Genomic DNA, 50243 nt, shown 5'->3' with positions numbered 1-50243 from the left:
TCGGCCGGTCGACGTGGAGGGTGGCGGGCAGCCGCCCTTCGCGCAGCGCGAGCACCGTCTTGATGAGGCCGGGCCCCCTCGGCGTCAGGCGCGACGCGCGGTCAGTGCACGCCGCCCATGAGCGGCTTGACCGTGCGGCGGAACATGAAGACCGCGACACCGGCGAGGACCGCCAGCGCACCCTGCGAGGCGAACCACCACTGGCTGTCGGTCGGCGCACCGACCAGCTGGAGCAGCGCGATGACGGAGTCGCCCGCGGTGACGGCGAGGAACCACACGCCCATCATCTGCGAGCCGTACTTCTGCGGCGCCAGCTTGGTGGTGAGCGACAGGCCGACCGGGGAGAGCGTCAGCTCACCGATGGTCTGGATCAGGTAGACCGCGCACAGCCACAGCGGCGTGACCTTGGCGTCGCCGGAGGCGGCGGCCTGGGCCAGCATCATCACGAAGAAGGACAGACCGATCAGGAAGACGCCGTTGGCGAACTTCGTGAGGGAGCCGGGCTCCTTGCCACGCCGGTTCAGCGCCAGCCACAGCCACGCGAAGACCGGCGCGAACGCCATCACGTACAGCGAGTTCAGCGACTGGAACCAGCTGGAGGGGAAGTCGAAGCCGAACAGCGAGTTGGCGGTGTCGTTCTGCGCGAACAGGTTCAGGGTCGAGCCGGACTGGTCGAAGATGCCCCAGAAGACGGCGGCGACGACGAAGAACCAGATGTACGCGGAGACCCGGGACTGCTCGGTGCCGCTCAGCTCGCGGTCGCGCTTCATCTTGACCAGGTACCAGACCGGCAGCAGCAGGCCGAGGACGGTCAGCGGCCACAGGATCCAGTTGACCGTGAAGAGACCGCCGCCGCCGACGACGCCGTAGAACACGACGGCGAGCGCGGCCCACAGGCCGACCTTCTTCCAGATCGCGGTCCGCTCGGCCGCGGACAGCGGCGAGGGCACGACCGTCGACTCGGCGGACAGGAAGCGGAAGCCGAAGACGAAGCAGAGCAGGCCGAGGGCCATGCCCACACCGGCCATGGCGAACCCGAGGTGCCAGTCGACCTTCTGGCCGATCGTGCCGATCGTCAGCGGGGCGGCGAAGGCACCGAGGTTGATGGCTATGTAGAAGATCGAGAAGCCGCCGTCACGGCGCGGGTCGTTCTTCTCCGGGTACAGGTGGCCGACCATCGTGGAGATGTTGGCCTTGAGCAGACCCGAACCGACGGCGATCAGCACGAGACCGGCGTAGAACGTGCCGGCCGAGGGCAGCGCCAGCGTGAAGTGGCCGACCATGATGATCGCGGCGCCGACCGCGGTGGTCTTGCGCGGGCCCCAGACCCGGTCGCCGAGCCAGCCGCCCGGCAGGGCGAGCAGGTACACCAGGGCGTTGTAGACCGAGTAGATCGCGACCGCCGTGCCGGCGTTCAGGCCGAGGCCGCCGTCGACCACGGCGGCCGACAAGTACAGGACGAGCAGTGCCCGCATCCCGTAGAAGCTGTACCGCTCCCACATCTCCGTCAGAAACAGAAAGGCCAGGCCGAGGGGGTGGCCAAGGAAGGACTTGCCGCCGGCGACAGGCGCGGTGGCTTCCTTCGTCAGGCTGGACGCCATGGTTGTTCCTTGCTCGCTCGGGACGCCGCCGGTCCTTTGTGGGGGTGGGGCGTGCGCCCGGGTGGGGGACGGCCGGCACCGGAGTCCTGCCGTCCTCCCCACGCCCGGGGGATGTGCCCGCACGACGGGTCGTGCGGGACGCGGTACGGCGGACCCGGGATCCACGCCTCGCACGCTTCGTCACGCGCGGGGCCCGGCCACAGGTCGTTCCTTCGATGCTGACCGCGGTCAGCTCACACAGGAAAGGGACCGTCGGTGCGCGGTGCGCTCCTCAGGTCCCCCATTAGTGCATCAGGCGTTCCGTCACCATACGACACGACAGTGGTGCATATGGAAGGACTTGAGAGATGGATCACAGGCCCTGGTGGAACCGACGCGCTGAATCGAAGGAGTTCGTAAGGATCGCACCCCAGAGCCCAAGGAGGCGAACCCGGAGGTGAGGGTTCCGCTTTGGCCCGCAGCGCGCTCTTGCCGATCACCCCGCAGCCGTCCCGCAGCGCGGACTACCATCACTGCATGACCCGTGTACTGCTCGCCGAGGACGACGCGTCCATCTCGGAGCCGCTGGCTCGCGCCCTGCGCCGGGAGGGGTACGAGGTCGAAGTCCGCGAGGACGGACCCACCGCCGTCGACGCCGGACTGCAGGGAAGCATCGACCTCGTCGTCCTGGACCTCGGCCTGCCCGGGATGGACGGCCTCGAAGTCGCCCGGCGGCTGCGCGCCGAGGGCCACACGGTGCCGATCCTGATCCTCACCGCCCGCGCCGACGAGGTCGACACGGTCGTCGGCCTCGACGCCGGCGCCGACGACTACGTCACCAAGCCCTTCCGCCTGGCCGAACTGCTCGCCCGCGTCCGGGCGCTGCTGCGCCGAGGCGCCGCCGAGCCCAAGGAGACCCCGGCCACGCACGGCGTGCGGATCGACGTCGAGTCGCACCGCGCCTGGATGGGCGACGAGGAACTCCAGCTCACGGCCAAGGAGTTCGACCTGCTGCGGGTCCTCGTGCGCGACGCGGGCCGGGTCGTCACCCGCGACCAGCTCATGCGCGAGGTGTGGGACACCACTTGGTGGTCCTCGACCAAGACCCTCGACATGCACATCTCCTGGCTCAGGAAGAAGCTGGGCGACGACGCGGCGAACCCGAGGTACATCGCGACGGTGCGCGGCGTGGGTTTCCGGTTCGAGAAGAGCTGAGCGCAGCCCGCCCGGCCGGGCGGCGGTGACCCGGGCGCGGGCCCCGCATCCGGGACACTGAACCCATGCGCCGCCGACTCATCAACTCCACGCTCGCCGTCGTCCTGGTGGTGATCGCCGTCTTCGGTGTCTCCCTGGTCATCGTGGAGACCCGGACCATCAGCAACAGCGCCCAGGACCGCGTCGAGTCCGAGGCGGTCCGGCTCGCCTCCATCGTCGACAGCAGGCTGCTCAGCGGCGAGCAGGTGAACGGTGAGATCCTCGCCGACCAGGTCGCCCTCGAGGACCGCTACGCGACCGTCGCCATCCCCGGCCGCGCCCCCATCGCCCTCGGCACCGAGCCCGACGGCGACGTCATCACGTACACCGCGAGGGGCGAGCGGGGCGAGAAGGTCACCGTCGAGGAGCCGCGCTCGGCGGTCACCCGCGAGGTCGGCCGGACCCTGCTGATCATCGCGGGGGTGGCGCTGCTCGCGGTGGTGGCCGCCGTGCTGCTCGCCGTGCGCCAGGCCAACCGCCTCGCCTCCCCGCTCACCGACCTCGCCTCCACCGCGGAGCGGCTCGGCTCCGGGGACCCGCGCCCACGGCACAAGCGGTACGGGGTGCCCGAGCTGGACCGCGTCGCCGACGTGCTCGACGGCTCCGCCGAGCGCATCGCCCGCATGCTGACCGCCGAGCGCAGGCTCGCCGCCGACGCCTCGCACCAGCTGCGCACGCCGCTGACGGCGCTGTCGATGCGCCTGGAGGAGATCACCATGACCGACGACCTGGCCGAGGTGAAGGAAGAGGCGACGATCGCGCTCGCACAGGTCGAGCGGCTCACCGACGTCGTCGAGCGGCTGCTCACCAACTCCCGTGACCCGCGCACCGGTTCGGCCGTCACCTTCGATCTCGACGAGGTCATCAAACAGCAGCTGGAGGAGTGGCGCCCGGCCTACCGCAGCGCGGGCCGGGCCATCGTCTCTTCGGGCAAGGGCCACCTCACGGCGGTCGGCACGCCGGGCGCGGTGGCCCAGGTCCTCGCCGCGCTGATCGAGAACTCGCTGATGCACGGCGGCGGCACCGTCGCCCTGCGCACCCGCGTCACCGGCAACCAGACGGTCATCGAGGTCACGGACGAGGGCCCGGGCGTCCCCTCCGAGCTGGGTTCGCGGATCTTCGAGCGGACGATCAGCGGCCGGAACTCGACGGGGATCGGCCTCGCGGTCGCCCGCGACCTCGCCGAGGCCGACGGCGGCCGCCTGGAGATGCTCCAGGCCTCCCCGCCGGTCTTCGGCCTGTTCCTGTCGCGCACGCCGCCGAAGAAACCGGCGGACGGCACGGACCCGGAGACGGTCCGCTAGGGCTTCACCCGGTGCACGGGCGGCGCCTCCGGGTCCTCCAGGAACGATTCGGCACGGGCCACCGTCTCCCGGGCGGGCAGCGCCTTGAAGACCCAGGTCCGGTAGGACCAGAAGCGGAACAGGGTCGCGAGGCCCATGCCGAGGAACTTGAAGACGTTGCTCTGCAGCTGGCTGTCCCAGTGGAAGCTGTACGTCGCCACGTACAGGACGCCGTTCTCGATCACCAGGCCGACCGCGCTGAACAGGAGGAACAGCGTGAGTTCCTTCGCGCGTCCGCCCTTGTCGCGGTCGCGGTAGGTGAAGTACCGGAACCCCACGTAGTTGAAGACGATGGAGACGACGGTCGCGATCACGCTGGCCCGCACGACCTGGAGGTCCGTGCCGTGGCGCATCAGGTTGAAGACCGCGAAGTTCACGAGGACGCCCAGGGCGCCGACGACGCCGAACTTGGCGATCTCGCGGGCCAGGGCGTCGAAGCGGATCCGCAGCGCGCCCAGGCGCCCCGGACCGCTCGCTCGCCGCGCGGAATGTCGACCGGTGGTCGCCTTCATAGTGGTCGCCTCAGCCCCCGTCGTCCCCGTCGATGTGGTCGCGCGGCCCGTGAGAACCGACCCCGCCATGCTAACCACGCGCTCCCCGGACCGCCCGGCGACCACGGCTGTGGACGTTCCTACAAGGTGGAGGCCGTGCGGGCACCGGCCGAACGGCCGATACCCTGGAGGCGTGACGTTCCCGGTAGTCGGCATGGTCGGCGGGGGGCAGCTCGCTCGTATGACACACGAGGCGGGCATCCCGCTCGGCATCAGGTTCAAGCTCCTCAGTGACACTCCACTGGATTCCGCGGCGCAGGTCGTCGGCGAGGTCGTCGTCGGCGACTACCGCGACCTGGAGACGCTGCGCGAGTTCGCGCGCGGCTGTGACGTGATCACCTTCGATCACGAACACGTGCCCACCGAGCATCTGCGGGCCCTGGAGGCGGACGGCGTCCCCGTCCGCCCGGGCCCGCACGCGCTGCTCTACGCCCAGGACAAGGGCGAGATGCGCGCGAAGCTCACCGCGCTCGGCGTGCCGTGTCCGCGCCACCGCCTGGTGACGGACGCGGCGGACGTCGCCGCGTTCGCCGCCGAGGGCGACGGCTTCCCCGTCATCCTCAAGACGGTGCGCGGCGGCTACGACGGCAAGGGCGTGTGGTTCGTGCGCTCCGAGGCGGACGCCGCCGAGCCCTTCAAGGCGGGCGTGCCGGTCCTGGCCGAGGAGAAGGTCGACTTCGTCCGGGAGCTGGCGGCGAACGTCGTGCGCTCGCCGCACGGCCAGGCCGTCGCCTACCCCGTCGTCGAGTCCCAGCAGGTCGACGGCGTCTGCGACACGGTGATCGCCCCCGCCCCCGGCCTGGACGAGGCGCTCGCGGGCGCGGCGCAGGAGCTGGCGCTGCGCGTCGCCAAGGAGCTGGACGTCGTCGGCCACCTCGCCGTCGAACTCTTCGAGACCCGCGGACCCGACGGGAAGCCCGGCATCCTCGTCAACGAACTGGCGATGCGCCCGCACAACAGCGGCCACTGGACCCAGGACGGCGCGATCACCTCGCAGTTCGCCAACCACGTCCGCGCCGTCCTCGACCTCCCCCTCGGCGACCCGCGCCCGCGCGCCCCCTGGACCGTGATGTGCAACGTCCTGGGCGGCGACTTCCCGGACATGTACAGCGCCTACCTGCACTGCATGGCCCGCGACCCGCAGCTGAAGATCCACATGTACGGCAAGGACGTGAAGCCCGGCCGCAAGGTCGGCCACGTCAACACCTACGGCGACGACCTGGACGAGGTCCTCGACCGCGCCCGTCACGCAGCCGGATACCTGAAGGGCACGATCACCGAATGAGCGCCGCGAGCCAGTCCGGTCCCGTCGTCGGCATCGTCATGGGGTCGGACTCCGACTGGCCCGTCATGGAGGCGGCGGCGAAAGCCCTCGCCGAGTTCGAGATCCCCTACGAGGTCGACGTCGTCTCCGCGCACCGGATGCCGCACGAGATGATCGCCTACGGCGAGCACGCCGCCGGGCGCGGCCTCAAGGCGATCGTCGCGGGCGCGGGCGGCGCCGCCCACCTGCCCGGCATGCTCGCCTCGGTGACGCCGCTGCCGGTCATCGGCGTGCCCGTGCCGCTGAAGTACCTCGACGGCATGGACTCGCTGCTGTCCATCGTGCAGATGCCGGCCGGTGTCCCGGTCGCCACCGTCTCGGTCGGCGGCGCGCGCAACGCGGGGCTGCTCGCCGCCCGCATGCTCGCCGCGCACGACGAGGAACTCCTCGGCCGGATGCGGGAGTTCCAGCAGGAGCTGAACGACCAGGCCACCGAGAAGGGCAAGCGCCTGCGGAACAAGGTCGAGAGCGCCGGCGCCGGTTTCGGCTTCGGCAAGTGAGCGGGGAGACGGACGGCATGACGGACGCACTGGCGCGGGCCCGGGCGGTCCTCGCGGAGTTCCCCGTGGCCGACGGGCACAACGACCTGCCGTGGGCGCTGCGCGAGCAGGTCGCCTACGACATCGGCCGGCGCGACATCGCCGCCGACCAGAGCGCCCACCTCCACACCGACCTGGCCCGGCTGCGGTCCGGCGGTGTCGGCGCCCAGTTCTGGTCGGTGTACGTCCGCACCGACCTGACCGGCGACGCGGCGGTCAGCGCCACCCTGGAGCAGATCGACTGCGTCGACCAGCTGATCGCGCGCTACCCGGGCGACCTGCGGGCCGCCCTGACCGCGGCGGACATGGAAGCGGCCCGCGCGCAGGGCCGTATCGCCTCCCTCAAGGGCGCCGAGGGCGGCCACTCGATCAACAACTCGCTGGCCACGCTGCGGGCGCTGTACACGCTCGGCGTGCGCTACATGACGCTCACCCACAACGACAACATCGCGTGGGCGGACTCCGCGACGGACGAGCCCGGCGTCGGCGGCCTGTCGGCCTTCGGCCGCGAGGTCGTGCGCGAGATGAACCGCGAGGGCATGCTCGTCGACCTCTCGCACGTCGCCGCCACCACGATGCGCGCGGCCCTCGACACCACCGAGGCGCCGGTGATCTTCTCGCACTCCTCGGCCCGCGCCGTCTGCGACCACCCGCGCAACATCCCCGACGACGTCCTGGAGCGGCTCCCCGGCAACGGGGGAGTGGCGATGGCGACCTTCGTGCCCAAGTTCGTCCTCCAGGCCGCCGTCGACTGGACCGCGGCCGCCGACGACAACCTGCGCGCGCACGGCTTCCACCACCTGGACTCCTCGCCCGAGGCGATGAAGCTGCACCGCGCCTTCGAGGAGTCCACGCCCCGCCCGGTCGCCACTGTGGCGACCGTCGCCGACCACCTCGACCACATGCGCGAGGTCGCCGGCGTCGACCACATCGGCATCGGCGGCGACTACGACGGCACGGCCTTCACCCCGGACGGCCTCGACGACGTCTCCGGCTACCCGAACCTGATCGCCGAGCTGCTCACCCGCGGCTGGTCCACCGCCGATCTCGCCAAGCTGACCTGGGGCAACGCGGTGCGGGTGCTGGGCGCCGCCGAGGACGTCGCCCGCGACCTGCGGACGCGGCGCGGCCCGTCGAACGCCACGCTGGAGCAGCTGGACGGCTGAGACCCGCTCCGCGCCCCGTTCGGCGCAGCGGCTCCCCCGAACGGAGCCGCTCGCCGCGAGCGGGCCCGGCACCCGTGCCACGGTGGGTGGACGCCTGTCCCCACCCTTCTGGCCGGAGCCGTGTCATGGCAGACCTGCAGGACGAACTGAACGTCACCGCGGAAGCGGGCGAGCTCGACGCCCCTGCCGCGCCGGCCGGCCCCCCGTCCCCCGGGCCCGGCCCGGGGCCGGCCCACGACCTGCTCGCCCGCGCCCCCGTGGCGGACGGCTACTGCGCTCTGCCCGGCACCCTGAGCGGGCTGCCCTGGTACGACCTGGAACCGGGCGAGTACGCCGTGGAGACCGACCTGCCGCGGCTGCGCCGGGGCCGCGTCGGCGCCCAGCTGTGGGCGCTGCACCTGCAGCCCGACCGCCCGGTCACCTCGGCCCTGGAACAGATCGACCTCGTCCACCAGGTCGTGCACCGCTACCCCGAGGGGCTGCGCCTCGCCGGCTCCGCGTCCGAGACCGCCGACGCCCGCGCGCACGGCCGGATCGCCGTCGTCATCGGCCCGGCCCCGGCCGCCGCGGCGGGCGACTCGCTCGGCACCCTGCGCGCCCTGCACGTGCTCGGACTGCGGGCGATGTCGCTGAGCGACGCGCGGTGGGCGCCGCACGACACCGGGCTGACGCCCTTCGGCGAGCAGATGGTCCGGGAGCTGAACCGGCTCGGCATGCTCATCGACCTCACCGGGACCTCCGCGGTGACCGCGGTCCGCGTCATCGACATCTCCCAGGCCCCGGTGGTCCTCACCCGCTCCGGCGCCGCCGCCCTCAACGACCACCCGGACAACGCCTCGGACGAACTGCTGACGGTCCTCGGCGCCAACCGCGGCCTGTGCCTGGTGCCCTGCTCGGCGCAGCGGACCGGCCCCGCCCTGCGCGACCTCGCCGACCACCTCGACCACGTACGCCGCATCGCCGGACCCGACGCGGTCGGGCTCTCCGGGATGCACGACAGCGGGGAGGCGCACCCCGAGGGACTCGGCGACGCCACCGGCTACCCGGCGCTGGTCACGGAGCTGACCGAGCGGGGCTGGCCGGAGCCGGACATCGCGCTGCTCACCTGGGGCAACGTCCAGCGGGTGCTGCGCGGCACCGAGTTCACCTCGCGGGCCGCGCGGCAGCGCCAGAGCCCGCCGACGGCCCGGCGCTGACCGGCCCGGCGCGGCGCCCGGCTCAGCCGGCGCAGAGGCAGAACGGGTGCCCGACCGGGTCGGCGTAGACCCGCCAGGAGCGGGAGCGGTCCTCGGTGTCGAGCGCCGTCGCGCCGAGCGCGAGCACCTCCTTCTCCGCCCGGTCCAGGTCCTCCACGGTCAGGTCCAGGTGCAGTTGCTGCCCGTGCTCGGTCGACGGCCAGACCGGCGGCCGGTACCCGGGCGACTCCTGGAACGCGAGCCGCCCGCCCGGCGTGCTCAGCACGACCCAGCCGTTCTCCGCCTCGTCGTCGACGAGGGCCCCGCCGAGCAGCGCCGCGTAGAAATCGGCGAGCTTGCGCGGCTCGGGACAGTCCAGGGCGACGACGTCGAGCTTGGCGATGGCCATGGCTTCTCCTTGAGTTGCCGGTGACGGACTGCTGCCGGTGACGCTGCCACCGCATGGTGCCGCACCCGGGCCGCGGCCCGGCGCGCGACATGCCCGGCCCACGCCCCGGGCGGGCCGCACGGAGCCGCTACGCGGAGGGCCGCCCCATCGCCCGGTACGTCCACCCGGCCTCCCGCCAGGCGGCGGCGTCCAGCGCGTTGCGCCCGTCCAGCAGCACCCGGGCCGACGCGACCGCGCCCAGCTCCGCCGGGTCCAGCTCCCGGAACTCCCGCCACTCCGTCAGGTGCAGCACGACATCCGCGCCCCGCACCGCCTCAAGGGCCGACTCCGCGTACCCGAGCGTCGGGAAGAGCCGGCGCGCGTTCGCCATGCCCTTCGGGTCGTACACCGTCACCTGGCCGCCCTGGAGGTGGATCTGCCCGGCCACGTTCAGCGCGGGCGAGTCCCGCACGTCGTCGGAGTCCGGCTTGAAGGCCGCGCCGAGCACCGCGACCCGCTTGCCCAGGAACGCGCCGCCGCCCAGCGCCTCCCGCGCCATCTCCACCATCGCCCCGCGCCGCCGCATGTTCACGGAGTCGATCTCGCGCAGGAACGTCAGCGCCTGGTCGGCGCCCAGCTCACCGGCGCGCGCCATGAACGCCCGGATGTCCTTGGGCAGGCAGCCGCCGCCGAACCCGATCCCGGCCCGCAGGAACTTGTGCCCGATCCGGTCGTCGTAGCCGATCGCCTCGGCCAGCTTGGCGACGTCCCCGCCGGCCGCCTCGCAGACCTCCGCCATCGCGTTGATGAAGGAGATCTTCGTGGCCAGGAACGAGTTCGCCGCCGTCTTGACCAGCTCGGCCGTCGGGAAGTCCGTCACCACCAGCGGCGTGCCCTCACCGAGCGGCGTCGCGTACACGTCCCGCAGCAGCTTCTCGGCCCGCTCGCTGCCGACGCCGATCACGATGCGGTCCGGGTGCAGCGTGTCGTTCACCGCGAACCCCTCCCGCAGGAACTCCGGGTTCCACGCCAGCTCCACGCCCTCCGGCAGCAGCGCGGCCAGCCGCTGCGCCGAGCCGACCGGCACGGTCGACTTGCCGACGACGAGCGCGCCCGGCCGCACGTGCGGCGCCAGCGAGGCGAAGGCGGAGTCCACGTAGCTCATGTCGCACGCGTACTCGCCGTGCTTCTGCGGCGTGTTCACGCAGACGAAGTGCACGTCGCCGAAGCCGGCGGCCTCGGCGAAGTCCATCGTGAAGCGCAGCCGCCCGGTGGACCCCTCGATCCCGGCGACGTGCCGGCGCAGCAGCTCCTCCAGACCGGGCTCGTACATCGGGACCTCGCCCCGCGTGAGCATCTCGATCTTCTCGGGGACGACATCCAGGCCGACCACCTCGAAACCCAGCTCGGCCATGGCCGCGGCATGCGTGGCACCGAGGTAACCGGTACCGATCACGGTGATCTTGAGGGCCATAACGGGGGCTCCAGAGGTGTGGGGCTTGCGTGCGCTGGTCGAGCATAGTCGGGGCTTACGCAGGGCCTTCAGCGGGCAGCTTCCCCGCTGTCGCACAGCTCACGTATCCCTCGCGTGAGCGGAGACCTAAAATTCGGGTTACTTAACGGTAATTAGCATCGCTTGGAGCGTGAGTCACCTTGGCCGGATCGGCTTCCACGGAGTTCGACCTGTACCGCCCGTCCGAGGAGCACGACATGCTCCGCGAGGCCATCCGCGCGCTGGCCGAGACGAAGATCGCGCCGTACGCCGCCGCGGTCGACGAGGAGGCCCGCTTCCCGCAGGAGGCCCACGACGCCCTCGTCGCGAACGACCTGCACGCCGTCCACGTCCCCGAGGAGTACGGCGGCTCGGGCGCCGACGCGCTCGCCACCGTGATCGTCATCGAGGAGGTCGCGCGCGCCTGCGTCTCGTCCTCCCTCATCCCGGCCGTCAACAAGCTGGGCTCCCTGCCGGTCATCCTCTCCGGCTCCGAGGAGCTGAAGAAGAAGTACCTGGGCCCGCTCGCCAAGGGCGACGGCATGTTCTCCTACTGCCTCTCCGAGCCGGACGCCGGTTCGGACGCGGCCGGCATGAAGACGCGCGCGGTGCGCGACGGCGACTTCTGGGTGCTGAACGGCGTGAAGCGCTGGATCACCAACGCGGGCGTCTCCGAGTACTACACGGTCATGGCCGTCACCGACCCCGACAAGCGCTCGAAGGGCATCTCGGCCTTCGTCGTCGAGAAGTCCGACGCGGGCGTCTCCTTCGGCGCCCCGGAGAAGAAGCTCGGCATCAAGGGCTCGCCGACCCGCGAGGTCTACCTCGACAACGTCCGCATCCCCGCGGACCGCATGATCGGCGCGGAGGGCACCGGCTTCGCCACGGCGATGAAGACCCTCGACCACACCCGCATCACCATCGCCGCGCAGGCGCTCGGCGTCGCGCAGGGCGCCCTGGACTACGCCAAGGGCTACGTCCGCGAGCGCAAGCAGTTCGGCAAGCCGATCGCCGACTTCCAGGGCATCCAGTTCATGCTCGCCGACATGGCCATGAAGATCGAGGCGGCCCGCCAGCTCACGTACGCGGCGGCGGCCAAGTCGGAGCGCGTCGCCGCGGGCGGCCGCGAGGGCGACCTCACCTTCCAGGGCGCCGCGGCCAAGTGCTTCGCCTCGGACGTGGCGATGGAGGTCACGACGGACGCGGTCCAGCTCCTCGGCGGCTACGGCTACACCCGCGACTACCCGGTGGAGCGCATGATGCGCGACGCGAAGATCACCCAGATCTACGAGGGCACGAACCAGGTCCAGCGCATCGTGATGGCGCGCAACCTGCCGTAGACCCGCTCCGTCCACACACGCCCCTGCCCGTGCCGGTGGGGGCGTACGTGTGTGGGCGGGGCGGCAGGGGAGCAGCCGAGATCAGCGCTCGCCGAACAGATCACGGACCGGCGCAGGGGCGTCGGAGACCCGCGCGCCCTCATCGGTGAGATGAGGCGTTCGGTTCTGCTGGTCCCGATGTCCGGCGGCGGGCTGCGCGCGGACGAGGCACGTGACTTCAGCCTGGGGGTGGCCACGGAGCTCTGCCGTGGCGCGGGTGACAGCGTGCTCACCTGCCTCCGCGACCTCGACGTCCTGGACAAGCCGTTGGAGGCCCGTATCGGGATCGCGCAGGACGTGGCGCTGCTCGTCCAGGACGGCACCGTCGTCGGCTGGAGCCTGACCGACCCTGTCCAGTACCTGACCAGCGGGTTCGGCGCCCCCGACCCGGCTCCCGCCACCCAGGCGACTCGACTGTCGGCCGTGGAACGTCTGCGGACCCTCCACGAGGCCTTGCTTGCCCAGCGCGAGGACCGTCGCCGGGCAGACGCCCTTCTCGCGCTCATCGGCGACCTGTTCGAGGACTACGGCAACGGGTGAACGCCCCGGGTCTCAGTTGCCGGAGACCGTGACCTTCTCGTCGTGGTTGAACTGGTCGACGAGCTGCTTGACCTTGGTCTTGTCCCACAGGAGGTTGCCGCCGACCGAGCCGTTCGTCGGCATGTTCATCGACGTGCCGTCACCGTCGCCGCCGGAGACCGACTTCATCGCCATGAACATGGAGGCCAGGTTCCACAGGCTCATGTCCTTGTCGACGACGAGCGAGTCCAGGCCCGCGCCGAGCGTCGGGTAGAGCTTGAAGGGGTTCATGACGGTCGAGGGGGCCGCCACCTTGTGGGCGAGGGCCGCGAGGAACGCCTGCTGGTTCTTGGTGCGCTGGAGGTCGGAGGCGGCGAAGGCGTGCCGGGTGCGGACGAAGGCGAGGGCCTGCTGACCGGTCAGGGTCTGCTTGCCCGCCTTGAAGTCGGCGCCGGACCACTTGTCCTTGAACCCTTCCTTCAGGTTCATCTCGACGCCGCCGACCGCGTCCACGATGCTCGCGAACCCGCCGAAGCCGATCTCCGCGTAGTGGTCGATGTGCAGCCCCGTGTTGGACTCGACGGTGCGCACCAGGAGTTCGGGGCCGTCCTCGGCGTAGGCCGCGTTCAGCTTCACCTGGCGGCCGGTGCCCGGGTAGAGCTTGCCGGACTCGGCGCCCTTGAAGCTCGGGATCGTGACGTTCGAGTCGCGGGGCAGGGAGACGAGCGTGTCCCCGTTGCTCCCGACGTGCAGGATCATCATGGTGTCCGTGCGCTTGCCCTCGGCGGAGCCGGTGTGCAGCTCCTTCTTCTGCGCGTCGGACATGCCCTCGCGGCTGTCGGTGCCGACGATCAGGTAGTTGGTCCCGTCGCCCGCGTCCGGCCGGTCGATGACCTTGGAGAGGTCGACGTCCCGGTGGAGCTTGGAGTCGGCCCAGAAGTACGTGGAGACGCTCGTCACCACGACCACGGCGACCACGGTGATGGCGGTCCATTTGATGCGCTTGCGCCAGTTCGGCGCGGGGCGCGCGGAACGTCCCACGGGCGGACCGTAGCCGTCGCCGCCCCCACCGCCGCCGTGGGCGCGGCTGGGCTGGCCGTAGACCTGTCCGGTGTTGTACCCGCTGTCGTAGCCCGGGCCGGCGGACGGGTCGTACCCGTCGTCGTAGTCGGGCCGGGACTGCTGCTGCGGTACCGGTCGCTGCACATGCGGCATGACACGGGCCCCCTCGGGGCGTGCGCTCGCGCTGCCGCGGCCGTAGCCGTCACGGCTGCCGCCGCCCTGCCGGTCGCTCCGCCCCTGGGGCCAATCGCTCATGGGGCAAGTGTGCCGTGCGGCCCTGTGTGCCTTACAAGAGCGGTCGGCGAATCGGGCCACGGCTGTTGCAGAGCTGACACAATCCGGCCGCGCATAGGGTAGGTGGCATGACAGACCAGGCCCACGGCACGGAATCCGACATTCCGGGCAAGCCGACCGCAGCTTCCCGTACGACGTTGTCGCACATCATGACGCACAACGACACCAACCTCCTGGGTACGGTGCACGGCGGTGTGATCATGAAACTTGTGGACGACGCGGCCGGCGCGGTGGCGGGCCGGCACTCCGGCGGCCCGGCCGTGACGGCCTCCATGGACGAGATGGCGTTCCTTGAGCCGGTCCGCGTGGGCGACCTCGTCCATGTGAAGGCGCAGGTCAACTGGGTCGGCCGGACCTCCATGGAGATCGGCGTACGCGTCCTGGCGGAGCGCTGGAACGAGTCGACGCCCGCGCAGCAGGTCGGCTCGGCGTACCTCGTCTTCGCCGCGGTGGATGCGGACGGCAAGCCGCGCACCGTCCCCCCGGTCATCCCCGGGAACGACCGGGACCGGCGCCGCTACCAGGAGGCCCAGATCCGCCGCCAGCACCGCCTGGCCCGGCGCCGGGCCATCAAGGAACTCCGCGCCCAGAACCCCGACCCCAGCTCCAGCCCGTCCGGCGACGGCGGCAGCGACGGCAACTGAGCCCGGGAGCACCCCGCAAGCCTCAGCCGCAGGCCACCTCGTCCCCGGTGACCACCCCGGACTCGCCCTGGTTGGGGTCCTCGGCCCGGACCCGGCGGACCCCCGCGTAGTCGGCCCCCACCCGGACCTTCAGCACCGGCCCCTGGCCCGGCACCGGCACCAGCTTCGCCCCGGGCAACGCGGTGGCCAGCGCGGACGCCGAGCGGTCCCACCCGGGGTCGTACAGCACGACGGTCTGCTTCGCGGCGCGGTCCACCGCGTTGACCGGCGCCCCGGTCGTGCGGAACCGCGTGGCCTGCAACGCGGCGTCGGCCTTCTGGCCGAGCCCCGCCGTCATCGTCGCGTTCTCCACCTGGACCCGGATCTGCTCCGGCGACACGTCGACGACGGTCGCCTTCTTGCGGTGGCGGCGCGCGTCGAGCGGCCGGTCGTCCCGGAGCGCCTGGAAGAGCTTTCCGGCCTTCTCCTCGTCCCACTTCACGGTGGAGCCGATGCCCGGCACCTCGTAGTCGATGTTCCCGACCGGCACGGTCGTGAACTCGGACGAGGACGGCGTGAACGAGCGCATCGCCCGGGCCAGGTCGACCATCTCCCGCGTCCCGAACCCCTGGTCCGCGCGGACGGAGCCGAGCAGCGTACGGGCGAGCGCACTGAACCTGACCGGATTGAGCAGCACCCCGGACGAGGCCGTCCGGGAGATCAGCGACGCCAGGAAGCGCTGCTGGCGCTGCATCCGGCCGAGGTCGCCCGCGCCGTCCGTGTGCCGGGAGCGTACGTACTGCAGCGCCTGGCCGCCGTCCAGGCGGTGGGTGCCCGCGCTCAGGTCGAGACCGGTGTAGGAGTCCCGGAGGGGGTGGGTCGTGCAGACCTCGACGCCGCCCAGCTCGTCGACCGTCTTCATGAAGCTGGTGAAGTCGACCTCCAGATAGTGGTCGATCTTGACGTGCGTCATGTCCTCGACGGTACGGACGGTCAGCTGCGGCCCGCCCTCCGCGTAGGCCGCGTTGATCTTCACCGGGTGCGCGCGGTGCGTATCGCCGCTGTTCTGGTCGGTGTGCGGCGGCATCATGGCGTACGAGTCACGGGGCAGGGAGACCACGGAGGCGCGCTCGTGGTCGGCCGAGATGTGCACGATCATGATCGTGTCGGTGCAGTGGCAGGGGGCCCCGCCCAGCCGGTACTTCTGCCGCTCCGCCTCGGTGATCTTGTCGCGGCCGTCGGTGCCGACCAGCAGGACGTTCATGCCGTGCCCGGCGGCCGGGCGGTTCTTCATGTCCTTGAAGGGGTCGATCCGCACGATCCCGGTGTCCAGGCCGGAGACGAGCACGTGCCCGATACCCGCCGCGGCCAGCACCGTCACCGAGACGGTCGTCGCCAGCCGCATCGCCCAGCGGGGTCTGCGCCGGCGCAGCGGCTCGGCCGGACGGCCGCCCCCCGGGGGCCGGGGCGGGCGGTTCGGACGGCCGGGCGAGCGGGGCGGCGTGGGCATGTGGGGGGCACCTCCGCGTACGGGCGTGGGACGCGAGCACCGTAGGCCGATACGATCTCCCGACCGCGGCAGTGCGCCCGGTGGCGCGCACCGGTGTCCCCCGTTGGCGGTAACGTGACCTGCGATGAACGCCACCGCCACCCCTGGTACGCCGCTCCCCGCCGTCTCCGTGATCATGCCGGTCCTGAACGAGGAGCGGCATCTGCGGGAGGCCGTCGAGGCGATCCTGGCGCAGGAGTACGGCGGCGAGACGGAGGTCGTGCTCGCGCTCGGCCCGTCCACCGACCGCACGGACGAGATCGCGGCGCGGCTGGCCGCGGAGAACCCCGCCGTGCGCACCGTGGCGAACCCGACGGGCCGCACCCCCGCCGCGCTGAACGCCGCGATCCGGGCCTCCCGCCACCCGGTCGTGGTCCGCGTCGACGGGCACGCCGCGCTCTCGCCCGGCTACCTCGCGACCGCGGTCCGCCTCCTGAAGGAGACCGGCGCGATGAACGTGGGCGGCATCATGCACGCCCAGGGCACCGACGACTGGGAGCGGGCCGTCGCCGCCGCGATGACCTCGAAGATCGGGGTGGGCAACGCCGTCTTCCACACCGGGGGCGCGGCGCAGGCCGCCGACACGGTCTACCTCGGCGTCTTCCGGCGCGAGGCCCTGGAGCGGCAGGGCGGTTACAACGAGGAGTTCGTCCGCGCCCAGGACTGGGAGCTGAACTTCCGCATCCGCGACGCCGGGGGCCTGATCTGGTTCTCACCCGAGCTGAAGGTCGCCTACCGCCCGCGCTCCTCGGTGCGGGCGCTGGCCAGGCAGTACAAGGACTACGGCCGCTGGCGCCACGTCGTCGCCCGCTACCACGCCGGCTCCCTCAGCCCGCGCTACCTCGCGCCGCCGGCCGCGCTCGTCGCCGTCGCGGGCGGCCTCGTCGCCGGCGCGGCCCTCACCCGCTGGGCGCTGGTGCTGCCCGCCGGGTACGCGGCGGCGATCGTCGCGGGCTCCGTCCCGGCCGGCCGGGGCCTGCCGCTCGCGGCGCGCGCCCGGATCCCCGTCGCCCTCGCCACGATGCACATGGCGTGGGGCTGGGGCTTTCTGACGAGCCCGAAGGCGCTGGCCCGCAAGGTCATCGCCGCGCGGCGGGCCACGGTGCACGGCGCGAAGGCGACCACCGGCTGAGGTACGGGCAGCGGGGGCAGGCCGGCCCGAGGGCCGCCCCACCCGCATGCCGGTGCGGGACGGCTACCAGGTGAAGCCGGGGTTCACCTTCATGCACGTGGAGTCGTCGGCCCCGTTGATCGTCTGGTCCGACTTCGGCGCCTTGTCACTGGTGGTGGCCTTCGGGTAGGTGGTCCCGGTGCGCCAGTCGGCCCCCACGATCAGGGTCACCCCGGACACGTCGGTCGAGCGCTTCACCGAACTCAGGGGCACGCCGAGGGACGTGGCGATCCGCTGGGCATCGCCCTCCAGATCGGCCGACGGATAGCGGATCACGGTCTTCTCCTCGGCCATGGACCGCCCCTGGTCCGCCGTGGCCTGCGTGAACCCCTTGCCGATCAGGAACTGCGCCAGCACCGAAGCGCGGCCGGGGGCGGCGGGCGTCGTCGCCGTCCGGGTTCCGTTGCGCACCTGCACGGCGATCTTGTCGTCCGCCGCCGCCGGTTCGCCGGAGACCCGCTCCTCAGCCGGTTTCTTCTTGTCCTTGCCGTCCAGCGCGATGTCGTCGCGGACCAGCCGGAACAACTGCTCGGCCTCGCCTTCTTTGGGGGCGACGCGGGCGCCGACGTAGACGAACGGCATCGTCGTCATCGTGATGCGGCTCGGATCGGGCTTCTTCAGCTCGTTGCTCAGGTCGTACAACTTCTTGACGGTGTCCAGGCCGTCGTCGACATGGAGTGCCTCGGTCGCCTTCTCGGCGAGGGTGCGCAGCTTGCCCGGGTTGGAGAGCGTGGCGTTCTTCCGCAGCTGACGCACCATCGAGTTCATGTACATGTGCTGCGCCTTGGCGCGGGCGATGTCGCTGCCGTCCTCGAAGCCGTAGCGCGTCCGCAGCCACTGCAGGGCCTGCACCCCCTTGATCGAGTGGGTGCCCTTCCTGAGCTTCAGCCCTGAGCCGTGGCCCTCGCGGTCCTTGGAGTGGATGTTCGCGTCGACGCAGACCGGTACGCCGCCGATGGCGTCGGCCATCGACACCACCCCGGAGAAGTCGACCATCATGAAGTGGTCGATGTGGATACCGGTGAGCTGCTCCCAGGTGGCGACCGTGCAGCCCGGACCGCCGCGGCCCAGCGACTCGTTGGTCATCCGCCGGCCGACCGTCGCCGCGTACTCCTTGCCGGTCTTCGGGTCGGTGCACTTGGGCAGCGGCAGCAGGGTGTCGCGGGGCATGCTGACCACGGACATGTTCGACCGGTCCGCGGACAGGTGCACCAGCATCTGCACGTCGGCGAGCGGGGTGCCGCCGAAGGTCTCCTTGGCGCCGCCCAGCTTCTGGTTCTCCTTGCTGTCCCGGGCGTCGGAGCCGATCAGCAGGATGTTCAGCGGGGTCTGTCCTGCCGCGTTCGGCGTGGGCCCGGCGACCTTGTGCTCGCCCAGATTGAGCTTGGCCGTCTTGATGTTGCCGTTCAGATGGCGGTAGTAGAGGTAGCCGGCGCCGGCCGTGCCGAGCACGAGGACCGCGAGAACGCCCGAGGTCCAGCGCAGTATCCGGCCCCGGCGCCGCCTCGGCCGGGCGCCCGCCCGCCGCCGGCCCCGGGGCCCGCGGTCCCGGGGGCCCGCGCCGCCACCGGCCGGGGCCGGTTCGGGCCGGTTCCCGTCCGGGCCCCGCTCCGCGGCGCGCACCGGCGATGCCTGCCTCGCCTCTGCCGGCGGTCGTTGTCCGCGCACACTGCTTCGCCCCATGTCCTGCCCCACCCTCCCGCCCTGGCCATGACTCGGCCGCCCCGCTGTCTCTGGTTAGACAGTCAAAGGGCGGCCTAGGTTGGTCACTTGGCGCAAACAGTCTTGTCCGCGGTCGTCTTGTCCGCGTCCACCTTCGCCGTGCCGCCGCTGACGGGCGTCCCCGCGCCCTTGAAGTCCTTGCCGAGGATGAGGACCAGTGCCGGCAGCCCCTGGTCGTTCGTCTCGCTCTTGCCCTCCTTGAGCGCCGATCCGGACAGGCCCATGATGTCGGCGAGCCGGCGGGCCTGGTCGGCCTGGTCGGGCGAGTACTCCAGCGTCGTCCTGGCCTGGGACGGCTTGTTGCCCATCTGGCTGGACTTGGTGACGCCCTCGCTGTTCTGCAGCCAGGTCAGCGTCGACTGCGCGGCGCCCGTCTTGCCGCTGCCGTTGTAGAGGTCGACGCGGACGTCGCCCGCCGCGGACTTCGGGCCCTTGAGCTTGGCGTCCTCTGCGGCCTTCTGTTTCTTCTTCGTCTCGGTCAGCGACACGTCGTTCTTGATGGCGTCGAAGACCTGCGGCGCGGTCCCCTCGTCGACGATGACTGTCTTGTGCACGACGCCGTCGGCCGGGTTGTCGCGGACCGGCACGGTGAGGAACGTCAGGTTCTTCGGCGGGACCTTCTTGATCTCGAGGGCGATGTCCTTGAGCTTGCTCAGACTTCCGATGCCCTTGTCGACGGTGAGCGCCTTGGTCGCGGCCTCGGCGAGACTCGTCAGCTTCCCGGGGCTGGTGAGGGTGTCGCTCGAACTCATCTTCCGCGCGAGGGAGCCGAGGAACTGCTGCTGCACCTTGATGCGGTCCAGGTCGCCCTGGTTGCCGAAGCTGTGCCGGGTGCGCAGGAAGGCGAGCGCGTCCTCACCCTTGACGACGCTCTTGCCCGCGGGCAGCTTCAGGTGGGAGTCCGGGTCGTCGACGGGTTTGGCGACACACACCTCCACGCCGCCGACCGCGCTCGACAGTGTCTTCACCGCGTTGAAGTCCGCCATCATGAAGTGGTCGACGGTGATGCCGGTGACCGCCTTGACGGTGGCCATCGTGCAGCCGGCGTCCCGGTCGCTCTGCCCCAGGCTGGTGTTGAAGCGGACGTCCGGGGTGCCCGGGATCGTCTTGAGCTCCCCGCTCTCGGCGTCCTTGGCCTGGCACTGCGGCACATCCACGATCAGGTCGCGCGGGATGCTCAGCGCGGTGGCGTTCGTCCGGTCTTTGGAGACGTGCAGCAGCACGTTCGTGTCCGCGTGACCGACGCTGCCCTTGTCGCCGTAGCCCTCGTTGCCCTTGCCGGTGCGCTTGTCGGTGCCGATGACCAGGAGGTTGAACGCCTCGTCCTTGCTGAAGCCGTTCTTGGCGCCGACCACGTCCTGCGCGGTGATGTTGCCGTCGAGGTGGCGGTAGTAGAGGTAGCCGCCGCCCGCGGCGACGAGGACCACGAACGCCGCGCCGCCGGAGGTCCACAACAGGACCTTCTTCACCGTCGACTTCTTCTTCGCCTTCGAGCGACGGCGGTTCGCCGCGGGAGGGGGCGCCTGCGGCGCGCGGCGCCTGCGTTGCGCGGGCACGTCCCGCGGCTCCTCCCGCCGGGTGCCACGGGGCCCGGTGCGACGCGGTCCCGGCACTTTCGACTGCCCAGCGGAAGGGGTCAGTCGCAGTTCGTAATCACCAGTCTGAGGGTTGAGTACCCACTGGTCTGCGGGATCGATGTCGTCAGCCCGCCCACGGCCTTGCGCGTCCACGGTTGTCTGCATCCTCCGTCGGGGCCACGCGGCGCCTCGCCCCCCTCAAAAGCAGGGCGCCCGGTCAGTCGGTAAGCAGTGCGCGACTACGCCAGACGGCATGGCCGGGTGCACCGGATCGCTCACACTATCCGCCCAGTTCAGCGTCGAGCGACGGCGGTGACAAATTCCACTCTCCTACAACCGGTCATTCCGGTTCATTTCTTTGAACCTATGTGCCCACTGATGACTTTTGCTTTACCTGGGACGGTCCAGGCGCCTCACCGGCAGTCGTCCTGGCGGGCGGTGTTGCCGCGGAAAGTGGGCGCGGGGGAGGGGCTGGAAGAGCTGGGCGAGGGGGAGGGCGAGGCGGGGAAGGAGGGGACAGGGCCGCGGTGCTTGCCGTCGCCCGCCCCGCTCTCCTCGTTCCCACTCCCCTCGTTCCCGCTCCTGTCGTACCCGTCCCCCTCGTACGTGCCCTCGCCCTCGGCCTCCGCCTCCGCGGGTGCCTTCTTCGCGACGACGACCGGCGCGTCGGTGCGCAGCCGGGTGAAGAGCCGGTCGGCGGCGGGCTGGACGAGCTGGTCGCGGTTGGCGTCGTAGACGTACGACCGCCGCGGCACCGTCAGGAACTGGATGCGGTCCGCCGGGATGCCGCGCATCCCGCGCACAAGGTCGTAGAGCCCGCGCAGGCTCGCGAGGTCCGGGTCGGTGGTCAGCGAGGAGGTGGCGGCGTCGAGCACGGGGTAGAGCTTCGCCGGGTTCAGCAGCACGCCGTCGCTCTGCACCTTGCTGACGAGTGCGCCGAGGAAGCGCTGCTGACGGTCCATCCGGTCGGTGTCGCTGCCGTTGCCGAGGCTCTTGCGGGCGCGCACATAGCCGAGGGCCTGTTCGCCGTCGAGGACGTGCCGGCCCGGGCCGAGGCGCAGATGCGCGTCGGCGTCGACGATCCGCCGGTCCAGACAGACCTCGACCCCGTCGACGGCGTTCACCATGGCCTTGAACCCCTGGAAGTCGACGACCATGTGGTGGTCGACCCGCACGCCCGTCACCTTCTCGACGGTCCGGATGGTGCAGGCCGAACCGCCCACCTCGAACGCGTAGTTGAACATGGCGAACATCGGGTCGGTACGCGATCCGCCGGGGCGCCGGCACGCGGGCACGTCGACCATCAGGTCGCGCGGGAAGGAGACGGCGGTGGCGCTGCGCCGGTCGGCGGCGACGTGCAGCAGGATCGTGGTGTCCGAGCGCTGGGTACCGTCGTTGTGCCCGTACTCGCGATTGGCACCCGCCCGCGAGTCGGAGCCGATGAGCAGCAGGTTCTGCGCCCCGTGGACGAGGACGCTGGGCCGTTCCTTCTCGTAGCGGGCGAGTTCGGCGGCGGCGTCCGAGTCCTCGGTGATGTTCCCGTTGAGCTTCTTGTACGCCATCCAGCCCGTGCCGCCCGCCACGAGCACCAGCAGCGCCGAGGCGATCGCCGCGTACCGCAGCCACCTCCTGCGCCGCCGGGTGCGCCCGGCGCCGGTGGGCGTCGAGCCGGCGGGGCCGTGCGGCGCCCCGCTGTCGCGCTGCGGGGGCAGGGCTTCGGCGGGGTCGGTCACGTGAGCCCCCTCATGGCGACGTAGCAGTCACGCCTGCGTGCACAGGCGCCTCTACGACCATGGACCCCGCCGCGTCCCCGGGCCGGGAGAGCTGGGCCGAACGGACTACCGGACGACGGTGGTGACCCGCTCGCTCTCGACGCGCTTGGCCAGGGCGATGTCGTCGAGCAGGCCGAGATTGCGGCAGAGCACGACGGATCCGCCACTGGTCAGGGGCGCGAGGAGCCCGGCGCACAGCCCCTGCCAGGTGTCGTAGCCGAGGCCGGACAGGATGCGCGCGCTCTCGCCGGTCAGGCCGAGCCCCGGCGCGTCGGCGGTGGCGTCCGCCACGACCTCGGCGCCGCTGCGCTCGCTCTCCGCGACCACGAGCGCGGGCGCACCGGGGTCGACCGGGGAGAAGGGCGCGAACCGGTCGCCCTGCGAGGGGACTTCCACGGCGTAGTCCATGAACCCCTCGGGCGGCTGCGGGAAGCGCCCGCCCAGCGGCCGCAGCGCGAGCGCGACCCGCTCGCCGGAGCAGCGCCGGGCGGCGTCCAGGCCGTCGGGGCCGCTGACGACGAGATCGGCCCCCGCCGGGTCCCCGCCCACCTGCGCGACGACCCCGGCCGACCAGCAGGCGAGCAGCCAGACGGCGGTCTGCCAGTGCGCGGGCAGCAGCAGGGCGACCCGGTCGCCGGGCTCCGCGTTCAGCTCGCCCTGCAACAGGTTGGCCGTCTTGGAGACCCAGTTCGAGAACGTGGCCACGGACAGCTCCACGCGCTCCCCGGTGGCGTCGTCGTAGAACGTGATGAACGGCCGGCCCGGATCGGCGGCGAGGGCGCTGTGCAGAAGGGCGGCGGGATGCACGGAAGTCACCCGGCCACCCTACGCGCAGGATCCGCCGCGGCGAGGAACGGGCGGGCCCGCCGCGGGCACCCGTATGACACTCCCCGATAGCCGGAACCACCCCTGTATGCCCAGGATTATGGGCATGCGTGGATTAATTGCTTCCTCGATCGGTGTCACCTGCGCGGCGGCCCTGGCCCTCCCGCTGACCCTGCCCGCCGCCTCGCACGCCGCACCGGCCCCGGCGCGGGACGCGCTCGCGGGCAGCACCCAGTCACTGGCCCTGGCGAGACTCGGCGCCACCCGAGCCGCGGACCGGCCGGAGGAACAGGGGCTCGCGCGGCGCGACGTCCGTCCGTTCTCCCTGGTGGGTGTCGTCTGGGACGATCCGAACGCCGAACTCCACGGCCGGGTACAGGTCCGCACCCGCACGACGGCGACGGCCGCCTGGTCCGGTTGGCAGGACGTGGAGACGCACAACGACGACGCGCCCGACCTGGACACGTCCGAGCGCACCGCCTCCCACGTCCGCGGCGCGACCGCCCCGCTCTGGGTCGGCGACTCCGACGGCGTGGAGGTGCGGGTGAGCGGCGAGCCGCCCGCACCCACCCGCGCGGCCGCGCCCCCGCTCCCGAGCGGTCTGCGCCTGGAACTCGTCGACCCGGGCACGGACGAGGACCCCGGCCCGGAGGGCGCCCCCGCGGACGCACCGCGCGGCAACCCCCCGGCAGGCACGGTCATCCCCGAACTGTCCAAGCAGGCGACGGAGGACGAGCTGATCGCGGCCGCCGGCGGCGACACGAGCGCGGCCCAGGCCCGCCCGTACGTGGGCCCCCGGCCGCGCATCGTCACCCGTAAGGGCTGGGGCGCGGACGAGAAGCTGCGCGAGCACAAGCTCGGCTACACGAAGACGGTGAAGGCGGCCTTCGTGCACCACAGCGCGACCGGCAACAACTACCGCTGCGCCCAGGCCGCTTCGGTCATCCGTGGCATCTACCGCTACCACGTCAAGAGCAGCGGCTGGCGCGACATCGGCTACAACTTCCTCGTGGACAAGTGCGGCACGATCTACGAGGGCCGCGCCGGAGGCGTCACGAAGCCGGTCATGGGCGCGCACACCCTCGGCTTCAACACCAACAGCACGGGCATCGCGGTCCTCGGCTCGTACAGCAGTACGAGCCCGCCCGCCGCGGTGGTCGACGCGCTCGCGCGGCTCACCGCCTGGAAGCTCGGCCTGACCGGGGCGAACCCGAGCGGGACGACCACGCTCAAGTCGGGCGGCGGCAATCTCTACCCCAAGGGGAAGAACGTGCGGCTGCACGTGATCTCCGGCCACCGGGACGGATTCGCCACCGAATGCCCGGGACGCCGTCTCTACGACGAACTCGGCACGGCCCGTGCCGGCTCCGCCCGCCTCCAGGGCCGCTGACGCCGGCCGGCCGGGGCCGCACACAGTCTGCATACACTGGCCGGCCGAAAGAAAGTTCGGCCGGCCCCAGCAGGAAGCAGAGACGACAGGTGACAGAAGCGATCCTCCTGGTCGGCGGCAAGGGCACCAGACTGCGCCCGCTCACGGTCAACACCCCGAAACCGATGGTCCCGGCGGCGGGCGTCCCGTTCCTCACGCACCAACTGGCCCGCGCCAAGGCGGCGGGCGTCGACCACATCGTCCTGGCCACGTCCTACCTGGCGGAGGTCTTCGAGCCGTACTTCGGCGACGGCTCCCGCCTCGGCCTGCACCTGGAGTACGTCACCGAGGTGGAGCCCCTCGGCACCGGCGGCGCGATCCGCAACGTGGCCCCGCGGCTGCGCTCGGGCCCCGACGAACCGGTGCTGATCTTCAACGGCGACATCCTGACCGGCCTCGACATCCAGGCGCTGGTGCACGAGCACGAGTCCACGGGCGCCGATGTCTCGCTGCACCTCTCGCGTGTCGAGGACCCGCGCGCGTACGGCCTGGTCCCCACGGACGGGACGGGCCGGGTGACGGCGTTCCTGGAGAAGCCCCAGACGCCCGAGGAGATCGTCACGGACCAGATCAACGCGGGCGCGTACGTGTTCCGCCGCTCGGTCATCGACACGATCCCGGCGGGCCGCCCCGTCTCGGTGGAGCGCGAGACGTTCCCCGGCCTGCTGGCGGCCGGCGCCCACCTCCAGGGCATGGTCGACTCCACGTACTGGCTGGACCTCGGCACCCCGGCCGCGTTCGTGCGCGGCTCGGCCGACCTGGTCCTGGGACGCGCCCCGTCCCCGGCGGTCCCCGGCCGCTGCGGCGACAGCCTGGTGCTGGACACGGCGACGGTGGCGCCGGACGCCAAGCTGACCGGCGGCACGGTGGTCGGCGCGGGCGCGCGGATCGGCGAGGGCGCCCGCGTCGTCGGCTCCACGGTCCTGGACGGCGCGGTCGTCGAGGCGGGCGCGCTGGTCACGGACTCCCTGATCGGCCGCGGCGCCCGGATCGGGGCGCGCTCGGTCCTGAGCGGAGCGGTGATCGGTGACGGGGCGCATGTGGGCCCGGACAACGAGTTGCAGACGGGCGTCAGGATCTGGTGCGAGGCGAAGATCCCACGAGCGGCGGTCCGCTTCTCCTCGGACCAGTAGCCAACCTGGCGGATCCGGCAGATCCAGCCCCTCCGGCGCTTGAGGAGCGGGGCCCGGGGCGGAGCCCCGCGACCCGAGCGTCAACCCGGCCCCCCCTCCAGCCACCTCGGCCGCACCGGCCCGCCCGAACCCCAGAACCCCGGACACACAAGAAACCCCCTACCCTCGTAGGGCATACCCGCTCCACCCCGAAGGGCCCTCGTGGCAGGCCGCCGATACCCCACACGTAGGTACTCCGCCTCCGGCGGCACCGCGTACATACCCTCCCCTGCCCGCCCGCAGGACGAGGCCGGCCCGCCAGCCACCCGCACCTACACCCCCCCGGCCCCCCTCCACCTGGGCCTGACCCTCGCCCCGCTGCGCAGGGGCCCCGCCGACCCGACTTTCCGCACCACACCCGACGGCGCTGTATGGCGCGCGAGCCGCACCCCGCAGGGCCCGGCCACGCTGCGGCTGACGGAGCGGAGCGGCACGGTGCGGGCACAGGCGTGGGGCCCGGGGGCCGACTGGTTCCTGGACCACCTCCCCGCGCTGCTCGGCGAGGCCGACGACCCGTCCCTGTTCGCGCCGCGCCACCGCCTGCTCGCCGAGTCGGCCCGCCGCCGCGTGGGCCTGCGGCTGACCCGCACGGGCCTGGTCCTGGAGAACCTGATCCCGTCGATCCTGGAGCAGAAGATCACCACGGACGAGGCGTACCGCGCCTGGCGTCTGCTCCTGCACCGGCACGGCGAACCGGCCCCCGGCCCGGCCGGCGGCCAGGACCTGCGGATGCGCGTCATGCCCGACGCCCGCGCGTGGACACTGATCCCGTCCTGGGAGTGGCACCGGGCCGGCGTCGACAACAAGCGCGCGTCGACGATCATCCGCGCGGCGCGGGTGGCCCCGCGGATGGAGGAGGCGGCGCGGATGGAGCCGCCCGCGGCCCGCGCCCGCCTGGAACTGGTCGCGGGCATCGGCCCCTGGACCTCCGCCGAGACGATCCAGCGCACGAACGGCGCCCCCGACGAGGTCACCACGGGCGACCTGCACCTGCCCCACACGGTCGGCCACGCGCTGGCGGGCAACCGGGACGCGACGGACGAGGAGATGCTGGAACTCCTGGCGCCCTACGCGGGCCAGCGACACCGGGCGGCCCGCCTGATCCTGCTGAGCGGCGCGGCCCCGGCCCGCAGGCAGCCCAAGATGCGCCGGGTGGACATCGCCCAGTGGTGACGCCGCCCGCCCCGCACGGGGTGGCTCACCGCACCTCCACGAACTCCGAGACCACCCGCTCCGCCCGCTCGGCCGGCGCCGCCGCCGCGTGCCCTACGGCGATCGCCCCCATCGGGTCCCACCCCGCGGGCAGCTCCAGCACCTCCCGCACGACCTCGCGGCAGAACATGGTCGAGGAGACCCAGGCCGACCCGAGCCGCTCCCCGGCCAGCGCGACCAGGAAGTTCTGCACCCCGGCCCCGGCGGCCACGACGAACATCTCGCGCTCCGCGGCGTCCCGCCGCGCGTCCCCGTAACGGTGCGACCCGTCCATCACCAGACAGGGCACGACGAGGTACGGCGCGTTGCGCAGCACGTCCCCGCGCCGCACCCGCTTGGCGATCGACTCCTCGCTCTTGCCGTCGCGCCGCAGATCCGCGATCCACGCGTCCCGCATCGCGTCCAGCAGCCGCACCCGCGCCTGACCGGACTCCAGCAGCACGAACCGCCACGGCGTCGTGTGGTGCGGCGCGGGCGCGGTGACGGCCTGGGCGACGGCCCGGCGCACGGCACCCGGGTCGACGGGCTCGTCGGTGAAGGCCCGTACGGTACGCCGCTGCGTCACCGCCTCCCGTACGGCCTCCGAGGTCCCGAGCCGGAACATGTCGTCGCGCGCGACGCGCACCAACTCCCGCGCCGAGCCGCTCTGTTCGGACCCCACCATGCCGCTGAGTCCGCGCACCACGGCGACCGGCAGTCCGCCGGCCTTGCCCTTCACGAGGTCCCCGGCGGCGGCCAGTTCGTCGGCGGTCGCCACCACGGTGGCGCTCAGCGGATTGCCGTGCGCGTCGACGCCGCCGCGCAGATCGTCGAGGACGCGCACGCCCGCGGCGCCGATGGCGACGTCGGTCAGGCCGTTGCGCCAGGGCCGGCCGAAGGTGTCGGTGACGACGACGCCGACCTCGACACCCAGCGCGGCGCGCACCCCCTCGCGGATCGCGGCGGCGGAGGCGTCGGGGTCCTCGGGCAGCAACAGCACGGTCCCGGCCGCGGTGTTGGAGGCGTCGACGCCGGCCGCCGCCATCACGAGGCCCAGCTTGTTCTCCACGATCCGCAGGGGGCCGCGCCGGGCGACGACGCGCACGGTCTCGGCGTCGATCGCCGCTTCCCGGTCGTCGGCCCGCACGATCCGTCCCTCGGCCTTGCTGACGATCTTCGAGGTGACCAGCAGGACGTCCCCGTCGGCGAGCGCCGGCTCGGCGGCGACGATCAGCTTGGCGAGGTCGTCGCCCGGCCGGACCTCGGGGATGCCGGGGACGGCCCAGGCGCGGAAGGCGGGGGCGGCGGCGGTGCTCACGCGATCCGCACCTCCTCCGCGAGCCGCAGCGCCTCACGCGCCATCGCGGCCGCGGCGGTGCCCTCCTCGGGGTCCGTCATCAGCAGCGGCACGGCCCGGCACCGGATCCCGGCCGACTCGACGCGCTCCAGGGAGCCGGCGTCCACGGTGTCCACGAGCCAGCCGTCGAGCAGTCCGGAGCCGTAGTGCTCGGCGACGGCGGCGGCGCTCGCCTCCACGCCCACCGCGGCCAGCACCTTGTCGGCCATGCCCCGCACCGGCGCGTCGCCGACGATCGGCGAGAGCCCGACGACGGGCACGCCCGCGTCCGCGATGGCCTCCCGGATGCCGGGCACGGCGAGGATCGTGCCGATGCTGACGACGGGGTTCGACGGCGGGAAGAGGATCACGTCCGCCTCCGCGATGGCCTCCAGGACGCCGGGCGCGGGCTTCGCCTGCTCGGCACCGACCGGGACGACGGCCTGCGCCGCCACGGAGGCCCGCATCTTCACCCAGTACTCCTGGAAGTGCACGGCCTTGCGCTCGCCGTCCACGTCCACCGCGACGTGCGTCTCGACGCGGTCGTCCGACATCGGGATGAGCCGCACCCCGGGCTGCCACCGCTCGCACAGCGCCGCGGTGACCGCGCTGAGGGGGTAGCCGGCCGCCAGCATCTGCGTCCGGACGATGTGGGTCGCGAAGTCCCGGTCACCGAGCCCGAACCACCCGGGCCCGACCCCGTACGCCGCGAGCTCCTCCTTGACGTGGAAGCTCTCGTCCGTACGTCCCCAGCCCTGCTCCTCGTCGATGCCGCCGCCCAGCGTGTACATCACCGTGTCGAGGTCGGGACAGACCTTCAGGCCGAAGAGGTGGATGTCGTCGCCGGTGTTGCCGATGACCGTGATGACCGCGTCGTCCGGCGCCGCCTGCTTGAGACCGCGAAGGAACCGGGCACCACCGATGCCGCCTGCCAGAACCACAATGCGCATGGCCCCAGCATCGCAGGCAGGTACGACAACACGGCAGCCGGTCCCGGCGCCGCCCGGTCAGACGGCGGCGCGATGCTCGGTGGAGCAGGCGGGGGAGTGGAACGGCATCGCGGTGAGGCCGGGGTAGTAGATGTGCAGGCTCACGGCGGGCTCCAGCGTGTCGTTGACGACCTCGTGGACGTACCCGGCGGCGAAGACGCGCTGCGCGCCCGCGACGAGGGTCCGCGCGCCCTTGTGCGTACGCTCCGTCAGTTCGCCCTCCAGGAGCGTCAGGACACCGGACGAGCGCCCGTGGTCGTGCAGCCCGCTGCCCTGCCCGGGCACCCAGGACAGCAGCCAGACCTCGTAGCCGGGGCCGGTGCGCAGCCGGTGGTACCAGCGGGAGGTCGCGTCGTACTCGACGAGGTGCGCCCACTGGGCACGGTCGGCGGCGAGGGAGCGCGCGAGCCCGGCGAACTCCGCCACGGTCCGGGGGTGTTCGCGCGCGGGCTGGAGCAGGTGCGGTACTTCGAGGAGGTCGCCGGCGATCTGGAGGTCGCTGTCGCTGTTCATGGGTGGGGAGATTCCTCAGAGGGGAGTGCGGGGGTGCCCCTACCGGGGCGCGGAGCCGTACAAGGGAGGAGAGAGCGCGGTCGGAGCGCGGTGGCTCAACGACTCAACAGCTGGAACAGCAACAGTGCGCGCGCGCGACGGAGACGGACCCGGCGGTGCGGGTCGTGGTCCGTGTCAAGTTCGCGAGCATGCCCACCAGCACACCGGTTCATGCGTGCGCTGTCAACTTGCCGCCCGGTATGTGGGACATGTTTCACCTCATCCGGTATCTCGGTCAGGCGAAAGGTTTGTGCACCCCCTGACCGGGACATGTGGCGCATCAACCCGGCGTGCGAACGCCGTTGTGATCCCGTGATCCACGTGTGATCCGGTTCGCTTCTGCGAGCGCTCCGGAACGAGATCGAACTCCGCGGCGTCCTCTCATGCAGTGGTCCACCAGGAGTAGGGCATCCACAAGGGCCGCTGGCAAGTGTCACGGTTTTTGCCGATTTGAACACTTTCCGCATAGCCTTGGTTCCGCAGAGTGAATAAGGGGCCCAATAGCAGATCTCGGCTTGACTGCCCCGGATCGGCACACTTGTAATTTCACTCGTGTCGTTCAGCCGAAATCGGTAGCGGCAACATCACGGGGAACGCACGGACAGACGAGGGGCGCACTATGACCGAGTCGTTTCAGGATCTGCTGGTCGAGGACGCGGAAGAGGAACTCGGCTGGCAGGAGCGGGCGCTGTGCGCCCAGACCGACCCCGAGTCCTTCTTCCCCGAGAAGGGCGGCTCCACCAGGGAGGCCAAGAAGGTCTGCCTGGCATGCGAGGTCCGCTCCGAATGCCTTGAGTACGCACTCGCCAACGACGAGCGGTTCGGTATCTGGGGCGGCCTCTCCGAGCGCGAGCGCCGGCGGCTCAAGAAGGCCGCCGTCTAGTCCTGGAGCGAGCGGTGCACCGGCCCGTCGCCCGTGGGTTGTCCACAGGCGGCGGGCCGCTGTTGTTGCCAGCCGTTAGTGTGGGGCCCCGTCCGAGACGCCACCGTGCCCCCAGGGGACACAGCGTCCACCGCAGTCCAACGAACCGGGGCCCGTACCTCGATGTCCGTGCACAGCCATCCGGCAGACCCCTTCGGTGCTGCCGCCGCCACGTTCAACCCGGGGCACGACGCAGGGCTCGACCCGAGCGGCGCCCCCGAGTTCCCCAGGCATGTCGTCACCGCCGTCCTCGTCTCGCACGACGGCGCCCGCTGGCTGCCCGACGTCCTGTCGGGCCTGCTCGGCCAGGAGCGGCCCGTCCAGGACGCGGTGGCCGCCGACACCGGCAGCGCCGACGACTCCGCGGCCCTGGTCGGCGCCGCCCTCGGCGACGAGCGCGTCCTGCACCTCGCGCGCCGCACCGGCTTCGGCCAGGCCATCGAGGAGGCCGTGCGCGGCGCCGGGGTGCTCACCCCGGAGCAACTGCCCTACCTGAAGCGGCCGAGCGGCTGGGACCCCGTCAGCCGCAGCTGGCGCGACGACGCCTACGACCTGCCCGACCTGCCGCACGGCGAGCCCGAGCAGTGGCTGTGGCTGCTGCACGACGACTGCGCGCCCGAACCGGACGCGCTCGCCCAGCTGTTGCGCGTCGTGGAGCGGGAGCGCGAGGCCGGCGCCGACGTCGCGATCGTCGGCCCCAAGCTGCGCGGCTGGTACGACCGCAGGCAGCTCCTGGAGGTCGGCGTCTCCATCGCCAACTCCGGGCGCCGCTGGACCGGCCTGGACCGCCGCGAACAGGACCAGGGCCAGCACGACCACGTCCGCCCCGTGCTCTCCGTCTCCACCGCCGGCATGCTGATCCGGCGCGACGTCTTCGAGCAGCTCGGCGGGTTCGACCGCCGCCTGCCGCTGATGCGTGACGACGTCGACCTGTGCTGGCGCGCCCAGAGCGCGGGCCACCGCGTCCTCGTCGCCCCCGAGGCCGTCGTACGGCACGCGGAGGCGTCCTCGCGCGAGCGCCGCACCGTCGACTGCGTGGGCCGCACCGCCTCCTCCCCGCACAAGGTCGACAAGGCGGGCGCGGTCTACACGCTGCTCGTCAACGCGCGCGGCGCGGTGCTCCCGTGGGTCCTGGTCCGCCTCGTGCTCGGCACCCTGCTGCGCACGGTCGCGTACCTGGTCGGCAAGGTGCCGGGACAGGCCCTGGACGAGATCACCGGTCTGCTGGCGACGCTGCTTCGGCCGGGCCGGATCATGGCGGGCCGCCGCCGGCGCGCCGCGGCAGTCGTCGACCCCAAGGAGCTGCGGCCGCTGTTCCCGCCTCCAGGTGCCACCGTGCGGCTGACGGTCGAGCAGGTCGCGGGGAACCTCTTCGAGGGGGCCGATCCCGAGACCTCCACGGCCGGCCGCCACGGCGGCGGCGGTCTGGAGTCCGGGCCCGGCGGCGACGACGCCGACTTCATCCAGGTCGAGCAGTTCGCCCGCCTCAAGCGCATCGCCCGCAAGCCCGGACCGATGCTCTTCGTGGTGCTCCTGTTCGTCTCCCTCATCGCCTGCCGGGGGCTGCTGGGCGGCGGCGCACTCGCGGGCGGAGCCCTGCTGCCCGCCCCCGGCGACGCCTCCGACCTGTGGGCCCGCTACCTCGACGCCTGGCACGCCACCAGCACCGGCGGCACCCAGTCGGCGCCCCCCTACCTCGCGCTCCTCGCCGCCCTCTCCTCCGTCCTGCTCGGCTCCACCGGCCTCGCGATCACCGTGCTGCTCGTCGGCTCGGTACCGCTCGCCGGGTTCGCCGCGTACTTCGCCTCCCGCCGGCTCGTCGAATCCCGGCTGCTGCGCGCGTGGGCGGCGGTCGCGTACGCCTTCCTGCCCGCCGCCACCGGCGCCCTCGCGGGCGGCCGCCTCGGCACGGCCGTCCTGGTGATCCTGCTGCCGCTCATCGCGCGCGCGGGCCTGTCCGCCTCCGGCCTCATGAACGCCCGCGGCGCCCGCGGCAGTTGGCGGGCCACCTGGGCGTACGCCCTGCTCCTGACGGTCACCACGGCCTTCACGCCCATCGTCTGGCCGATCGCCCTCATCCTGGGCGTCGTGCTCCTCGTCGTGCGCCGCGGGGACATCACCGCCTACGGGCTGCGCTTCCTCGCCGCCCTCGGCACACCGCTGCTGGTGCTCGCGCCGTGGTCCCTGACGCTGCTGCCGTTCGGCTTCTTCAAGGAAGCCGGCCTGCCGTACGGGAAGGGCGCCGCGACGGCGGCCGGCCTGCTCGGCGCCTCGCCCGGCGGCCCCGGCACCACCGGCAGCCTGCTGCTCATCGGCATCGTGCTGGCCGCGCTCGCCGCGCTGCTGCGCCAGGAGCGCCGCCCCGCGGTCCTCACCGCCTGGACCGTCGCCCTGGTCGCCCTGGTCTTCGCGGTCCTGTCGAACGACGCGACGTGGGCCGGGCCCGCCACCCTCGTCTACGGCATCGCGCTCCTCGCCGCCGCCGCGCTCGGCGCCGACGGCGCGCGCTCGCGCGTGGCCGAGCAGAGCTTCGGCTGGCGCCAGCCGGTGGCGGCGCTGGTCGCGTTCGCCGCGGCCGCGGGCCCCCTGCTGCTCGCCGCGGGCTGGATGATCGCCGGCGCCGACGGGCCCCTGGAGCGCCGCGACCCGGTGCAGGTGCCCGCGTTCGTCGCCGAGGAGGCCGGCACCCGCGACCAGGCCCGCACGCTGGTCCTGGCCGGCTCCACGGGCCAGGTGTCCTACTCGCTGGTCCGCGGCGCGGGCGCCCGGCTCGGCGACGGTGAGCTGACCGCGGCCGCCGGCGAGAACAAGACCCTCGACAAGGTCGTCGCCAACCTGGTCGCGGGCTCCGGCGCCGACCAGGCCGACCAGCTCGGCGGCTTCGCCGTGCGCTACGTCCTCGTCCGCGACGGGGCGCCGCGCCAGATGGGCCGCGTCCTGGACGCCACCCCGGGCCTGACCCGGCTCAGCCAGCAGGACGGCACCGCCCTGTGGCGCATCGACCGACAGGTGGCGCGGGCCGTCGTGCTGCCCTCCGCCGGCGCCGGTTCGACGTCCGAGGAGGCCAAGCCGGTCGCCGCGGGCCCCGTCGAGGTGCACACGAAGGTCCCCGCCGGCGGCGCCGGCCGCGTCCTGCGCCTCGCCGACCAGGCCGCCGAGGGCTGGACCGCCACGCTCGACGGCACGCCCCTGACACGGACCACGGTCGACGGCTGGGCTCAGGGCTTCGAACTGCCCGCCTCCGGGGGGACCCTGGACGTCACCTACGACACCCCGATCACGCACACCGCATGGCTGTTGGTCCAGGGCCTGCTCGCCCTCGTGCTCGTGGTGCTCGCCCTGCCGGGCCGCCGCAAGGACGTCGACGACGACCTCCCGGAGGAGCCGGCCGCCGTGCCCGCCCAGGACATCACCGGCGACGGCCGCCGGGCCCGCAGGCTGCGCGCCCAGGCCGAGGCCGAGCAGGCGCAGACCGACGGCCCGCCCGCCGAGACGGCCGCGCCGCCCGCCGACCCGGCCCCGGCGGACATCCCACAGCAGCAGGCGTACGGCGAGTGGGACCAGTCCGCGTACCAGGGCGCCGAGTACGGCACGTACGCGGCGGACGGGCAGCAGCAGTACCAGGGCGACGCCTACGGGTACGACGCGCAGGGGGTGCCCTATCAGGCGGACCCCTACCAAGCGGGCCAGTACGACCCGTACGCCTACGGGGGCACGTACGAGCAGCAGCCTCCGTACGACCCCGCGTACGAGCAACAGCAGCACGGCCACGGCAACGGCGCCGACAGTGAGCGCCCCGACGGGAGCCAGCAGTGAACCGCACGACCCTGTCCCTGATCGCGGCGGTGACGGCCCTGGCCGCCGTCACCGGGTTCGCCGCCACGACGTCCGGCGGCGCGGACGACGCTCCCGCCGCCGCGGCCGCCCGGCTGCCCGTCGAGCGCTCCAGCCTGCTCTGCCCGACGCCCGGCCAGTCCGACCTCGCGGAGACCGCGTACACGTCGTACACGCCGCCGTCGAAGGGGTCCGGCGCCACGGCGGGCACGGCGCGGCTGATGCCGGTTCAGCGCGCGTCGGACCAGGCCGGGGACGCCAAGGACAAGGCCAAGGCGCCCAAGGCGGTCGTCACACCGAAGCAGCCCGGCAAGCCCGCGACGGGGGAGGCGTCGGGCGCCGACGCGCCCGCCCTGATCGGGACCGCCGACGGCGCCCTGGCCCCCGGCTGGACCGTCCAGCAGACCACCACGGTCGACGCCGGCACCGGCCGCGGCCTGCTCGGCCTGGACTGCTCGGCACCGGACACCGACTTCTACTTCCCCGGCGCGAGCACCGCCAAGGAGCGCAGCGACTACATCCACCTCACGAACCCGGACAGCGAGGCCGCGGTCGTGGACGTACAGCTGTACGGCCCGGAGGGGGCCATCAAGTCCGACGTCGGCGAAGGCATCCAGATCGGCCCGCACGCCAGCGTCCCGGTCCTGCTGTCCACGCTGACCGACAAGCCGTACCCGAACCTGACGCTGCACGTCACCGCGCGCAGCGGCCGGGTCGCCGCCGCGGTCTCGGCCGCCGACGACAAGCTGGGCGGCGACTGGCTGCCCGCCGCCGCCGACCCGGCCGCCTCCCTGGTGCTGCCCGGCATCCCCAAGGACGCCACGAGCGTGCGCCTGGTCGCCTTCGCGCCCGGCCAGGACGACGCCGACCTCAAGGTCCGGCTCGCCACCTCCAGCGGCCCGATCGCGCCCGCGGGCCACGACAGCCTGCACGTGAAGTCCGGCATGACGGCCGCCGTCGACCTCGGCGACGTGACGCGGGGCGACCCCGGCTCGCTGCTCCTGACCCCCGCCGACGCCTCCGTGCCGGTCGTGGCGGCGCTGCGGGTCACCCGCGGCAAGGGCGCCGACCAAGAGACGGCGTTCATCCCCGCCACCCGTGACATCGGCGAGCGCGCCACGGTCGCCGACAACCGCGCCAAGGGCTCGACGCTCGCCCTGACCGCCCCCGGCGCCGCCGGCAAGGTCAAGGTCACCGCGTCCCCCGGGGACGGCGCGGGCACGGCGGTCACCAAGGAGTACGCGGTCAAGGGCGGCACGACCCTCTCGGTCGCCGCGCCGGTCCCGGACGGCCTGAAGGGCACGTACGCGCTCACGGTCGAGCCCGTCTCGGGCGGCAAGGTCTACGGCTCGCGCATGCTGGAGGAGAAGCGGGAGGGCGTCCCCGCCTTCACGGTGCAGACACTCCCGGACGACCGGGGCACGGTGTCGGTGCCGGACGCGGACGAGGACCTCTCGATCCTTCAGAAGTAGGAGAGACCGGGCTCACTCCTCGCCGTCGGCGTCCCCGTACCGGGGGTCGACGGTCTCCGGGGTGAGGCCCAGCACCTCGGCGACCTGCTCCACGACCACGTCGTGCACGAGCGCCGCGCGCTCGTCGCGCCCCTTGGTACGGATCTCCACGGGGCGCCGGTAGACGACCACGCGCGCGGGCGTCCCGTCCCGCGCGGGCACGATGCCCCCGAGCGGCACGGTGTCGGCGCCCCACGCCTCGTCCTCGGCGGTGAGCCGCGGCACCTCCAGGATGAGGAAGTCGACCTCGCCCAGCTGCGGCCAGCGTCGCTCCAGCCGCTCCACGGAGTCCTGCACGAGGTCCGCGAAGACCTCGGCGCGGCTCGCCGACAGCGGCACCTGCGGCGGTGCCACGGGACCGCGCATACCGCGCCCGTGCCGGTCGCGGCGGCGCGGGCGCGGCTCGGCGGGGGAGTGCGGCGGTACCCGCGCGTCGGGCGGTACCGGGTTCTCGGCGTCGGCGGACCTTTCCATCACCGACGCAGCGTAGTCCTCCGGGGCGGCCGGGGCGGGTCGGCTCCGCACAGAGCGCCGCATGTCTCTTCCTGACCGATCAAGCCAATCTCGGGCCTGATTCCATATCCCTCCCGGACCGTTGCCCGCACGACTTGTGGAGCAATGTGCCCCGAGTGGTGACCGCTTTCACCTGTCCTGCGGGCCCGGGAGCACGGTTCGGCGCAGGTCATGAGGGAGCCCCTGAGGGCCCGTGTGGGGCGTATCACGTGGCGACACGGTGGGGTGACCTCGGGGAGAGTCGTCGCGGCCCGCTCAGGAGTGCGGTACCGTCCAACGTCGTGAGCCCTGTACGTCGCTGTTCGCGCACCGCTTGCGGCCGTCCCGCCGTCGCGACGCTGACGTACGTCTACGCCGACTCGACCGCGGTCCTCGGCCCGCTCGCCACCTACGCCGAACCCCACTGCTACGACCTGTGCGCCGAGCACTCCGAGCGCCTCACCGCGCCGCGCGGCTGGGAGGTCGTCCGCCTCACCGACGCCAGTGCCCCCGCCCGCCCCAGCGGCGACGACCTGGAGGCCCTGGCCAACGCCGTGCGTGAGGCGGCCCGCCCCCAGGAGCGCGCCGCCGGAGCCGGCGGCTCCGGCGGCCGGCAGGCGGACCCCATGGAGGTCGCCCGCCGCGGCCACCTCCGGGTGCTGCGCTCGCCCGACAACTGACGACCACGCTTCCAGAACGCATGAACGCGTGAACAGGTGGACGCGTAAACGGGCACACGGGCGGATGCGGCAACAGTCGCGCTTTCACGGGATCTTCGCGGTCGCACGCGTTGACCCGTGATTGTTGAGGACACGACGATTTCGCCACCCGACTCCGGGATTCCGGGAGGCGCTCGTGTTCGTCCAGCAACTGGAGCCGGTCGACGGCTCGCTCGGCCTGTCCGCCCTCATCGCCACGCTGCCCCTCATCACCGTCCTCGTCCTGCTCGGCGCCGTCCGCATGAAGGCCCACCGAGCCGGTCTGATCGGCCTGTCCGTGGCGGCCCTGGTCGGCCTGCTGGTCTACGGCATGCCGCTCGGCCAGACCGTCTCCGGCGCCGCGCAAGGCGCCCTGTTCGGCCTCTTCCCCATCATGTGGATCGTCGTCAACGCCCTGTGGGTGTACCGGATGACCGTCCGCACCCGGCACTTCGACATCCTGCGCCGCTCCTTCGGGCGGCTCTCCGACGACCCGCGCATCCAGGCCCTCGTCATCGCGTTCTGCTTCGGCGCACTCCTGGAGGCCCTCGCCGGGTTCGGGGCGCCGGTGGCCATCTGCTCGGTCATGCTCGTCGCGCTCGGCTTCGACCCGGTCAAGGCCGCGGTCGTCTCCCTCGTCGCCAACACGGCGCCCGTCGCCTTCGGCGCCATGGGCACGCCCGTCGTCACCCTTGCCCAGGTCACCGGTCTCCCGCTGGACGCGGTCGCCTCCGTGGTGGGCCGTCAGACGCCGCTGCTCGCCCTGGTCGTGCCGCTGCTGCTGATCGGCCTGGTGGACGGCCGGCGCGGCCTGCGCGAGACGTGGGTGCCCGCCCTGGCCTGCGGTCTCGCCTTCGCCGTCGTCCAGTTCGCCGCCGCCGACTACGTCTCCGCCCAGCTCGCCGACATCGGCGCCGCCCTGGCCGGCGCGGGCGCCCTGGTGGCCGTCCCCGGCGCGCGCAGGCCCGCCGCCGAACCCGTACGCGCCGCCGTCCTCACCGGCGTACGCAGCGAGGACCTGGACCAACAGGACCCGCGGCCCGACGTGCTGCGCGCCTACGCCCCCTACGCGCTCATCGTCGTCGTCTTCTCCGTCGCCCAGATCCCGGCCGTCAAGGACTGGCTGGCTCACGCGAACCAGGTCGTCGACTGGCCGTTCCTGAACGTCGCCGGGCCCGACGGCGAACCGGTGAGCGGCAACGTCTTCACGCTGCCCCTCGTCTCCACCGGCGGCACCCTCGTCCTGCTCGCCGGAGTGGTCACGGCCGCCGTGCTGGGCGTCCACGCGCGCGTGGCGGTGCGCGAATGGCTGGAGACCTGGTACGAACTGCGGTTCGCGATCCTCACCGTCACCAGCGTCCTCGCCCTCGCCTACGTGATGAACCTGTCGGGGCAGGCCGCCACCATCGGGCACTTCGTGGCCGCGGCGGGCGCGGGACTCGCCTTCCTCTCCCCGGTCCTCGGCTGGTTCGGCGTCGCCGTCTCCGGCTCCGACACCTCGGCCAACGCCCTCTTCGGCGCCCTTCAGGTGACCGCGGCCCGGCAGTCGGGTCTGTCGCCCGAACTCCTCGCGGCGGCCAACAGTTCGGGCGGTGTCCTCGGCAAGATGATCTCGCCGCAGAACCTGACGATCGCCTGCGCGGCGGTCGGACTCGCGGGCCGGGAGGGCGACTTGCTGCGCAAGGTGCTGCCGTGGAGTCTCGGCCTGCTCCTGGTGATGTGCCTGATCGTGTTCGCCCAGAGCACGGTCGTCCTGTCCTGGATGCTGCCGTGAGCGGTGCGGCCGCTCCGAGGCGCGCTCGGGGTGGAGCGCCTTGTTCCGAGCCACGCTCTATGCGAGGAATGCGGGGTTCGCGGCTGAGGGCCGGTCCGGCCAGGTAGTTTGTGGGCTCGTTCGTTCATGGGTCCGTCAAGGACACTCCAGGAGGGCTGGTCCGGCCGTGGCTGCTGATCTGTCGCAGATCGTGAAGGCGTACGACGTGCGAGGGGTGGTCCCGGACCAGTGGGACGAGGAGCTCGCCGCCCTGTTCGGCGCCGCCTTCGTCCAGGTCACCGCCGCGACGGCGATCGTGGTCGGGCACGACATGCGCCCCTCCTCGCCCGGCCTGACCCGGGCCTTCGGGCGCGGGGCGGCGGCGCTCGGCGCGGACGTCACGGAGATCGGCCTGTGCTCCACCGACCAGCTGTACTACGCCTCGGGCGCGCTCGGACTGCCCGGCGCGATGTTCACCGCCTCGCACAACCCCGCGCGGTACAACGGCATCAAGATGTGCCGGGCCGGTGCGGCCCCGGTGGGCCAGGACACCGGTCTGACCGAGATCCGCCGGCTCGCCGAGGAGTGGAGCGAGGCGGGCGCCCCGGAACCCGCCGCGACGCCGGGAACCCTCGCGCGGCGGGAGACGTTGGAGGAGTACGCGGCGCACCTGCGCGCCCTGGTCGACCTCACCGCCATCCGCCCCCTGAAGGTCGTGGTCGACGCGGGCAACGGCATGGGCGGGCACACCGTGCCGACCGTCTTCGCCGGCCTGCCGCTCGACCTCGTGCCGATGTACTTCGAGCTGGACGGCACGTTCCCGAACCACGAGGCGAACCCGCTGGACCCGGCGAACCTCGTGGACCTCCAGGCCCGGGTGCGCGCCGAGGGCGCCGACATCGGCCTGGCCTTCGACGGCGACGCGGACCGCTGCTTCGTGGTCGACGAGCACGGCGACCCGGTCTCCCCGTCCGCGATCACCGCCCTGGTCGCCTCCCGCGAGCTGGCCAGGAACGGCGGCTCGGGCACGATCATCCACAACCTGATCACCTCCTGGTCGGTGCCCGAGGTGGTGAAGGAGAACGGCGGCACGCCCGTCCGCACCCGGGTCGGCCACTCCTTCATCAAGCAGGAGATGGCCACCAGCGGCGCGATCTTCGGCGGCGAGCACTCCGCGCACTACTACTTCCGCGACTTCTGGAACGCCGACACCGGGATGCTCGCCGCCCTCCACGTCCTCGCGGCCCTGGGCGGCCAGGACGGCCCGCTCTCCGCGCTGGTCTCCTCCTACGACCGCTACGCCGGCTCCGGCGAGATCAACTCCACCGTCGCCGACCAGCCCGGCCGCCTCGCCGCCATCAGGTCCGCCTACGCGGACCGCCCCGACACCACCCTGGACGAACTGGACGGCCTCACGGTCACCTCGACCGACTGGTGGTTCAACGTCCGCCCCTCCAACACCGAGCCCCTCCTGCGCCTGAACGCGGAGGCGCGCACCACGGCGACGATGGAGAAGATCCGGGACGAGGTCCTGTCCCTGATCCGAGCCTGAACGCCTCCGGCGGTCGCGGAAGTAGGGGCGGGGCCCAAGCGATCCGGGCCGCGCCGCGCCTCCCCGCCTTTCCGGCGGTTGCGCAGGGTGCCGGGCTCGGCGATCCCGGCCGAGCCGCACCTCCCCGCCTCTTCGGCGTTTGTGCAGGGTGCCGGGATCAGGTGGTCCGGGCCGGGCCGCTTCTCCAGCGGTTGCGGAGAGTGCCGGGCTCGGCGATCCCGGCCGAGCCGCACGTCCCCGCCTTTCCGGCGGTTGCGGAGAGAGCCGGGCTCAGCGATCCCGGCCGGGCCGCGCCTCCCCGCCGCTTCGGCGTTTGCGCAGGGTGCCGGGCCCAAGCGATCCGGGCCGAGCCGTACGTCCCCGCCTGTGTGGCGGTTGCGGGCCGAGCCGGATCTCCCAGCCCGTCCGGCGTTTGAGGACGAGCCCTTGAGGCGATCGACCCGCACGTCAACACCGCCGCCACGCTCCACCCCGCGCAACAGCACCCCGGCCCACCCGACCCCGGCCCCCAGACACCGCTGGGCCCCGCCCGGGGCCCCGCGCCCAGCGGTAGGCTGACCAGGCCACAAGACACCGTCAGGCACCCACCCGTACCCCGAAGGGAACCCCCATGCCGCTCGAAGCCGGCCTCCTGGAGATCCTCGCCTGCCCGGCCTGCCACGCCCCCCTCAAGGAGGCCGACGCCGAGCTGCTCTGCACCGGCACGGAGTGCGCCCTGGCCTACCCCGTCCGCGACGGCATCCCCGTCCTCCTGGTCGACGAGGCCCGACGCCCCGCGTAACCCGTTCCCGCGAGCAGGAGGCCCGACGCGATGTTCGACGAAACGCTCCTGGACGACACCGAGGCGCTGGCCAGGGCCGACCGGCGCGGACTGCTGCGCGGCGCCGCCGAGGCGGGCGCCCGCGTCCGCACGGCGGTCCGGCACGCGGCCGAGGCCGGCATCACCGAGCTGAAGCCGGACGGCCGCCCGCGCGCCGTCCTGATCGCGGGCCCGGGCACCGCCGCCACCGGGGTCGCCGAGCTGATCGGCCGGCTGGCCGGCGCGGCCTGCCCGGTGATCCGGCTGCGCCCCACCGGCGTCGCCCCCGCCGCGGGCGCCCTGCGCTGGGACCTGCCCGGCTGGGCCGGCCCCGTCGACCTGCTCCTGATCGTCTCTCCGGACGGCACCGAGCCCAGCCTCTCGCTCCTGGCCGAACAGGCGTACAGGCGCGGCGTCACCGTCGTCGCCGTCTGCCCCGCCGGCGCCCCGCTGACCGAAGCCGTCGCCGGCGCCCACGGTCTGCTCGTACCGATGGCCACGTCCCCGTCCGACCAGGACGAGTCGACCGCGCTCTGCGCGCCGGGCGTGCTCTGGGCCCTGCTCACCCCGCTCCTCGCCCTCCTGGACCGCACCGGCCTGCTCTCCGCGCCGGCCGAGTCCCTGGAGAAGGCCGCCGACCGCCTCGACCGCACCGCCGAGCGCTGCGGCCCGGCCGTCGCGCTCCACAGCAACCCGGCCAAGACCCTCGCCTCCGAACTCGCCGAAGCGCTCCCGCTGATCTGGACCGAGGGCGCGGCCGCGGGCGCCGCGGGCCGCCGCTTCGCCGCCGCCCTCGCCGAGCTGGCCGGACGGCCCGCGCTCGCCGCGGACCTGCCCGAGGCGATGCCCGCCCACGGCGCGCTCCTCACCGGCGGCCTCGCGGCGGGCGCCGACCCCGACGACTTCTTCCGCGACCGCGTCGAGGTGGGCCAGGCGCTGCGCGCCCGCGTCGTCCTGCTCCGCGACCGCCCCGTCGACGGGCTCTCCGCCGCCTTCGCCGCCCGCGAACTCGCGCTCTCCCACGACGTCGCGATCAGTGAGCTGGAACCGGAGGAGGGCGGCGACCTGGAGAGTCTCGCGGAGCTGATCGCCGTCACGGATTTCGCCGCCGTTTACCTGGGCCTCGCCTCCGGGACCTGACCCGGCCCCGACCCTGTACCCGCCCGGCCCCGCGTACGTACGGAGAAGAACGCCTGATGGACCGCCTCACCAACACCGTCCGCCCCTACGCCTGGGGCTCCACCACCGCCATCCCGCACCTCCTCGGCACCGAGGCGACCGGTGAACCCCAGGCCGAGATGTGGATGGGCGCCCACCCCGGCGCTCCCTCGCGCACCGAGCGCGGCCCGCTCGACGAGGTCATCGCCGCGGACCCGGCGGGACAGCTCGGCGCGGCGGCCGTCGAGAAGTTCGGCCCGCGCCTGCCGTTCCTGCTCAAGCTGCTCGCCGCGGGCGCGCCCCTCTCGCTCCAGGTGCACCCGGACCTCCAGCAGGCGAAGGAGGGGTACGACGCCGAAGAGGCCGAGGGCGTACCGGTCACCGCGCCCGAGCGCAACTACAAGGACGCCAACCACAAGCCCGAACTGATCTGCGCCCTCACCGAGTTCGACGGCCTGTGCGGCTTCCGCGCGCCCGAGGAAGCGGCCCAGCTGCTCGACGGGCTCGGCGTCGACAGCCTCAAGCCCTACGCCGACCTGCTGCGCGCCCACCCCGAGGAGGCCGCGCTGCGCGAGGTCCTCACCGCCGTCCTGAGCGCGGACCGGGACGAGATGGCGCACACCGTCGCCGCGGCGGCGGCCGCCGCCCGGCACCTCGGCGGCGCCTACGAGCCGTACGCGGGCATCGCCCACCACTACCCCGGCGACCCGGGCGTCATCGCCGCGATGCTGCTCAACCACGTCCGGCTGCAACCCGGCGAGGCGCTGTTCCTCGGCGCGGGCGTCCCGCACGCCTACCTGAACGGCCTGGGCGTCGAGATCATGGCCAACTCCGACAACGTCCTGCGCTGCGGCCTGACCCCCAAGCACGTCGACGTCCCCGAACTGCTGCGCATCGTCCGCTTCGAGGCCACCGACCCCGGCGTCCTGCGCCCCGAGGCGTCCCCCGGCGGCGAAGAGGTCTACGACACGCCCATCGACGAGTTCCGCCTCTCCCGCTACGTCCGTCCCGAGGGCGCCCCCGCCCACGACCTGACGGCCGGCACCCCGCAGATCCTGCTCTGCACGGCCGGTTCGGTCCGCGCCGGCGGCCTCGACCTCGCGCCCGGCCGGTCCGCCTTCGTCCCCGCGGGCGAAAAGGTAGAAATGTCCGGGACCGGCACGTTTTTCCGCGCGACCGTCGTGGCCTGACTCCTGCCCCTCCCGTCCCGTGCTGCAACAATGGCCCATCGCAAAGACAGGGCAAAGCGGCAGGCTTTCGCAGCAGCACGGCACGCGACGTACGCATGTACGCACGTACGAAGGGACACCAGGAACAACATGAGTGCTTCAGGCGGAGCAAAGGCGATCGTGGCGGCGCTCGCCGCCAACCTCGCCATCGCGGTATCGAAGTTCGTGGCGTTCCTCTTCAGCGGCTCCTCGTCGATGCTGGCCGAGGCGGTCCACTCGCTCGCCGACTCCGGCAACCAGCTCCTGCTGCTGATCGGCGGCAAGAAGGCCAAGCGCGACGCGACCCCGCAACACCCCTTCGGCTACGGCCGCGAGCGCTACATCTACGCCTTCCTCGTATCGATCGTCCTCTTCTCCGTCGGCGGCATGTTCGCCGTCTACGAGGGCTACGAGAAGATCTCCCACCCGCACGACCTGGAGCACTGGTACTGGCCCGTCGGCGTCCTGGTCTTCGCGATCATCGCCGAGGGCTTCTCCTTCCGTACGGCCATCAAGGAGTCGAACGTCACGCGCGGGTCGCTCTCCTGGGGCCAGTTCATCAAGCGCGCCAAGGCACCCGAGCTGCCCGTCGTCCTCCTGGAGGACTTCGGCGCGCTCATCGGCCTGGTCCTCGCGCTGCTCGGCGTCGGCCTCACCCTCGCCACCGGTGACGGCGTCTGGGACGGCATCGGCACGCTCTGCATCGGCGTCCTGCTCATCGCCATCGCGATCGTCCTCGCCCTGGAGACCAAGTCGCTCCTGCTGGGCGAGGCCGCCGGCACGGACGAGGTGCGCAAGATCGAGGCGGCCGTCGTCGACGGCACCACGGTCACCGGCCTGATCCACATGCGCACGCTCCACCTCGGCCCCGAGGAGCTCCTCGTCGCCGCGAAGATCGCCGTCCAGCACGACGACACCGCCGCCGAGGTCGCCCGCGCCATCAACGAGGCCGAGGCCCGGATCCGCGCCGCCGTCCCGATCGCCCGCGTCATCTACCTGGAACCGGACATCTACAGCGCGGCCGACGCCGCGAAGGGCCCGGACCGCGAAGCGACCCCCGGCGGTCCGACGTCGGCACCGGAGCACTGACCTCGCGACTACGCCGGGCGGTCGGCGGCCCGCCGACCGCCCAGGAGCGGAATCCGGCCACATTCCCGCGCCACCCTGACGGAGACGGGGTGGGGCCGACTGGGCCGATCGGTGTAGATTCGTCACGAGCCAGACGTCGCTGCTGATGGCGGTCGGGCAACCCGCGCGACGGGTCGTCCGAGGGAGAGAGGGCCTCCGACGGACTGCGCTGCGCGCGCCCGGGGACACCTGTGTTCCAGGAAGCCGCAGATCAGCCATGCGCGTACCCGAACGCGGGCATGCGCACCACGCCCACCTCGACCATCTGTCACCGCACCGAGGAGCAGCTCACACATGACTTCTGTCGCCGACCGACAGGACCAGGACTTCAAGGTCGCCGATCTCTCGCTCGCCGAGTTCGGCCGCAAGGAGATCACCCTCGCCGAGCACGAGATGCCCGGCCTCATGTCGATCCGCAAGGAGTACGCCGAGGCGCAGCCGCTGGCCGGCGCCCGCGTCACCGGCTCCCTGCACATGACGGTCCAGACGGCCGTCCTCATCGAGACTCTCGTCGCCCTGGGCGCCGAGGTCCGCTGGGCCTCCTGCAACATCTTCTCCACGCAGGACCACGCCGCCGCCGCCATCGCCGTCGGCCCGCACGGCACGCCGGACAACCCGCAGGGCGTCCCGGTCTTCGCCTGGAAGGGCGAGACCCTGGAGGAGTACTGGTGGTGCACGGAGCAGGCGCTGACCTGGCCGAACACCCCCACCGGCGGCCCGAACATGATCCTGGACGACGGTGGTGACGCCACCCTCCTCGTCCACAAGGGCGTCGAGTACGAGAAGGACGGCAAGGTCCCCTCGCCCGACACGGCGGACTCCGACGAGCACCGCGTCGTCCTCCAGCTCCTGAACCGCACGATCTCGGACGGTTCGCAGAAGTGGACCCAGCTCGCCTCCGAGATCCGAGGCGTCACGGAGGAGACCACGACCGGTGTCCACCGCCTGTACGAGATGCAGCGCGAGGGCTCCCTCCTCTTCCCCGCGATCAATGTGAACGACGCGGTGACGAAGTCGAAGTTCGACAACAAGTACGGCTGCCGCCACTCCCTCATCGACGGCATCAACCGGGCCACGGACGTCCTGATCGGCGGCAAGACCGCCGTCGTCTGCGGCTACGGCGATGTGGGCAAGGGCTGCGCGGAGTCGCTGCGCGGCCAGGGTGCCCGCGTGATCATCACGGAGATCGACCCGATCTGCGCGCTCCAGGCGGCGATGGACGGCTACCAGGTCACCACGTTGGACGAGGTCGTCGAGCAGGCGGACATCTTCGTGACGACGACCGGTAACAAGGACATCATCATGGCCTCGGACATGGCCCGGATGAAGCACCAGGCGATCGTCGGGAACATCGGTCACTTCGACAACGAGATCGACATGGCCGGTCTCGCGAAGATCGACGGGATCGTCAAGGACGAGGTGAAGCCGCAGGTCCACACGTGGACGTTCCCTGACGGCAAGGTCCTGATCGTGCTGTCCGAGGGCCGTCTGCTGAACCTGGGCAACGCGACGGGTCACCCGTCGTTCGTGATGTCCAACTCGTTCGCGGACCAGACGCTGGCGCAGATCGAGCTCTTCACCAAGCAGTCGGAGTACCCGACCGACGTCTACGTGCTGCCCAAGCACCTGGACGAGAAGGTCGCCCGGCTCCACCTGGACTCGCTGGGTGTGAAGCTGACGACGCTCCGCCCCGAGCAGGCCGCGTACATCGGCGTCGAGGTCGAGGGCCCGTACAAGTCGGACCACTACCGCTACTGAGCACCGCGCCGGTCGCATCGCACCCGACGACCGACAGGACAGGCCCCCGCACCCCCGTGCCGGGGGCCTGTCCCGTGCTCCGCGCACCGCTGGCTACGGTGGACACGCCTCCAACGGCCGCGACCACCGCTGTGACCGTGCACTCCAGCCCGGCCGCGGCCTCAGACGCGGTCTTCGCCCCAGAGTCTCCGCCCTAGAGGACCTGACGAACCCCATGCCCCGCGGCCGCTATTCGCTCCATGATCCGCACGATCACACCCCCCTCGGTGAAGAGCACTTCCACTGCGCGCCCGGCCCCTCCGGCTGGCGCTACGTCGCCCAACGGGTCACCCCCTCCGGCGAGCACGCCGGCTCGATCGACCTCGCTCTCGACGAGCTCGGCCGCCCCATCCGCCTCGAAGTCAACGCCGCGAGCTGGCAGGTACGGGGAGCCGCCATCGACGGCGTCACCTGGGTGCGCACCGACCCCACCGGCACCCACGCCACCGAAGGCAACGCCCCCGCGCACGCCTTCACCGGCACATCCCCCGCGTTCCTCATCGCCACCACGCGGCTGCTGAACCTCACCCCCGCTTCCCCCTCGACCCGCGTCCGCCTCGTCGCCCTGACGGACCCCGTCCTGGCCCCCCGCACCCTGGATCAGTCCTGGACCCTGCTGAACAGCGAAGCACACGCCACTGACAACGGCCCGCTCGTCGTGGACGCGTACCAGGTCAGCGCCCTGGACACGGGGGAGCAGCACACCGTCCACCTCAGCGGCGACGTGGTCCTGGCGGCGCCCGGCATCGAGCTGGAGCACCTGGAGACGCCCCCCTCGACCTTCGCCTGAGGCCGACGCACTCCGTGCCGGGCCCGCGTCACGCAGGCGGTGCGAATCCGGTGGCCGGCGGTCCGGCGTCCCGGTCCCGCGCCGGCGCGGGCTCCGCAGCCGCTGGGGCGGGCCCGGCGGGCGGCGGCACGGCCGAGACGCCGGGAGCGGCGAACCCCCCGCCCGCGGGAGAGCCCGGACCGCCGTACGGTCCCGGACCGCCGTAGAAACCCGGCGTGGGAGCGGACGCGGCGGCCCCCACCGCGGGCGGCACGGGGACCCCGGGCTGCCCCGGACCGCCGTACGCCCCCGGATACTGCGCGCGCCCCGCCGCGCCGAAGGCCCGCTGTGCCTCGCGCGCCTGCCGCTCGTGCACCACCGCCGCCAGGAAAGCGGCGGGCGGCACGTCGCGCGGCGCCGGCGCCCCGGTGCACGCGGCCAGATCGGCGGCGAGCCGCTCGGCCATGCCCCAGCCGACCTGCGGATCCAGCTGCCGCATCCGCGTCAGGTACTGCCGTACGGCGAGCCACAGCCCCTCCGGCACGGCGGACAGGTCCAGCTGCGCGAACCGTCCCACCAGCCACGGCGGCGGAGGCGGCACGAACGCCGCCTGCCCGGCCGGCACCCGCTCGCGCACGACGAGCGTCCCCGCGAACACATCCCCGACCCGCCGCCCCCGCGCGGAGACCAGCGAGGCGACGCAGGCCACGACCCCGAAGGTCGCCAGGATCTCCACGACGCCGACGGCCCCGCGCACCAGCGCATGACGGAACCGGATCGGCCCTCCGTCGTCGCGTACGACCCGCAGCCCGCACGCGAGCTTCCCGAGCGAGCGCCCATGGCTCAACGTCTCCACGGCGATCGGTATCCCGACCAGCACCAGCAGGAACAACGCCACGGACACCGCCGCCGACGCGGCATCGTCCAGCGACGCGGTCGCCGCCACCACAGCAATGGTCACGACGATGTAGACGAGGAACGCCACCACCAGATCGATGAGCACGGCGAGCGCCCGGCTCGGCAGCTTCGCGGGCCGCAACTCCAGTGCCACTGCCTCGCCCGTCACCAGCTCGCTCACACCGGCCACCCACCCTTCCCTGACCTGCCCTAGGAACCGCCAGTCTGCCAAGCTGAGGGCAGATCGCGCCGCACAGGTGCCGGAAACGAGGAGCAGCAGACCGGATGGACCTCGACGTCTTCGTGTCCGCCCACCGGGCCGAGTGGGACCGCCTGGACGCGCTCCTGCGCCGCCGTCGCCGGCTGACCGGCCTCGAAGCGGACGAACTGGTGAACCTCTACCAGCGCACCGCCACGCACCTCTCTCTCATCCAGTCGAGCGCCCCGGACCCGAGGGTCATCGGCCGGCTCACCCAACTCGTGGCACGCGCGCGTAGTGCCGTGACCGGTACCCGCCGCGCTTCATGGCGCGACGTCTCCCGCTTCCTCACCCACGGTTTCCCGGCGGCGGTCTACAAGGCACGCCACTGGTGGGTGCCCACCGCCCTCGTCTCCACGGCGACAGCCGCCCTGATCGGCTGGTGGATAGGGACGCACCCCGACATACAGGCGTCCATAGCCGCGCCGTCCGAACTCCGCGAGATGACGCGCCCGGGCGGCCAGTACGAGACGTACTACTCCAGCCACCCCGCGACCTCCTTCGCGGCACAGGTCTGGACGAACAACGCGCAGGCGGCGGCCATGTGCCTGGTCCTGGGCGTCTTCCTCGGGCTGCCGGTGCTGTGGATCCTCCTGCAGAACATGCTGAACGTCGGCATCGGCATCGGACTGATGACCTCCGCCGACCGCCTGGACACCTTCCTGGGCCTGATCCTCCCGCACGGCCTCCTGGAACTGACCGCGGTCTTCGTAGCGGCCGGTACCGGTCTGCGCCTCGGCTGGACCGTCATCGACCCGGGCCCCCGCTCACGGAGAACGGCACTCGCGGAAGAGGGCCGCGCGGCCATCGGCATGGCGATCGGGCTGGCCCTGGTCCTCTTCGTCTCCGGCGCCGTAGAAGGCTTCGTGACGCCGTCCGGTCTCCCCACGTGGGCCCGCATCGGCATCGGCGTCGCCGTCGAACTCGCCTTCCTGGCCTACGTGTACGTCCTTGGCGGCCGCGCCGCCCGTGCGGGCGAGACCGGCGACCTGGAGACGGCCGAACGCAGCGCCGTCCTGCCGACCGCCGCCTGATGTGCGTTCAGCTCCGCTGAGCTGCTAGTCTCCTCATCGCCCCGGAAAGACCGTTGACACGGACCGGACGGGGAGGTAGATTCGAACAGTTGCCCCGAGCTCGACAGACTCGATCGCGACCGTTAGCATCTGACGCGCTTCCGAAATAACATTCTTCGTGAAGCTCTCCCGATTGATCAGGAAAAAGAGTCGGCCAGACCGCCTCAAAACCTCTGATAAAGTCGGACCAGCCGAAAGGCGAAAGGTCACTCCAACGGCCACCGGAAATGAATTCCGAACCGGAAACGGAACGGAAAACGGATCTGGTAAGGTTGGAAACACCGAAGGGAAGCGCCCGGAGGAAAGCCGCGAGAGAGTCTCTCAGGTGAGTACAAAGGAAGCGTCCGTTCCTTGAGAACTCAACAGCGTGCCAAAAGTCAACGCCAGATATGTTGATTACCCCGTCTCCAGCCGTGATG

The 50243-nt window shown here is 72.4% G+C and carries 41 protein-coding genes; 26 read left to right on the top strand and 15 right to left on the bottom strand.

Translation table 11 applies throughout. The features are described from left to right. Positions 1-101 precede the first annotated feature (101 nt). Complete coding sequence (locus ABZY33_RS27845; RefSeq protein ID WP_356494431.1) at positions 102-1601, bottom strand: oligopeptide:H+ symporter; 1500 nt, start codon at positions 1599-1601, stop codon at positions 102-104. Between the two features lie 516 nt (positions 1602-2117). On the opposite strand from ABZY33_RS27845, the gene ABZY33_RS27840 reads away from it, so the two are divergent. Both ABZY33_RS27840 and ABZY33_RS27835 read left to right on the top strand, forming a co-directional pair. Next, a complete protein-coding gene (locus tag ABZY33_RS27840) occupies positions 2118-2795 on the top strand; it encodes a response regulator transcription factor (protein WP_356494430.1) in 678 nt (225 codons plus the stop codon). A gap of 65 nt (positions 2796-2860) precedes the next feature. Beyond that, the gene (locus ABZY33_RS27835) at positions 2861-4138 is read left to right on the top strand and encodes an ATP-binding protein (RefSeq protein WP_356494429.1); all 1278 of its coding nucleotides are present in this window, start codon (positions 2861-2863) and stop codon (positions 4136-4138) included. Here the strand turns inward: ABZY33_RS27835 and ABZY33_RS27830 are convergent. Next, a complete protein-coding gene (locus ABZY33_RS27830) occupies positions 4135-4689 on the bottom strand; it encodes a GtrA family protein (RefSeq protein WP_356494428.1) in 555 nt (184 codons plus the stop codon). The two genes, ABZY33_RS27835 and ABZY33_RS27830, sit on opposite strands and share 4 nt — an antisense overlap. Before the next feature lie 172 nt (positions 4690-4861). Here ABZY33_RS27830 and ABZY33_RS27825 point away from each other — a divergent pair, with 172 nt between their 5' ends. The 4 genes from ABZY33_RS27825 (at position 4862) to ABZY33_RS27810 (ending at position 8953) form a co-directional block, all read left to right on the top strand. After that, positions 4862-6013, top strand: coding sequence for a 5-(carboxyamino)imidazole ribonucleotide synthase (locus ABZY33_RS27825; protein ID WP_356494427.1), 1152 nt, complete (start codon positions 4862-4864; stop codon positions 6011-6013). Further along, the gene (purE, locus tag ABZY33_RS27820) at positions 6010-6552 is read left to right on the top strand and encodes a 5-(carboxyamino)imidazole ribonucleotide mutase (RefSeq protein WP_356494426.1); all 543 of its coding nucleotides are present in this window, start codon (positions 6010-6012) and stop codon (positions 6550-6552) included. The genes ABZY33_RS27825 and purE overlap by 4 nt, the downstream gene beginning before the upstream one ends. Before the next feature lie 17 nt (positions 6553-6569). Further along, a complete protein-coding gene (locus ABZY33_RS27815; protein WP_356494425.1) occupies positions 6570-7757 on the top strand; it encodes a dipeptidase in 1188 nt (395 codons plus the stop codon). A gap of 125 nt (positions 7758-7882) precedes the next feature. After that, on the top strand, positions 7883-8953 hold the full coding sequence (locus tag ABZY33_RS27810) for a membrane dipeptidase (protein WP_356494424.1): 1071 nt from the start codon (positions 7883-7885) through the stop codon (positions 8951-8953). A gap of 22 nt (positions 8954-8975) precedes the next feature. Here ABZY33_RS27810 and ABZY33_RS27805 read toward each other — a convergent pair whose 3' ends face one another. Next, entirely contained in the window at positions 8976-9341 is a 366-nt protein-coding gene (locus ABZY33_RS27805; RefSeq protein WP_356494423.1) for a VOC family protein, read from the bottom strand. A 127-nt stretch (positions 9342-9468) separates the two neighbouring features. Continuing rightward, positions 9469-10794 (bottom strand): UDP-glucose/GDP-mannose dehydrogenase family protein, encoded by a 1326-nt coding sequence (locus tag ABZY33_RS27800; protein WP_356494422.1) that lies wholly within the window; start codon positions 10792-10794, stop codon positions 9469-9471. Between the two features lie 179 nt (positions 10795-10973). On the opposite strand from ABZY33_RS27800, the gene ABZY33_RS27795 reads away from it, so the two are divergent. Both ABZY33_RS27795 and ABZY33_RS27790 read left to right on the top strand, forming a co-directional pair. After that, positions 10974-12152, top strand: coding sequence for an acyl-CoA dehydrogenase family protein (locus tag ABZY33_RS27795; RefSeq protein WP_356494421.1), 1179 nt, complete (start codon positions 10974-10976; stop codon positions 12150-12152). Positions 12153-12302: 150 nt separating this feature from the next. Beyond that, positions 12303-12731 carry a hypothetical protein gene (locus ABZY33_RS27790; RefSeq protein WP_356494420.1) on the top strand — a complete coding sequence of 143 codons (429 nt, stop codon included), beginning with the start codon at positions 12303-12305 and terminating at the stop codon, positions 12729-12731. A 12-nt stretch (positions 12732-12743) separates the two neighbouring features. Here ABZY33_RS27790 and ABZY33_RS27785 read toward each other — a convergent pair whose 3' ends face one another. After that, the gene (locus ABZY33_RS27785) at positions 12744-14027 is read right to left on the bottom strand and encodes an LCP family protein (protein WP_356494419.1); all 1284 of its coding nucleotides are present in this window, start codon (positions 14025-14027) and stop codon (positions 12744-12746) included. Positions 14028-14134: 107 nt separating this feature from the next. Here ABZY33_RS27785 and ABZY33_RS27780 point away from each other — a divergent pair, with 107 nt between their 5' ends. Next, positions 14135-14710, top strand: coding sequence for an acyl-CoA thioesterase (locus tag ABZY33_RS27780; protein ID WP_356494418.1), 576 nt, complete (start codon positions 14135-14137; stop codon positions 14708-14710). 22 nt (positions 14711-14732) lie between these two features. Here ABZY33_RS27780 and ABZY33_RS27775 read toward each other — a convergent pair whose 3' ends face one another. Then, positions 14733-16199: an LCP family protein gene (locus ABZY33_RS27775; protein ID WP_356494417.1), complete on the bottom strand. Its 1467-nt coding sequence runs from the start codon at positions 16197-16199 to the stop codon at positions 14733-14735. A 124-nt stretch (positions 16200-16323) separates the two neighbouring features. Here ABZY33_RS27775 and ABZY33_RS27770 point away from each other — a divergent pair, with 124 nt between their 5' ends. Beyond that, complete coding sequence (locus ABZY33_RS27770) at positions 16324-17370, top strand: glycosyltransferase family 2 protein (RefSeq protein ID WP_356494416.1); 1047 nt, start codon at positions 16324-16326, stop codon at positions 17368-17370. 63 nt (positions 17371-17433) lie between these two features. Here ABZY33_RS27770 and ABZY33_RS27765 read toward each other — a convergent pair whose 3' ends face one another. From ABZY33_RS27765 to ABZY33_RS27750, 4 genes are all read right to left on the bottom strand, one after another. Then, positions 17434-19092 carry an LCP family protein gene (locus tag ABZY33_RS27765; RefSeq protein WP_356494415.1) on the bottom strand — a complete coding sequence of 553 codons (1659 nt, stop codon included), beginning with the start codon at positions 19090-19092 and terminating at the stop codon, positions 17434-17436. A gap of 83 nt (positions 19093-19175) precedes the next feature. Beyond that, positions 19176-20861: an LCP family protein gene (locus tag ABZY33_RS27760; RefSeq protein ID WP_356494414.1), complete on the bottom strand. Its 1686-nt coding sequence runs from the start codon at positions 20859-20861 to the stop codon at positions 19176-19178. Positions 20862-21121: 260 nt separating this feature from the next. Beyond that, positions 21122-22441, bottom strand: a complete 1320-nt coding sequence (locus tag ABZY33_RS27755; protein ID WP_356494413.1) for an LCP family protein — start codon at positions 22439-22441, stop codon at positions 21122-21124. 105 nt (positions 22442-22546) lie between these two features. Beyond that, positions 22547-23296: a TIGR03089 family protein gene (locus ABZY33_RS27750; RefSeq protein ID WP_356494412.1), complete on the bottom strand. Its 750-nt coding sequence runs from the start codon at positions 23294-23296 to the stop codon at positions 22547-22549. Between the two features lie 97 nt (positions 23297-23393). On the opposite strand from ABZY33_RS27750, the gene ABZY33_RS27745 reads away from it, so the two are divergent. The 3 genes from ABZY33_RS27745 (at position 23394) to ABZY33_RS27735 (ending at position 27079) form a co-directional block, all read left to right on the top strand. Then, positions 23394-24695 (top strand): peptidoglycan recognition protein, encoded by a 1302-nt coding sequence (locus tag ABZY33_RS27745; protein WP_356494411.1) that lies wholly within the window; start codon positions 23394-23396, stop codon positions 24693-24695. A gap of 89 nt (positions 24696-24784) precedes the next feature. Then, entirely contained in the window at positions 24785-25867 is a 1083-nt protein-coding gene (locus ABZY33_RS27740; protein ID WP_356494410.1) for an NDP-sugar synthase, read from the top strand. A 258-nt stretch (positions 25868-26125) separates the two neighbouring features. After that, positions 26126-27079 (top strand): DNA-3-methyladenine glycosylase 2 family protein, encoded by a 954-nt coding sequence (locus ABZY33_RS27735; RefSeq protein WP_356494434.1) that lies wholly within the window; start codon positions 26126-26128, stop codon positions 27077-27079. 25 nt (positions 27080-27104) lie between these two features. On the opposite strand, the gene ABZY33_RS27730 is transcribed toward ABZY33_RS27735, so the two are convergent. From ABZY33_RS27730 to ABZY33_RS27720, 3 genes are read right to left on the bottom strand one after another with little or no spacing between them, the layout of a single operon-like run. Continuing rightward, a complete protein-coding gene (locus ABZY33_RS27730) occupies positions 27105-28415 on the bottom strand; it encodes a coenzyme F420-0:L-glutamate ligase (RefSeq protein ID WP_356494409.1) in 1311 nt (436 codons plus the stop codon). After that, entirely contained in the window at positions 28412-29383 is a 972-nt protein-coding gene (gene cofD, locus ABZY33_RS27725; protein ID WP_356494408.1) for a 2-phospho-L-lactate transferase, read from the bottom strand. Before cofD ends, ABZY33_RS27730 begins: the two co-directional genes overlap by 4 nt. 57 nt (positions 29384-29440) lie before the next feature. Then, a complete protein-coding gene (locus tag ABZY33_RS27720; protein ID WP_356494407.1) occupies positions 29441-29935 on the bottom strand; it encodes a cysteine dioxygenase family protein in 495 nt (164 codons plus the stop codon). 658 nt (positions 29936-30593) lie between these two features. Between ABZY33_RS27720 and ABZY33_RS27715 the strand changes: the two genes are divergently transcribed. The 3 genes from ABZY33_RS27715 (at position 30594) to ABZY33_RS27705 (ending at position 36202) form a co-directional block, all read left to right on the top strand. Beyond that, the gene (locus ABZY33_RS27715; protein WP_127831770.1) at positions 30594-30857 is read left to right on the top strand and encodes a WhiB family transcriptional regulator; all 264 of its coding nucleotides are present in this window, start codon (positions 30594-30596) and stop codon (positions 30855-30857) included. Between the two features lie 162 nt (positions 30858-31019). After that, positions 31020-34712: a glycosyltransferase family 2 protein gene (locus tag ABZY33_RS27710; RefSeq protein WP_356494406.1), complete on the top strand. Its 3693-nt coding sequence runs from the start codon at positions 31020-31022 to the stop codon at positions 34710-34712. Next, the gene (locus tag ABZY33_RS27705) at positions 34709-36202 is read left to right on the top strand and encodes a DUF5719 family protein (RefSeq protein ID WP_356494405.1); all 1494 of its coding nucleotides are present in this window, start codon (positions 34709-34711) and stop codon (positions 36200-36202) included. Before ABZY33_RS27710 ends, ABZY33_RS27705 begins: the two co-directional genes overlap by 4 nt. Before the next feature lie 12 nt (positions 36203-36214). Here ABZY33_RS27705 and ABZY33_RS27700 read toward each other — a convergent pair whose 3' ends face one another. Then, on the bottom strand, positions 36215-36607 hold the full coding sequence (locus ABZY33_RS27700) for a metallopeptidase family protein (RefSeq protein WP_356494433.1): 393 nt from the start codon (positions 36605-36607) through the stop codon (positions 36215-36217). 428 nt (positions 36608-37035) lie between these two features. Between ABZY33_RS27700 and ABZY33_RS27695 the strand changes: the two genes are divergently transcribed. From ABZY33_RS27695 to ABZY33_RS27655, 9 genes are all read left to right on the top strand, one after another. After that, entirely contained in the window at positions 37036-37413 is a 378-nt protein-coding gene (locus tag ABZY33_RS27695; RefSeq protein WP_356494404.1) for a DUF3499 domain-containing protein, read from the top strand. A gap of 175 nt (positions 37414-37588) precedes the next feature. Beyond that, a complete protein-coding gene (locus ABZY33_RS27690) occupies positions 37589-39205 on the top strand; it encodes an L-lactate permease (protein ID WP_356494403.1) in 1617 nt (538 codons plus the stop codon). Between the two features lie 166 nt (positions 39206-39371). Continuing rightward, complete coding sequence (locus ABZY33_RS27685) at positions 39372-40736, top strand: phosphomannomutase/phosphoglucomutase (protein ID WP_356494402.1); 1365 nt, start codon at positions 39372-39374, stop codon at positions 40734-40736. Positions 40737-41346: 610 nt separating this feature from the next. Beyond that, a complete protein-coding gene (locus tag ABZY33_RS27680) occupies positions 41347-41517 on the top strand; it encodes a Trm112 family protein (protein ID WP_356494401.1) in 171 nt (56 codons plus the stop codon). Positions 41518-41547: 30 nt separating this feature from the next. Further along, positions 41548-42675 (top strand): SIS domain-containing protein, encoded by a 1128-nt coding sequence (locus ABZY33_RS27675; RefSeq protein WP_356494400.1) that lies wholly within the window; start codon positions 41548-41550, stop codon positions 42673-42675. A 56-nt stretch (positions 42676-42731) separates the two neighbouring features. Further along, positions 42732-43883: a mannose-6-phosphate isomerase, class I gene (gene manA, locus ABZY33_RS27670; RefSeq protein ID WP_356494399.1), complete on the top strand. Its 1152-nt coding sequence runs from the start codon at positions 42732-42734 to the stop codon at positions 43881-43883. A 129-nt stretch (positions 43884-44012) separates the two neighbouring features. Then, entirely contained in the window at positions 44013-44990 is a 978-nt protein-coding gene (locus ABZY33_RS27665; protein WP_356494398.1) for a cation diffusion facilitator family transporter, read from the top strand. Between the two features lie 333 nt (positions 44991-45323). Next, the gene (gene ahcY, locus ABZY33_RS27660; RefSeq protein WP_356494397.1) at positions 45324-46787 is read left to right on the top strand and encodes an adenosylhomocysteinase; all 1464 of its coding nucleotides are present in this window, start codon (positions 45324-45326) and stop codon (positions 46785-46787) included. Positions 46788-47001: 214 nt separating this feature from the next. After that, the gene (locus ABZY33_RS27655) at positions 47002-47616 is read left to right on the top strand and encodes a hypothetical protein (RefSeq protein ID WP_356494396.1); all 615 of its coding nucleotides are present in this window, start codon (positions 47002-47004) and stop codon (positions 47614-47616) included. Positions 47617-47644: 28 nt separating this feature from the next. Here the strand turns inward: ABZY33_RS27655 and ABZY33_RS27650 are convergent, their stop codons facing one another. Next, complete coding sequence (locus ABZY33_RS27650; protein WP_356494432.1) at positions 47645-48673, bottom strand: RDD family protein; 1029 nt, start codon at positions 48671-48673, stop codon at positions 47645-47647. Between the two features lie 104 nt (positions 48674-48777). Here ABZY33_RS27650 and ABZY33_RS27645 point away from each other — a divergent pair, with 104 nt between their 5' ends. After that, a complete protein-coding gene (locus tag ABZY33_RS27645) occupies positions 48778-49785 on the top strand; it encodes a stage II sporulation protein M (RefSeq protein ID WP_356494395.1) in 1008 nt (335 codons plus the stop codon). Positions 49786-50243 lie beyond the last annotated feature (458 nt).

Origin of the sequence: Streptomyces sp. NPDC006552 (assembly GCF_040611655.1) — a bacterium.
Classification (GTDB): Bacteria; Actinomycetota; Actinomycetes; order Streptomycetales; family Streptomycetaceae; genus Streptomyces.
This window is presented reverse-complemented; position numbering and strand designations above follow the sequence as displayed.

Excerpts from the sequence above, each read along its gene's own strand:
- ABZY33_RS27845 (WP_356494431.1), bottom strand. The coding sequence starts at position 1,601 with ATGGCGTCCAGCCTGACGAAGGAAGCCACCGCGCCTGTCGCCGGCGGC.
- ABZY33_RS27840 (WP_356494430.1), top strand. The coding sequence starts at position 2,118 with ATGACCCGTGTACTGCTCGCCGAGGACGACGCGTCCATCTCGGAGCCG.
- ABZY33_RS27835 (WP_356494429.1), top strand. The coding sequence starts at position 2,861 with ATGCGCCGCCGACTCATCAACTCCACGCTCGCCGTCGTCCTGGTGGTG.
- ABZY33_RS27830 (WP_356494428.1), bottom strand. The coding sequence starts at position 4,689 with ATGAAGGCGACCACCGGTCGACATTCCGCGCGGCGAGCGAGCGGTCCG.
- purE (WP_356494426.1), top strand. The coding sequence starts at position 6,010 with ATGAGCGCCGCGAGCCAGTCCGGTCCCGTCGTCGGCATCGTCATGGGG.
- ABZY33_RS27815 (WP_356494425.1), top strand. The coding sequence starts at position 6,570 with ATGACGGACGCACTGGCGCGGGCCCGGGCGGTCCTCGCGGAGTTCCCC.
- ABZY33_RS27810 (WP_356494424.1), top strand. The coding sequence starts at position 7,883 with ATGGCAGACCTGCAGGACGAACTGAACGTCACCGCGGAAGCGGGCGAG.
- ABZY33_RS27805 (WP_356494423.1), bottom strand. The coding sequence starts at position 9,341 with ATGGCCATCGCCAAGCTCGACGTCGTCGCCCTGGACTGTCCCGAGCCG.
- ABZY33_RS27800 (WP_356494422.1), bottom strand. The coding sequence starts at position 10,794 with ATGGCCCTCAAGATCACCGTGATCGGTACCGGTTACCTCGGTGCCACG.
- ABZY33_RS27790 (WP_356494420.1), top strand. The coding sequence starts at position 12,303 with ATGAGGCGTTCGGTTCTGCTGGTCCCGATGTCCGGCGGCGGGCTGCGC.
- ABZY33_RS27785 (WP_356494419.1), bottom strand. The coding sequence starts at position 14,027 with ATGAGCGATTGGCCCCAGGGGCGGAGCGACCGGCAGGGCGGCGGCAGC.
- ABZY33_RS27780 (WP_356494418.1), top strand. The coding sequence starts at position 14,135 with ATGACAGACCAGGCCCACGGCACGGAATCCGACATTCCGGGCAAGCCG.
- ABZY33_RS27775 (WP_356494417.1), bottom strand. The coding sequence starts at position 16,199 with ATGCCCACGCCGCCCCGCTCGCCCGGCCGTCCGAACCGCCCGCCCCGG.
- ABZY33_RS27770 (WP_356494416.1), top strand. The coding sequence starts at position 16,324 with ATGAACGCCACCGCCACCCCTGGTACGCCGCTCCCCGCCGTCTCCGTG.
- ABZY33_RS27765 (WP_356494415.1), bottom strand. The coding sequence starts at position 19,092 with ATGGGGCGAAGCAGTGTGCGCGGACAACGACCGCCGGCAGAGGCGAGG.
- ABZY33_RS27745 (WP_356494411.1), top strand. The coding sequence starts at position 23,394 with ATGCCCAGGATTATGGGCATGCGTGGATTAATTGCTTCCTCGATCGGT.
- cofD (WP_356494408.1), bottom strand. The coding sequence starts at position 29,383 with ATGCGCATTGTGGTTCTGGCAGGCGGCATCGGTGGTGCCCGGTTCCTT.
- ABZY33_RS27720 (WP_356494407.1), bottom strand. The coding sequence starts at position 29,935 with ATGAACAGCGACAGCGACCTCCAGATCGCCGGCGACCTCCTCGAAGTA.
- ABZY33_RS27715 (WP_127831770.1), top strand. The coding sequence starts at position 30,594 with ATGACCGAGTCGTTTCAGGATCTGCTGGTCGAGGACGCGGAAGAGGAA.
- ABZY33_RS27710 (WP_356494406.1), top strand. The coding sequence starts at position 31,020 with ATGTCCGTGCACAGCCATCCGGCAGACCCCTTCGGTGCTGCCGCCGCC.
- ABZY33_RS27700 (WP_356494433.1), bottom strand. The coding sequence starts at position 36,607 with ATGCGCGGTCCCGTGGCACCGCCGCAGGTGCCGCTGTCGGCGAGCCGC.
- ABZY33_RS27680 (WP_356494401.1), top strand. The coding sequence starts at position 41,347 with ATGCCGCTCGAAGCCGGCCTCCTGGAGATCCTCGCCTGCCCGGCCTGC.
- ABZY33_RS27675 (WP_356494400.1), top strand. The coding sequence starts at position 41,548 with ATGTTCGACGAAACGCTCCTGGACGACACCGAGGCGCTGGCCAGGGCC.
- manA (WP_356494399.1), top strand. The coding sequence starts at position 42,732 with ATGGACCGCCTCACCAACACCGTCCGCCCCTACGCCTGGGGCTCCACC.
- ABZY33_RS27665 (WP_356494398.1), top strand. The coding sequence starts at position 44,013 with ATGAGTGCTTCAGGCGGAGCAAAGGCGATCGTGGCGGCGCTCGCCGCC.
- ahcY (WP_356494397.1), top strand. The coding sequence starts at position 45,324 with ATGACTTCTGTCGCCGACCGACAGGACCAGGACTTCAAGGTCGCCGAT.
- ABZY33_RS27655 (WP_356494396.1), top strand. The coding sequence starts at position 47,002 with ATGCCCCGCGGCCGCTATTCGCTCCATGATCCGCACGATCACACCCCC.
- ABZY33_RS27645 (WP_356494395.1), top strand. The coding sequence starts at position 48,778 with ATGGACCTCGACGTCTTCGTGTCCGCCCACCGGGCCGAGTGGGACCGC.